The organism is Nitrosopumilus sp. S6 (assembly GCF_054515815.1).
Genome location: NZ_JBTNRI010000001.1, coordinates 169051 through 218148, shown reverse-complemented (window position 1 = coordinate 218148; position 49098 = coordinate 169051). Strand labels below are relative to the sequence as shown.

The window sequence follows — 49098 nt, the reverse complement described above, 5'->3', positions numbered from 1 at the left end:
AACAAACCACTAGGGATTAGAATTAGGAAGAATTTTTAATTAAATTAACGTAAATAAAATATGAAAACAAATAATGATTTTCCAATAGTTGTTTTTGATAATCAATGTTATTTGTGCGTAAAATTTGCAAAAGTTGTGAATTTTTTTGCCAGAGGAAAAATGAAGATGATAGGACACTATACAAAAGAAGGTGAAAATATTCGAGAGAAAATTCTGGATGAATCTGCATTAGATATGTTTTGGTTTATTGATGAAAAAAAAGCGTATGGAGGAAGATCTGCATTACTGCCAGTGATAAAAACAATTTTTTCAAACAAATTAAAAAAATTCCCAATAACGGGAATTAACGAACAATGTTCACAAGAGTGTAAATCAGTTAAAGCAGTTTTTATTAGATCAACTAGTTTGATTTCCAATAGTAAAATCATCAAAATTAATGATGAAGTTCATAATTGATTACCAAAAATAAATATAAATAATTAAAAAAAATCTTGCAAACAAATGGCAGAACGAAGAACAATCATGATTGATGAGGATGTTGCAAAAAAAGTTAGAAATCTTCAAGCAAAGAAAATTAAAGAAACTGCCGGAACTGTAAGTTTCTCTGCAGTAATTAATGAAATGCTTAGAGAGTGCAATAAATCATAAATCTAAATAAGACTATGAAAATCATACATACGTATGAAGATCAAAATACAAAATACACCAAAGAAAACACAGCTTCTTTGTGGATTTGTATTAGAGAAATCAGATAAAGTTTTAGGATTACCAAAACTAGATTCAAAAACATCCCTTGCAGTAAACCAATCACTCAAAGATATAGAAGGAAAGTTAGGTAAATTAGCAATTATTCCAACTATAGGTGAAAAACAATTTCAGAGAATCCTAATTGCAGGAATTGGAAAAAAAGAAGACATTACAAAAGACACTTTTAGACAGGTTTCAGGTAAAATTGCTCAAAAAGCACGTGAATTAAAATTAAAAGAATTTTCAATAATCACGCCTCCCACGTTTGTTATTGATCAGATTTCTTCAATATCACAAATTGTAGAGGGGGCAAAAATGGCATTATACAAATTTGAAAAATTCAAGGCTGAAAAAGAAGAGAATTCTCCAGATATGATAATAATTGTTCCAAAATCAAACAAGGTTTTACAAGCAATAAAGATAGCCGAAATTGTTGCAGATGGAGCAATATTTACAAAAAGTATTGCTAATTTACCTCCAAACGAATGCACACCATCTACATTAGCAAATTTTGCAAAAACCATTTCCAAAAATAAAATGAAATGTAAAATTATTTCAAAATCAGAACTAAAAAAGAAAGGTTTTGGAGGAATTTCGGCAGTAGGGCAAGGAAGTAAGAATGAACCAAAACTAATCATCATGGAACACACTCGGGGTTCAAGAAATGAAAAACCAATTGTACTTGTTGGAAAAGCTGTTACATTTGATACAGGAGGAATTTCATTAAAACCTGGAGCAAATATGGATGAAATGAAATTTGACAAATGTGGTGGTTGTACAGTATTAGGAATTATGAAAGCAGTTTCAGAATTAAAATTACCAATTAATGTAATTGGAATTGTTCCATCTGTGGAAAACATGCCAGATGGAGAATCATATAGACCAGGTGATATAATCAAGTTGTATAATGGAAAAACAGCAGAGATTCTCAATACAGATGCAGAAGGACGATTAATTTTAGCTGATGCATTAGCATATGGAGAAAAACATTACTCACCAAAAGCAATTATTGATTTTGCCACATTAACAGGAGCTTGTATCATAGCACTAGGTACCAACGTAGCAGGAATGGTTTCAAATAATGAAAAATTATCAAAAAAAATTTTTGAGTCATCAAAAAATACTACAGAACAAATTTGGGAGCTTCCATTAAATCAAGAATTTATGGATATGATAAAATCAGATGTAGCAGATATGAAAAACATGGGTATAGGAAGAGCAGCGGGAACAATAACTGCTGCTGCATTTTTGAGAAATGCAATAGAAGACACACCATGGATACATTTGGATATTGCAGGGGTAGCTTGGACACAAGTAGCTACAAAAGAAAAATCATACAATCCAAAAGGAGCAACAGGTTTTGGGGTTAGATTAATTTTAGATTATTTACAAAAGTTGTAAGTTAATAGCCTCTACTGTTTCTATCAGGTTTTCCAACATTTGGATTTCTCCAACCATGTTTTTCCATCATGTGATTCATCAGTCTAATGTCATTATCACATATTTCTCCACAAACAGAACAATTTGGCATGTAATGTTTTGATTAATTTCATTATTAATAGATTGTAAATTAGAAAATGCCAGCACTGTTGCTTCCCAAGGGCTCTCGCATCTTAGTAGCACAACAGCGACGTTAGGTTTGACTTCCAAGTTCGGAAAGGGATTGGGTCGCACCCTAACGCTATGGCCGGCTTGAAAATTTGTGTTAAAATCTCAATTATTAACGTAACGAAACCAGATAATTTACTCCAAAATAGGTATAAAACAAAGAGATTACCGATCTAGCACATGACGCATAGAGTTGGAGTTTTAGATCATGAGCTCTGTCAGCCTAAAAAATGCGGTTTAGAGTGCATAAAGTATTGCCCAGTTAACAAATCAGGTGCAGATTGTATTGTACTCAATGAGGAATCAAAAAAGGCCCAGATTGACGAGGATATTTGTAATGGATGTGGAATATGTGTCAAAGTATGTCCTTTTGATGCAATTACAATAGTAAATTTAGCAAGTGAATTAGCTACTGATAAAATTCATCAATATGGCCCAAATTCATTTCGATTATACAAATTGCCAACTCCAAAGAAAGGAGAGGTAGTGGGTTTACTTGGAAGAAACGGTATGGGGAAAAGTACTGTTGTGAACATTCTATCAGGTAATCTAAAACCAAATCTTGGAAGATACGAAGACCCTCCGGAATGGGATGAGATTTTAAAATATTATAGTGGAACGGAACTAAAACAACATTTTGATAAAATTAAACAAAATCAAATTCGTGCATCAATTAAACCACAACAAGTACACCATATTGCACAAGCATTTGATGGAACCGGGAAAGAACTTATTGAAAAATATGATGAGAGAGGAGTATCTAGAGAATTAATCAAAGAATTAGGATTGCAAAATTCTGTTGATCAAAGCTTAAAGGAACTAAGTGGTGGAGAATTACAAAGAATTGCAGTAGCTGCTGCAGCTTCTAAGGATACAGAATTTTACTTTTTTGATGAACCGTCATCTTACAATGATGTTTTTCAAAGAACAGGTGTTGCACGAGTAATTCAGAGTCTTGCAAAACTTGGAAAAAGTGTAATGGTCGTAGAGCATGACTTGACATTACTTGATTTTCTTAGTGATTATATTGAAGTGCTTTATGGGGAACCAGCAGCTTATGGTATTGTTTCAAATATTCTTTCAACCAAAGTTGGAATCAATGTTTTCCTTGATGGATACCTACCAAATGAAAACGTAAGATTTAGAGATAAAGCATTTTCCTTTGATGTCTCATCTACATCTACAGATGAATTTCAAGAAGGAAGTGAAATTGTAAACTATCCAAAATTAATAAGAAAATACCCTTCATTTTCAGTTGAAATCGAGCCTGGTAGAGTAAGAAAAGGAGAGGTTTTGGGAATCATGGGAGCAAATGCACTTGGAAAAACTACTATGATGAAGATGATTGCAGGTGTTGAAAAACCAGATTCTGGAGAAATTGATAAAAAAATAAAGATAGCATACAAGCCACAATATCTTCAAAATGATATTGATGTAGAAGTTGTAGCATTACTTGACAAAGCAAATGGAAATCCAGTTGAAGGAAGTCTTGAAGAAGAACAGATTCTTGATCCATTAAAAATTAAAAAACTCTACAATAAATCTGTGAAGAATCTTTCAGGAGGAGAACTACAAAAAGTAGCAGTAGCATCTTGTCTTTTGCAAAAAGTAGATTTGTATGCGCTTGATGAACCATCAGCATTTTTAGATGTTGAAGATAGAATTGCTATTGCAAAATTCTTACAGAAATTTGTTCGCTCTTTTGGAAAGTCAGCAATTGTAATTGATCACGATTTACAGTTAATGGATTTGATTTCAGATAGTGTGGTAATTTTTGAAGGAGAATCAGGGGCTGCAGGAAAAGCTACATCACCACTACCAAAAGCAGATGCAATGAACAAATTCCTAAGATCATTAGACATGTCATTTAGACGAGATGAAAAGAGTCTTAGACCAAGAGTAAACAAATTAGAAAGCAGATTAGATAAAGACCAGAAATCATCTGGAAATTTCTATTACAAGAATTGACTCGAATGTTAAAAAAATCACTTGAAAGCATACTTTCTCCAGAAGAAAGTGAAGAACTAATTTCTGCATTTGATCAAATTGGAGAAATTATCATTGTAAGAATCCCAGATTCGCTCCTACCTAAGAAAAAGATTATCGGAGAAGCTCTATTGAATGATGTAAAGATTGTAAGGAGTGTCTTTTATCAGGCATCAGCTGTAGAAGGGGATTTTCGTACACGGAATCTAGAGGTTATTGCAGGAGAGGACAATACAGAGACAGAATACAAGGAATTTGGATGTAAATTTACGGTAGATGTAGAAAATGCATTTTTTTCACCTAGATTATCTACTGAAAGGGATAGAATAGCAAACCTGATTCAAGAGGGGGAGGTCATGACCAATATGTTTGCAGGCGTAGGAATGTTTTCAATAATAGCTGCAAAAAAGAAAAGATGTACAGTTTACAGTCTCGACATCAATCCAATTGCATCAAAATTGTGCGAGAGAAATATCAAACTAAACAAACTTGCAGGAGAAGTTGTTTCAATTAATGGTGATGCAACCCAAATTATCAATGAACAATTGATAGATAAATCAGATAGAACATTGATGTTACTACCAGAAAGATCTGATGAGTTTTTAGAATCTGCAATTAAAACAACTAAAGATGGAGGAATAATTCATTACTATTCTCACATACATGCAGATAAAAAATCAGATGCAGGGAAACTTTCAGAAGAACATTATTTGCAAGTCTCTCCAATAAAATCAGAGATATTAGGATCAAAAATTGTTAGACCTGTTGGTCCAAGATATTATCAAACAGTTGTAGATGTTAAAATTTCCAAGTAGACTAATCATCTGAAGTAATTGATGCAGGTGAAGGTTTAGTTGTTGCCATGACATATCCTATCCATGCAACAACTCCAAGAATTCCTCCTGCAATCATCAATACAGATAATTGTAAAACAATAGGACTCCACTCAGAAAGCATGAGCAAATAAGCATAAAGAAAGAATCCTCCAATACAAAGAAGAAAAATTGTAATTCCCATTCCTTTACGTTTGTCCATGGCGGGAAATTTTTTGCGAGTTATTTATTGGTTTTATCTAAGTTAATTCAATGGCCATAAGATATGCATCTTCACCATCACGATAATAGGCGTTAAGTTGTTGTCTAATTACAAATCCAAGTTTTTCATACAATCGTACAGCCTCATTATTACTACATCTTACTTCCAAATAGAATTCATCACATTTTCTGGATTGTACACCTTTTACAGATTCTTCAACTAATGCGTTCCCAATTCCTCTCTTTCTATATTCATCAAGAACTGCAATTGATACAACATGACCCTTCTTGACAAAACCCAATTTCTTAAAATTTGAAAATCCGTATTCAGTTTTGCACATTATGTATCCAACATGTTTTCCACCTATCTCTGCTACAATGAATGCCTCCGGAAGTTCTGCAAGTAAACTTTCATAGAAATAATCAGAATAATGTTCAGGTAGTGTTTTTAGATTAATTTCCATTACAGGAATGAGATCGCTTGGTTCTGCACGTCTGATATTACAATCACCTAATTGTCTCAGAATAACTTGCATACTTAGAGATAACACTATCAATATTTAATTTTAAACCAAAAGACCATTTAATGGAAAGAATAAATCAGAAAGAATGGAAGAGCATTCTCAAGAAGACATAGTTTCTTTAGTAAATTCCATATTCGATGTAAGTGATTTTATAAAAACAGAATTTTCCATGGAGTTTAGAATTGAGGATTTCGAATTCAAATCAAAATTTGAACAATTAGCAAGAAAATTAGAAGGTATGAGTTTTGTATGTAAGTTAGAACAAAAAGAGGGTGAAAAATTTGTCATTATTCAAAAATTTGCAATAAAAAAACAAAGAAGGTGGATGAAAACTGCATGGACCCCTAGAGCTTTATTTGCAATTGTAATTGCATTTGTTATGATTGATGGATACTATAGAACATCTGGAACAAATTCAATTGTAGAGATTGGAGAGCCTCTCGAAATGGCTGCAGTCTATACATTATCACTGATAGGAATTTTAGGAATTCATGAATTAGGACACATTATTGCAGCAAAAGCTCATAGACTAAAAACAACTTGGCCATACTTTATTCCAGGTTTACCAGTCATAGGAATTCCAACGTTTGGAGCATTTATTCAATCAAGAGGATTAACCATCAATAGAGAAATTTTATTTGATGTTGCAATAGCAGGTCCAATTGCAGGATTAGTTATTACAATAATTGTCTCAATTTATGGTGCATATACTGCACCAATTTTAGAACCCGAAATTGCAGCAGGATTATTTGAAGAATCAAGATTAATGGAATGGGAACAGGGTGAACCATTGCTAATGACTGCAAGTCTTGCAATGTTTGGTAAAGGCGGTCCAGGACATGAAGTAATCATGACTCCCGTAATGTTTGCAGCGTGGATTGGATTTCTGATCACATTTTTGAATTTACTTCCCGCATGGCAATTAGATGGAGGTCACATGGCAAGAACATTACTTGGTCCAAAACTACACAGATATGCAACTTTTGGCAGTATGGCAATCCTAGTTTTGTTAAATTATTGGTTAATGGCAATTTTAATTCTGATAATGAGTTCAAGAAATCCTAGTGCAATGCCATTAGACGATATTTCACCACTTTCAAGAAAGAGAAAATTAGCATACATTGGAATTATCGGATTAGCAATATTATGTGCACCATTACCATCAGATTTTTTGCCTAATTTTCTACCGTAGTAATAGTCTAGCACCATCTGCAACTACAGCAACTTTTTGTCTTGCACCTTGGGTCTTTAAGATATAATCCATAGAATATTTTATTCCAGGTAATGAAATCATGTTTAATTTCTTTGCATAAAATTCAGGTAGAATGGAAACAAGTCCGATTTGAAAATTCTTTTGGATCTCTGAAAGGAATAAGAGATCTTCCATACCGCTAACGTATTTTGTAGGATTTCGTAATTGTTCCAAAGTCAATCGGTCTTCAATGTATTGTTGAATTGCATCAGAACCTAATCCTCCCTTACATTCAGCAACTAAAATTGCAAGACCATCTTTTTTGATTGCATTAGAACAATTCCATAAAGAAGAGAAAGAGTTTCCAAGATTATCATTACTTGCATCTTTACCAGTACTAATTATCATTGTTTTATGTTGACCAACATCTTTGATTGAGTTTGACTCTAGAATTTTTGTATTAGAAATAGTTTCTGATGGATGTCCTATTGAAAAATCAATTATACCCTGAGAATTTGCAACGATTTCAAGTCCTTGAATTTCAAAATTATCAGAAAATTGCTTTGCTTCTTGAAGACTTTCAGGGTATTGTCCTGGAACAGGGAGATTGCCTTGTCTTTTTGCATATGCTGCAAGCATAGATTCTAAACCAAATTTTTTGAGAAGTCGTGTAGAAATAGTTTCATAGCCAAAAAGGCCATCAAATTCCATTTCACCCATAAATACAAGATTTGAGTTTGGATTTTCCATATTATCAAACTCATTAATTGAGCTGCCTTCGGGCAGTCCCGCTTTGACTTGATTTAGGATTTTTTTATCAGTAAGAATTTTTGGAAATGGTTTTGATTTTTGTTCACATAATGTAAACAAGGATGATATTATTTTCTGAATGGATTTTGAGTTATGTAAAACCACAAGTTCCATAGGTTTTGACAAATCTAAGGTACTCAATTTTTCATTAATCGCCGAATCATCCAAAACTTTGCCATCAGAATCGATTTTTTGCTCTAAATTCTCGGCTCTTATGTCCAAAACAACGTCTGTAATACCATAATTTAACCAAATTTCAGGCATAATTCATTGATAATACAAACCAAAATAAATCCAGTGTAGTTAATTTTGGTATGGAATTTGTAAAAGAGTTTGCAACCTTTTTGTATCAAAAAGGCATCATAAAATTTGGAGATTTTACACTAGCCAGTGGAAAAAAGAGTTCATACTATGTAGATTTAAGATTAGTTCCAAGTTACCCCCATGAATTTAGAAAAATGGTCAAATATCTAGAAAATGAAATTGCTCAAGATATAGGATTAGACAAGTTTGATTCAATTGTTTCAGTACCTACAGGAGGTTTAGTCATTGCATCAGCATTAGCGATTGAAACTGTAAAACCATTAATCTATGTCAGAAGCAAGCCAAAAGATTATGGAACTTCAAAATCTGTTGAAGGTAAAATTCATGATGGAATGCAAGTAGTGATGATAGATGATGTTGCAACAACTGGAGGTTCGGTTGTAAATGCAATCAAGTCACTAAAAGAAGTCAACATATCAATAAAAGATGCGTATGTGATTGTTAATAGGATGGAAGGAGCTGAAGAAGCCTTAGAAAAACTAGGAGTTAAGATGCACTCAATTTTAAATATTTTAGAAATTACAGAAGCTTTGAACGAACAAAGTCTAGTGGGTGATGAGATTTTAGAAAAAGTGAAAAATCAAATTGGCAAATAAGTTTGGCAGCTCAGACAAATGCCTTCCAATCATCATTCAGATATAACTCTGATTCTTCATTGCAGCCAGTAAAATTTAATTTTGCTTATTTTAAAACTAACTGAAAATAATGGGCCCGAAGGGCTTCGATCCCTTGGCTCACCGGTTATGAGCCGGTTACTCTACCAAGCTGAGTTACGGGCCCTAAGCAGATGAACTTTTTCTCAGGTATAAAATGTTATGAGATTAACAGTATTCTTCAAAACAACTGTCCAATAACAAATTTTGTGCAGAAATGGATTTTTCAACAACTTGAATTAATTTGTCATAATCAGTTGAAGATTTTTCGAGAATATTTCTCCATGATGCTGTATGTCTAATGTCAGCTTCTGTATGTAGTTTGAAGTATTCAGTTGCTTCTTCACTGGTCATACCATAGAATTCTGCCAAACCGTCAAGTTTTGTTTGGCTAATTTTTGGAATTTCTTTTTCAAATGCATACATTGCACATGCACCACTTTCAAAAGTATCCATCAACTCATTCAATTCAGATACAGCTTTTCTTGTTTTTGGTAAACCTGAATAAGACAATAATTCTTCTTCAGAGATTCCAAGTTCACCTGCAAAAGCAATCCAGGGTTTAATATGATCAGACTCTTCTTGTTGATTTTCAACTAATTCTTTTACAACAGATTCTGGGGCTTTATCTATAATTGGAGCCATGAAAGATGGAACCTCTTTTACTAATTGGAAATATTCCTTTGAATATCCTGCTAGAGATTCTTTAGTTAATTTTCCATCAGACCATGCTTGGTAAAATGGATGTTTTAGTAAACTTCTTTCTTCAATCATTTCATCAATTTTTTGAATTATGTTCATGGTTTGACTCCAAATCTGCCAATAAAAAAATCTTTGCGGTTTACAAAAGATTTTATGGTCAAAATACAGAATTTTCTTGGGTTCCAGTGGTGTAGACCGGTCAAGCATACTGCCCTTTCAAGGCAGTGATCCCGGGTTCAAAATCAATCGATGAAAATCCCGGCTGGAGCACCAAGATTTAATTAACAATGGGAAAATTTTTTCAATAGAGGCACCATCTTGGACAGAAAAAATATCGAGATTAATCCTTTACTTGAAACATATGGAGAGTATATCAAAAAAATTGATCAGGCATTAGATAAAGAACTAGATCTTTATTCAGAATCAGAATTCATTGATCCTTTGAAGTATTCACTAGAAGGTGGAAAACGAATTAGACCAATTATTCTTACTTTATCAGCTGAAAGCATAGGTAAAATTGATGAAAATACATTTGCAGCATCTTGCGCAGTTGAATTTTTACACATGGAATCCATAATTCATGATGATATTATTGATAATGAAACCATGAGAAGACAAAAAGATCCATTCCACATCAAATATGGATACAATACAAGTGTACTTACAGGAGATTTTGTTTTAGGGTTAATTTTGGCAATATGTTCCAGATTAGATAATCCTAGAGTAACAAAAGACCTGGCAACTACTGCTATGTTAATGAGTGAAGGTGAAATGATTGAAAGTAGACTAGAGACAAGTGAAGATGTTACATTTGATGATTATCTCAAAGTAATTGAATACAAAACTGCAACTGCATTTGAAGTAGCAGCTAGAACAGGAGCAATTATTGCAAATGGAACAGAAGAACAAATTGAAGGGTTAACAGAATATGGGAAAAATATTGGAATTGCTTATCAAATTAGAGATGATCTTTTAGATTGGAAAAATGAAGACAAATTGTTTAATACATTGATTAAGAAAAGTTCAGATCCAAGAGATGTTTTTAATAAAATGGAAGAGTTGTTAAAAGAGTATTCTGAGAAAGCAAGAACTAGTTTAAGAAAAATTCCAGACAATGATGCAAAAGTAAATCTAGATAATTTGATAAAATTTACTTCGTTTAAGGCATAAGTCCTAAACTAACTATTGGTGTTGCAAATTCTACAAATTTAAGAAGTGGTTCTGGATATACACCAAATCCTACCAAGAAGATTATAGAGAATATCATTACTGCTACAATTGATTTTGGTTCTGAAACTCTCTTTTCGGTTTCACCTTCAAAGTACATCTTTCTAGTAATCCAACCATAGTAAGCAAGTGATAAGGCACTGTTAAGAACTCCTGCTATTGCAAGCCATGGAGCCCACCATAATGCAGAACTAGCATCTAATGCACTTCCAAATAACATCAATTTACTCCAAAATCCTGAAAGTGGAGGAACACCTGCAAGTGCAAATAAGGAAATTACCATACCTAAAGCAGTGATAGGCATTCTCCTTCCAAGTCCTTTTAATTTATCAATATGAGTTACAGCAAGAGTTGTTACAATTCCGGCAATCGCAATAAAGGCAGCACCTTTCATCACCGCATGATTGAATATTTGGTACAAAGAGCCTTGCAAACCAAGAGAGCTGTGTGGTGCAACTGCCAATCCAATCAAAATGTATCCTGCATGGGCAATACTAGAGTAAGCCAACATCCTTGAAAGATTTTTTTGCATGATTGCTGCAACGTTACCAATTGTCATTGTCATCACTGCAATAATTCCAAGAGCTAAAGTCCAATCAAGATTTAGAGCAACCATTCCAAGTACTATAACTCGGATAGCAGCAGCAAAACCTGCTTTTTTAGTTGCAGCAGCAAGTAATGCAGTAACTGGAGATGGCGCACCTTCATAAGTATCTGGAAGCCATTGATGGAAAGGAACAAGTCCCATCTTGAATCCAAATCCTGCAATAAACATTCCAACTGAAAGTAATGCTAATGGAAGTAGCGAAGGATCAAGTGTTGAATAGCCTTCAATAACTTCTCCAATGTTTGTAGAACCAGTTAATCCATAAGATATTGCAATTCCATAAACGATTATTGCAGAAGATAATGCACCAAATAGGAAGTACTTTAATGCAGCTTCATTTGAACTTGGATTCTTTTTCATAAATCCAACCAAGATGTAAGTTGGGATACTCATAAGTTCCCAAGCAACAAACAGCATTACCAAGTCAGTTGAGTATGCAACAAGAATCATACCAATTGTTGCAAGTAAGATTAGTGAATAGTAAACAGCAGGAGAGTTGTGTTTTCTCATATAATTAAATGAGCCAACTGTTGTGAACAAAGCAACAATAAGCATTGCAATTGCAAAGAATCCACCAAAAGCATCATCTACAAGTACATCATCAGAGAAAAGAGCAGATGCTGCTACATTTTCGTTAATGAACTCATATCCAACATATGCCATAGAAACAATCAGGGCAGTGAATGCAATTACAGCATAAAACGAGTTAGAGCCTTTTTCTTTTCTTGCAATACTGATTATTGGAAGAATAACTCCAACAGTTCCTAAAATTGCAATTAGTACTAATGGTGTGGAAGTAATGTCTAACATTTCATATCTCTCCTACATCAACAATATCAGAACTACGAATAGTAATCCTGCTCCAAATACGAATAGATATGATTGGGAAACACCAGTCTGAGTTCCTTGGACGACTTTTGCACCCCATCCAACTGCTTTCTGGAACCCATCGTTCATACCGTAATCGATAGCTGTCTTTTCAAAGTATCGGAATACACCTCTTGCTAACCATAATGGAGCCACTACAAAGCACCAATACACTATTGCGTTGAGATACCATCTGCTTAAGATGACTTTGTGAATTGCGTAAAAGAAAATGTTAGAATTTACAAATTTGACAGGATCAACCCATCTACCAATATAGAATATGTATCCTAATCCAATTCCTATTGCAAATGCAACAAGCGAAGCACCAAGTGCGACAGGGTTAATACCTTGTAAGAATTCGGGCAATATTGAGGATTCAGCTTTTACATGTTCGGTGTGGATTCCAAATGAATCTTCAAGATATACTTCAAACATATGATGTAATCCGTGTTCTGTGGATAATCCAATTAATCCAATTCCAATAGTTAGAACTGCAAGAATTCCATATGGAGCCCACATTGATAATGATGCTTCATGGATGTGATGTCCTTCTTCTTCCATCTTTTGGATGTGTTTACTCTTGTTACCAAAGAACACCATACCAATCATTCTTGTGGTATAGAATGCAGTAATTATTGCAGTCAACACTGCAATTGCAAATAGTGGCAATGCCCATTCGTTTCCTGATGTGTAAACTGCTGCAAAGATTGCATCTTTACTCCAGAAACCTGTTGTGATAAATGGCGCACCCATTAGGCCAAGACCTGCAGCCCACATGAAAGCATATGTCTTTTTCATTTGTTTTCGCAAACCACCCATATCGGTCATAAATCGAGAGCCAACAATATGTAACAAAGAACCTGCTGCCATGAATAATGATGCTTTGAACATTGCATGAGAAATCAAGTGGAAGAATCCAGCAGTGTAACCATCAACATATTGATGAGATAATCCAGCTACACCTAATGCCATCATCATGTAACCAATTTGTGAACCAGTTGAATATGCAAGAACTTTCTTAATTTCTGGATTAACCATACCTTGTGTTGCAAGTAATAATGCAGTTATTGCACCAACCCATGCAACAATCTCAAAGAATTGATCTGCCATAATTCCTGCAGCACCTAATGCAAAGACAATTGGTCCTATTCTTGCAACCAAGAATACACCAGCTTTAACCATTGTTGCTGCGTGAATTAATGCAGATACTGCAGTTGGACCAGTCATTGCTTCTAAGAGCCATTCGTTTAATGGGAATTGTGCAGATTTACCAACAGCGCCACCAAATAACAACACAAAGGCAGGAACTAAGAGACCTTGAGCATTCATAGCAATTGCCCACTCATGATCTCCCATGAGCTCTTTGAAGCCAAATGTTCCAGCAAACAAGAATATCAAAAGCATACCTGCAATCATCATTACATCTCCAACTTTGGTCATGATGAATGCCTTCATACCAGCATGTGTTGGAGCATAGTAATCTAAGAGACCAAGAACAGTACGTCCTTCTTGTCCAACATGATCTTTCTTTTTATCACGATACCAAAAGCTGATCAATGCATAAGATGCAAGACCCACACCTTCCCATCCAAAGAAGACTTGGAGTAAGTTATCAGATAATACAATTAATTGCATTGAACCAATAAAGAACATCATCCAGAACCAGAATCTTGTGATGTCTTTATCGCCTTTCATGTATCCTGTACTGTAGATCATAATCAAGAAAGAAATCCAAGCAACAACATTTGCCATAATTACTGAGAGCGGATCAGCTAATACACCACCTTTCAAACCAATTGCTTCAATCCACATAATCTGATGATGAATTTCTGATCCTTCAACTGCAAGAGGTAACAAAGATGCTGCAGATAATGCACTCATTAATGCAAATCCTACTGCAACATAACCGGTTGTTCTTTTTGAAAACTTTCCAATACCTGGCATAATAAGTGCGGCAGCAAATGGTAATATCCAAACAAGCCATGCTGCAGCAGATGTTGCTTCAAATGGTAAACCAATAGATTCAGTTGCCATTTAGACTCCCAACACTCCGTTCATGTAAGGTAAGATTGTCTTCAAGAAGATGTCCGGATAAATTCCAAGTACAACAGTAAATCCAGCTAATACCATCATTGGTGCTGTCATATACCAGCTTCCTTCTTTGACATTTTCTAGATGTTCAGGGGTCTTTCCAAAGAATACTCGTTTTAGCATCCATAACATGTAAGACATAGTAAGAGCAGTTGCAACAAGACCTAGACCAAATGTTACTGCTCTAATCGTAGAACCTTCTTCGATTGCAGTTTCTAATGCTCCGTAAAAGAGAATCCATTCTCCCATAAATCCACTAGTTGGGGGGACACCCATAATTGTAAGTGCACCAATAACAGCACATACTGCAGTAATTGGCATCTTTCCTGCTAATCCACCAAGTTTTGAGATACTGCGTGTACCTACTTTAACAATAATAATTCCAGCCATCATAAAGAGAATACCTTTTCCAAGTCCGTGAGTGACATACATCATCTCAGCGCCAGCAAGGCCCATTGCAGACATGGAGCCTATACCAAAGAGCAAGTATCCCATTTGACTGATACTAGAATAAGCAAGTAATCGTTTTAGATCATCTTGCATTAAGGCCATTGCACCACCATAGATCATTGTAACAAGACCCCAAATGTGGAACCAAATAGAGAGTTCTGCAAATGTAGAAGGTAAGAATTCAACAATTAATCTAAAGATACCATATGCACCAATTCCAATCATTGCAGGAGACAAAAGTGCACTGATTGGTGTAGGTGCTGAACCGTGAACATAAGGCAACCAAACATGGAACATAAAGACAGCTAATTTCACTCCAAGACCAATTGCAATCGCAATCGCTGAAATCATTACAATATCTTGAGGAATTTCAGACTCTTTGATATCAGCAAAGTCAAAGCTACCAATAGTTAGTCCAATCATTAAGAATCCTAATAGTAACACAACTGCGCCAGCATGAGTCCAAAAGAGGAACATTAAACCAATCTTTCTTCTTGGACCATCACCCCAAAGTGCAACTAAGAAGAAACCTGGGATCAACATAACTTCAAAGAATATGTAAAATTCTATGAGGTTTGTCGACATGACTGTTCCAAGCATGCCCATTGCAAATACAAGATAAAGTGCAAAGTAAAGACCAGATTTTGCATTTACATAATTAGAAAGAGAAGATGATTCAACAACAGAACTTTGTCCACTTGAAGAAGAGTTGATTTTTTGTTCTTCTTCAAATTGTTCATGGAATTTGTGAATCATGTATGGTTTTGAATAAAGTACCAAAATTGTGGATAATACATAGATGATTATTGCAAATGGAGATGCTAAACCATCAAGTAAGAAACCAAACTCACCAAATTGTTCTGTCCATGGATAGTGTTCTTCTACAGTTCCAGATAATGCTGCATTGATTACAAGGATTGTTGTATAAAGCAGGATTGCAAATGTAAACCACATAGCAGGAGTAGGTCCTACTTTTCTTCCTAAAATGTAGGCTATTGGAGATAAGAGTAGTGGCAAGAAAACTGCCTGTAATAATGCATATTCCATTATCCTTTCAAACTCCTAAAGTCTGCAATATCGACATTTTGATACATACGATATGCTACAATAATTAATGACAATCCAACTGCTACTTCGGCAGCTGCAATTGCTATAGAGAATAATGCCATTGTTTGACCACCACTATGTGGCAAGAATCTACCAAATGCAACTAAACTGAGATTAGCAGCATTGATGATAATTTCAACTGCAAACAACATTCTGATAAAATTACGTTTAACAGCAAGACCATAGATTCCTATTCCTAATAGGGCTACAGATACAAGTGTAAAATCAATTAGTTCGTTGGTCATTCTCCACATCCTCTCGTTTTGCCAATACAAGTGCGCCAGTAACAGAACCAGCTAAAATCAATCCCATCAAAATTAATGCAGGCCAATAATAGGTTACAAAGTCTGTACCAATATCTCTAAAGTCAACAGGTGGTTCATCAGTTGTAATTGTTTTAATTCCAGAATCTAAAAAGACTGCACCTAATCCAACCATCACAACCATCATCAAACCGATTCCGGCAAACTTTCTTCTTTTATCTTCAATTTTTTTGAAGATGAGTTCTCTTTTCACTAACATTACAGTAAATAAAATCAGAACTGCAATAGAACCAACATAAACTGCAAGTTGGAACAATGCAACAAATGGAGCATCTAGCAAAAAGAAAAATCCTGCAATACCACCAAGAGTTCCCATCAACGCAATGGAACCATAAATTAATGATCTTAATTCAAGTGCTGCAATTGCAGAACCAATTGTAATTACAGTAAGAGCTAAAAAGGCAGCATCAGCCATGGGTTGCACCTCTATCAGTAATTTGGATTTCACTATCTTGTGTAAGATATGGTTTTACTGCAAGTTGTGCAGGAGTGTAAATTAGGCCTTCTTTAGTAAATGAAGATAATTCATAATCGTTTGTCATGTAAAGTGCATAAAATGGACATGCATCAACACAAAGACCACAGAAAACACATTTTCCATAATCAATTTGAGGCATGATAGATTTTTTATTTTGTTTTTGTTCCTCAGGGACTTTCACCATTGCAATTGCTTCTGCAACACCTTCACAAGCAATTGAACACAACTGACATCCAGTACAGTGGTCATGGAACAACATGTGTCTTCCTTTTAGTCCAGCAATACCAACACCAGTTGAAGGATCAAATTGATAACCATCACCTACGAATTTTAGTTTCTCTTCAGGGTAACGAAGTGTAAATCGTTTAATTGCAAGGTGTTTAATTCCTGAATTTAATGCACGAATGATTCCAGTTGCAGTTCCCATTATTGTAATCCTCCCGGTCCCAAGACTCCAGCGTAAAGCAAGCCTAGTGCAATAAAGATGTTAACGAATGCCAATCCAATTAATTTAGTCCAACCAAGACTCAACAACATATCAATTCTGATTCTTGGGAACACACCTCTAGGTAGTAATATGAAGAAAATCACACCAACTGTTTTTAGAACAAACCAGAGAGTTCCATTTAGCATTTGTTGATCAAATAATGGTAATCCAGGGAACTTTGCAGTGATAGGACCCATTTCAATTCCATTAGTAAGAATTTCTTCTGGGAATGGAGGTACAACCATTGGACCATTCCAACCACCTAAGAATAAAACAACAAACAATCCCGCAAATGCATAGAGTTTCAGATAGGTTCCCAATTGAACTAAACCATACATCATTCCAGAAAATTCTGTTAACCAACCAGCGACAATTTCACTTTCTGCTTCTGGTAAGTCAAATGGAATTCTTTCTAATTCTGCCAACATTGTAATAAAGAACACAATTGCTCCAACTGGCAAAAAGATAATCCATGGGAAGTTAGATTGACTAGCTGCAATTTCAGACAAGTTAAGAGTGCCAGTAAGAATTACAACACCTAACAAAGACAAGATTAATGGAATTTCAAATGAAACCATCTGGAATAGAGCTCTAATTCCACCAATGAATGGGAATTTACTGTTAGCAGACCATGCTGAAAGAATTGTTATGATTGGGAAGAATCCAATTACTGCAAAAACACCAAGTAATCCCAAGTCTACGTCTGCAACTACCCAACCAGGAGCTACAGGAATTAATGCAACAAATGCAGCAGCTGTTGCAACAAATATCACAGGAGCTGCCCAAAATATTGGTTTGTCAGCTTTTGCAGGAATAATAATCTCTTTAGAAATTAGTTTTAGACCATCACCTGCTAATTGTAAAATACCCTCAATTTTTCCACAATAGAAAGGACCAACTCTTAATTGTAATTTAGCAAGCATCTTTCTTTCAACAAAAATTGTAGCAGCAGCTATTAGTGCAGCAAATCCAAATCCAGGAAATGCCATTACTCTAAACAGATCAGTTGACATGAATGCTTTTAGAATTGGTAAACTACGTGAAGGATCTGCCAACCAAGTCATTGCAAGAAATGGTGTAAGTAATTCACCATTAATTACAGGCATTTCAACATAGAACAAAAGTATCTGAATTGCAGGAAGACCAATCAATGATACAATCAGAACTATCCAAAATGCATTATCAAGAAGAGATTTGATAAACTCACTTAGTTTGAATTTTGGTGCTATAGCAGACATTTACCTATCTGCCTCCACTGGCCAATAATTAAGACTCCAATATACGGATGGCATGTTACCAAGTTTTTCACCAATCAAAAGATTAGGCAATGCTAGTAAGTTTCTAAATGAAGGAACACTCATCTTTACTCTATAAGGTTCTGGTTTACCATCAGATACAATATAACAACCAAGGGAGCCTCTTCCAGATTCAACGCGTTTGTACACAGTAGCAGGACCTTTTGTCTTAGGATTTGGCTTTAGTTTTGTTCTTACAGAACCAGACTTTGGCATTTTCTGTAGTGCTTGTCTAATAATATTACAACTCTCAATCATATCAAGCCATGGAACTCTAGAACGTGCATATGAATCACCTTCTTTCATTACATTGGTATGAACATCTAATTCATCATAGACATCATATGGTGCCTTAACTCTTAGATCATAATCTACGCCACTTGCTCTTAACACTGAACCAGTCACTCCGTATCTAATTGCATTTTCACGTGACAATACACCAGTATCTTGTGTTCTTGAAATCAAAATAGGATTATCATAAAAAACTGCAGCATATTCTTTGATACGTTTTTCAAAGTAATTTACTTGACGTAAACATACATCTTCAAAGTTTGCAGGTAAATCATTTCGTACACCACCTGGAATAAAGTGTGCATGTGTTACTCTAGCTCCAGATACTTTTTCCATAAGATCGATCAAGAGTTCTCTGTCACCTGCAGGCCACATGAACATTGTAGAGTGACCTAAGAAAATTCCATAAATGGCAAGCCAATACATTGTGTAAATACAACGATTTAATTCAGAACAAATTACTCTAACATATTTTGCACGTTCTGGTACTTCAATTCCAAGAATTTCTTCAGCACCTAAAACGTATGGATAAAGAACATTACAAGAATCATGAATTACTGGTCTTTCTAAGTGAGGAACATTAGTGATGTAGTTTCTATATTCTGCCATCTTTTCTTCTCCACGGTGAACATATCCTGGATCAGGATCACATGCGACAATATAATCACCATCAATTTGAACAACAATTCTCATGTGACCAGAACCTGGATGTTGCGGTCCTACATTGAGAGTCATAATTCTCTCATCTACTTTTTTGAGTGCTAATCCTGGCGGCATTATATCAGTCATATCATCTACCCTTTATTGCAAAGTCCTTTCGAAGTGGTGGTAAGTCTGCCCAATCTTCAGGCAAAAGTAATCTTCTATTATCTGGATGACCATCAAAATAAACACCTAACATTTCAAAAACTTCTCTTTCACCAAATTCTACACTGTAAAATACATCTCTAAGAGTAGGGAGTTTTGTGGAATCTTGTCCAGGAATTGGATGTGATTCTCTAGGAGCACGAGTGGTTAATGTCAGAACTTGTCTTGCAAGAGAGGATTCAGTATAAGATCCAAGATGATAAACCACTTCAATCTCATTATCTGCAGGATAATCTACGCCTGAGACAGATTCTGCATGATCATAATGCAAATCATCACGAATGAATTGAGCAACATCATGAACATTTTCTTTACTTGTTTTAATTCCAATTCTGTCTTCTTTTACAAAGTCTACTTCTACTTTATCTCCAAATTTTTCTACTAGTTTATCTGAAATACCTTTTTCAAATGCTGGAAGTTCTACGGGTTTTTCTTCAGCCTTTGCTGCGGGTTTTGGTGCAGGTTTAGGAGGAGTTGGTTTCTCTTCAGGTTTTGCTGCTGCAGGTTTTTCAGAATCACTACTCATTATACAAACTTCCTAGCCTTCATTCTCTTAATTTTCTCTTGTAACAAAATACATCCTTGTATGAGAGTTTCAGGTCTAGGTGGGCAACCTGGAACATAGACATCAACTGGAAGTATTCCGTCAATTCCTGGAAGTACATTGTATGAATCAAAATACAATCCTCCAGTAATTGCACAAGCTCCCATAGCAATTACATACTTTGGTTCTGGCATTTGATCATAAACTAATCTGAGACGTGGTGCCATCTTTCTTGTGATAGTTCCTTGAACAACAACTAGATCACATTGTCTAAGTGACCCAAATGCTTCGATGATACCAAATCTTTCAACATCATATCTTGGACTTGATGCTGCGCCAAATTCTACACTGCAACAAGCTGTTTCAATGTGGACAGGCCAGAGTGACCAAATCCTACCCCAATTGATGGCGTAGCCCAATGGTTTATCGATTGCTTTTTCTAAAATATCTCCTAGTTTTCCTACAAAGACATTTGCATTTTCTGGTGTGATTAAATCTTTAAGCAATCTTATCCCCTATCCCCGTTAATTTGATTTGTATAAAAAACTACCATATTCTTCTTCTCCCTGATTGATACAATGCAAATGCCATTGCGCCAAACATGATAGCTAAAAATCCCATCATTGGTAAAGTTGCACTCTTTGGAAGTTCTAAAAGAGCACTTCCCCATGCATACAAGAAAATTGCCATTACATCAAATACCACAAACATGAGAATGTAAGGATAATACTGCATCATAAAATGCGTTCGTCCTTCTCCAGATGGAACTTGACCACATTCCATCGGCAAAAATTTTACAGGATTACTACGTTTTCGTGGAGAAACCATTCGTGAAATGATCAATGCAGGTGCCATTGCTGCTATACCAAAGGCAAACATCAATACCACAGTACTGTAATTGCCCGCTAATTCCCCGACCAATTTAGCTTTTCACCCTGATTTTTGTATAAAAAGGTATGTTTCAGATTTTGGGGCTTGGATCGAAAAAAAATATTTTTTTCTAAACTACTTTATAGAACATTGATAAAATGCGATCATGTCATTGAATGTCGGAGATACCGCTCCAAATTTTGAGCTTCCAGATACAGAACTAAAATTGCGGACTTTGGATGAATTCAAAGAAAAAAAGATCGTTCTTACATTCATTGTGGCAGCAAGTTCTCCTGTCTGTGAGACAGAACTATGTACACTTAGAGATTCTTGGCAAGAAATTGCAGATACTGGTGCGCAAATAGTTGCAATTAGCAATGATGGTCCTTTTGCAAATAAAGCATTTGCAGAAAAACATAACTTCAATTTTCCATTATTGGGAGATTACAACAGTAAAACAATTAGCGACTATGGAATTTTGATGAAAGACTTGCTTCACATTAAAGACTACAACGCAGCAAAACGTTCTGTATTCATAATTACGGAAGACGGAAAAATTGGTTACAAATGGGTTTCAGAAGATCCATTAAAAGAACCAAACTATGAAGAGATTAAAAATTTCCTCAAGTAGGAAAAAATTTCTTTTTTATTCTAAATCGGTGATAACGTCGCCTTTTGCGACAGTTGCACCCTCTTTAATTTTGAGATTTTTAACAACACCATCTTTGTGAGCCTTCACTGCAACCTGCATCTTCATGGACTCTAGAGTACATACAACATCACCTTTCTTAACTGAATCACCTTCAGAAACTGCAATGGATACAACTTTTCCTGGAATTTGACTTTTGAGTGCTACTTGAGCGCCACCTGTACCACCACCACCAGAATTTTTGAAAACAATTTCATCAAAGTGAGTATTCATGTTTAGTGTTATGGGAACATTATCAATTACAAGATTCATTTCATTAGTTGCAGTCTCAAGATATTTTGCTTTATGATATTGTTGATCTAAAATGAATTCAATTCCTTTTGCATCCATGGAAAGAATTCTTAGTTGATGTTCTTTGTCATTTATCTTAATTACATAATCATTGTTGCCCAAGTTTTCAACAATTTTTCCTTCAAATAATTTTTCGATGTCAGGTATCTTATAGTCCATTAATCATCAATCCAATTTATTTTTCCAAGTTGCACTACTTGTGTTGTCATTTTGAACTCTGTTCTTAAAGTATTCAGAATGAATAATAGCAGCAGCTAGAGCTGCTTCGCTCTTGTCTTCCTTTTCTTTCTTAAGGTCTTCAGATAATCTATCAATCATACCATAACGTTTCAAAAAGTCAGTTGAAAGCTCTCCTTTTTTGTATTCTTCAGAGTTTAGAATGGTCTTGTAAAGGGGAATTGATGTTTCAACACCTTGAACATACATGTCATTTAATGCAGTAAGCATTCTTGTTCTTGACTCTTCAAATGTTGGTCCCCAAGTACAAAGTTTTGCCATTAATGAATCATAAAATGGGGATACTGTGCATCCAGGATAAAGATAAGTGTCACATCTAACATTTGGTCCTGCAGGAATTGTTACATCTGGAACAGGTCCAGTTGAAGGTGCAAAGTCCAAAAATGTGTCTTCAGCATTAATTCTACATTCAATAGCATAACCATTCATCTTTAGATCTTTTTGTTTGAATGGTAGTGGTTCTCCATTTGCAATATCAATTTGTAATTTAACAAAGTCTAATCCTGAAACCATTTCACTAATAGGATGTTCTACTTGTAGTCTTGCATTAATCTCAATAAAATAAAATTCGCCATTGTCTGCTCTAAGGAATTCTGCAGTACCAAGATTAGTATAATCAACAGCTTCTGCTGCTTTAACAACTAATTCACCAATTTCTTCTCTTTTTGCTGCATCTACAACAGGGGAAGGGGTTTGTTCAATTAGTTTTTGATTCCTTCTTTGAATAGAACATTCCCTCTCAAAGAGATGTACTGCATTACCATGTTGATCTCTACACATTTGATACTCAATATGTCTAGTTTTTTCTAGAAATTTTTCAACAATGATTGCAGATTTTCCAACTGCTGCAATAGATTCAGAAGTTACTGTTTCAAAACCTTCACGTAACTCTTTATCAGTAGTAACTAATCTAATTCCACGACCTCCACCACCATATACAGATTTCAAAAGTACAGGATACCCAATTTCATTTGCAATTTTTTCTGCTTCTTCTGCGTTAGCTACTAATCCTGGACTTCCAGGCACTGTTGGAACTTTGGCTTTTAGCATTGCAGCTTTACATTCCATCTTATCACCACATAGATTCATAGAATCAGCAGATGGGCCAATGAATGTAATTTTATTTTTTTCACAGAGTCTTGCAAAATCATCGTTTTCAGAAAGGAAACCATAACCTGGATGAACAGCATTTGCACCTGAAGACAACATCACTTCAAGAATTTTTTCCTGATTAAGATATGATTTTGCAGGAGCTGCTTCTCCAATATGATAAGACTCATCAGCTTTCTTCACATGTAAAGAATTGTAATCTTCATCAGAATATACTGCAACAGTCTTGATACCTAGTGCATTACATGTTCTAATTACCCTAAGAGCAATTTCTCCTCTATTTGCGATAAGTACTTTCTCAATCATTTTAATCACAAATTGATATTTCCATGTTTTCTTGGAAGTTGTTTTTCTCTTTTGTTTACAAGCATTTTAAGTGCTTTAATCAACATAGGTCTTGTTTCTGCAGGATCAATCACATTATCAACAGTTCCATGAGATGCAGCAACATAAGGATTTTCAAATTTTTCTGTAAACTCATCGATTAATTGTTTCTTTAGTGCTTCAGCATCTTTGGCTTCTGCCAATTCTTTTCTGTTCATAATTTTTACAGCAGCTTCACCACCCAATACAGCACAACGTGCAGTTGGCCATGCATAATTAATGTCAGTTCGAAGATTTTTGCTTCCCATTGCAATGTATGCACCACCATAGGCCTTTCCAATTACAAGTGTAATTCTTGGAACAGTTGCTTCACAATATGCATAAAGCAGTTTACTTCCATGTCTAATGATACCGTTATGTTCTTGGTTAGAACCTGGCATATAGCCTGGGGTATCAACTAAAGTGATAATGGAGATGTTAAATGCATCACAGAATCTAATGAAACGTGCTGCTTTATTTGATGAATCAATATCAAGTGCACCTGCAAGATGCATTGGATTATTTGCAATAATTCCAACTACTTGCCCATCCATTCTACCAAAACCTACAACAACATTTGGTGCAAATAATTCATGAACCTCAAAGAATTCATGGTCATCTACAATAGAATTGATAATATCTTTCATATCATATGGTTGTAATGGGTTTTCTGGAATAACGTTAATGAGATTATGATCTAACCTGTTTGGATCATCATCAGTTTTTATTTTTGGTGGTTCTTCTGAATTATTTTGTGGAAGAAATGAAATTAATTTTTTAATGTAATCCATGCATTCGTATTCATTTTGTGCAACAAAATGAGCGACTCCACTTTTTGAACCATGAGTCATTGCACCGCCAAGATCATCAAATGAAATTTCTTCACCTAATACAGTCTTGACAACATCAGGACCTGTTACAAACATGGTTCCAGCTTTTTCAACCATAATGACAAAGTCTGTCATTGCTGGAGAATATACTGAACCACCGGCAGATGGTCCAATGCTTGCAGTAATTTGTGGAATTACACCAGAAGCTAATTGATTGTGATAAAAGATATCTGCAAATCCATCAAGACTCATAATTCCTTCTTGAATTCTTGCACCACCTGAATCCATAATTCCAATAATTGGACATCCAGTTCTAACTGCATGATCCATTAATTTAGTAATTTTTTTAGCTCCCATTTGACTCAGAGTACCACCAAGTACAGTGAAATCATATGCAAAAACAAAGATTTGTCTGCCATTTACAGTTCCATAACCACCAACTACACCATCAGTAAAGAATTTCTTTTTCTGCATATCATATTCATGATAATGATGAGTTACCATTGGATCAATTTCGGTAAAACTGCCCTCATCTAACAAAAGATCGATTCTTTCTCGTGCAGTTAATTTACCCTTATCATGCTGTGCTTTGATTCGATCTTGACCCCCACCTTGTTGGGAAGTTTTACGTTTGGTACTAAAATCTTCGAGTTTTTCCGAATGCATGATAGTGATCTAGTCCAATACGGTTTCCTATATTAATTTAGTTTGTAGAAAGTTGTGTTGAATTTTTTTTAAAAATAACAAGTAGAACAGATAGAATTTTAGAGAATTATGAGTTAATAATTGGAAATTTTTTGTTAGTTGCTTTTTGATAGGAGTTAAAAGTATCATTTTGGTCACTGCATTTTTTGCAGATACATAATTGAGATACATTTGCAATGTCACATATATCCTGAAACTCACATTCTGAACACCCAGCAGGGCCACCACATACTATACATTGTAATTCATTAATTTCAGCACATTTTTCATGTTTAACTCCAAGGCCTTTTGCCCAAAGGCCAATTTCATTGATCTCGATTTTTTCATTACATATAATACAAGTTCCTGGAAACTTCATCGGGATTTTTCTCCAACTCATGGTATCAATTCAATCTCCTTATCAATAATATCACCAAACGTTTCTTCTAATTCTAATTCTAATGTTTTGTTTTTTATACAAAATAAAACAAAAGGTAAACCAAATGTAACAAAAGCACTAGAAGACAAATGTAATTTTTTCGCCATAACAGATGTAAGTGATTTTATTTTTGCTCCATCCCAACGAATTCTATTAAGTAAAGGCCATGAAAGATTGTATTGTGCATATCTAATTCGATCATCATTTTGATAGAGTTTAATCAAAACATCATTAAGATATCTCAATAATCGCCAATTTTGTGTTCTAACAATTTTTCCATAAAGCATGTCAGCCTCAGAAATTACTTCTAAATACTTTGCAAATGAATTAACATCTAAATTACTTGTGACAATACTTGAATAAAATGCATTAATTTTTTCTCTTGGATCAATTTGCATAGAATACAAAACACTTCTAGCTTCTTCAACAGATTTTGATTTAAAAAATGCATTAACTCCATCTTCAACATCAATATTTTCAAATGTAACTTCTGTTTGTGGGTTAAATCCAGTAACCAATGATTGTGTTAAATTAATCATTGAACGGATGTCACCTCTAGATTTGTCAATTACTTTGATTATTGAACCAGGACTAAGTTTTGCGCTTTGTTTTTTTAAAATATGTTCTAAATAAACTCGAAGAAGACGTGGAGGGATTTTTTTAAAAGATATGATTTTTACAACTTTTTTGATACTCTTCATTTTATCAGAGGAATCATCATTTGCAGCAAGTATAATCGGAACAGTTGGTTCTTTTAGAATATCAACAAGTGCTGCAACACCACCATAATCTCCACGACCATGAATTCCATCTACTTCGTCAACAAATATCATTGGAGTTCCAAGAACGCTTACGTTTCCTAATACAGGAGTAAGAATTTCATTAATTCTTGATTTACTTCTAACATCACTTGCATTAAGTCCAATCATATCATAACCAAATTTTTTGGCTACAAGAAACGCCATAGTAGTTTTTCCGATTCCAGGAGGGCCAACCAAAAGTAGAGGTTTTGTGCCTTTTTTCCATTTTGCAAACCATTCCATTATTGCAGCACGAGAATCTTCATTTCCAACCATATCAGAAATATTCTGAGGTCGATATTTTTCAGACCACATCAATTTTATCACTTTCTTGGAAGATTTTTGTTCAAATCTGACCAGATGTTTTCCTCTTGTAATTTCTTATACCAGAATTGATTATAATGTTCCACAGTAAGAAATAGAAATTCTAAAAATTTGGTATGTGAAAAATTATCAGGTAATTTTTCTAGAGCATCTCTTGCTTCTCTCAAATAAGATTCGCTATGATTCATTGTTTCTTCAAATCCACGTTTTGCATCATTCATTTTTAATGAATAAAATAATGGCCAAGAGGGAATTTTTGCAGCTCTATCCCTAATACTATCTTCAATTTCATTTCCACATCCTACAGATTCAGCAGCTTTTGCCATTCCAGTGTAAAAAATATCAGCTAAAGGTGCGCGATTTAGTGCCATGTTTCTACCAGCTGTTCCCATAACAGAACGATATTTTTTGTAACTTTCAATTAATTCTGCTTCAGTAATTTCAGTAGGTTTATCTTTTAATTTTGTATCAAGGTATTGTCCAATTCTTGCTTGTTTAAAACCCTCCTCAAATTCTTTGAGTACATCTTCACCGCCTTTTGAAATTTTTTCTCTTGCAAGTTTTAAAATATATGGATTCATCAATTTGTAATCGTCCAAGTATTCCAAATCTTCATCTTTATCTACAATTCTATCCATTGGTTCGCTAAGATCAATTGCAATAATGTGGCCATCAACAATATCTTCTCTCATTGTAGTATTTTTATCGTCTTTGAAATAATCTGTAGATGCATCAAAAAGACCATTAAAAACAGGAAATGTCATTTTGACAAAATTAGAATTTAAAATTCTGAGTACCCTATCATGTAAGGTGTCAAAATCTTGTAATTTAGATTTTATAGGCTCAATTTCAGATGCATTCAAAATAATTTCAGTAGAACCTACTTCTTCAGCAAATTGTTGTTGTGTGGTGTTTGGAGATTGATCAGCATTAATTTGCTCAAACAAATTTTTTGCAAATCTTTGAGCAAATGTAGGGAATGTATCCTCAGCCTCTTGCTTGTACTGATTAAATAATTTGAATCCTTTGGATTTGAATAAACCCTGTTTGATAATTTGCTTTCCAGGTTTTGTTCCCATTAAAGCACTTTTACTAAAAATTGATTCATCTTTTCCACTCACATTCAAAATTCAATGTGTTGTTATTTATGCTTTCAAAACAAAAATTTTCTTCACTTAAATTACGAAGCAGAAAAATATTGTTTGTGGAAGTTATCGAAATTCTTCGTGAAGTTTCAAACAAGATTTATGAAAATGTAAAAGATCTTGCAGGAACAGAACGTGCTGCAGGAGATTTTGGAAGAGGGGCAGGTGGAGATATTTCAAGAAACATTGACATTATTGCTGAAAAAACAGTTCTTGATTATTTAGAAGAAATTAATTTTCCATGTGTTGTTTTAGGTGAAGAATGTGGAAGAGTAGAATTATCAAAAGAACCAAAAGGTTTTGTAATTATGGACGCAATTGATGGTTCTGCAAATGCAGTAAGAGGAGTACCTTTCTTTTGTAGTTCATTAGCCTTTGCAACAGAAAACAAACTTAGTTCCATAACAGATGGAGTTATCACAAATCTTGACAATGGTGAAATGTATTGGGCATCAAAAGGCAAAGGTTCATTTTTCAATCAAGAGCAAATGAAAGTGCACAAGGAGGATCCAATTTACAAAATTGTGGGAATAAACACATCTGGAGCATCAACAGAATTAATGAAGAAGTTACATCCAATATTTGAAAACCACAATCACACAAGACATTTTGGTGCTAATGCTCTTGAAATGGCATTGTTTGCAAGAGGATTAATGGATATTTTTATTGATTTACGAGATAAAATTAGGATTCAAGATATTGCAGCAGGATATTTGATTGTCAAAGAAGCTGGAGGATTATTGTTAGATGCAAATTTGAATCCACTAGATGCAGATCTAAGCTATGACACAAGAGTTTCTTTTATTGCAGCTGCAAATCAGAAAATTCTTGATGAAATAATGTCACAGATCAATGAATAAAATTTCAAATTTTCATTAAGAAATTAATTTTTTCATCAGATATAACAGAAATATATTTATCCAAAGTCACGAAAAAACTTGTTGTATGGTTAGTGAGACAAAGGCAAAGGTTGTGTACAGAGAATTATTAAAAGAAGATCTTGTAATTATTAGATTACTTCCAGAAGGAGGAATGCCAGAATACAAAACAGGTCAATTTTTGACAATAGGCGTTCCAATACCATCAGAAAAAAAGATTGTAAGAAGAGCATATTCGATTGCATCACACCCAGAAAATAGAGAATATTTTGAATTTGTAATTAGATGGGTAAGAAAACCACTACCAGGTAGAGTGACTACAGAATTGTTCTATGCAAGTGTTGGTGATGAAGTTTGGTTAGGTGATCCTACTGGAACTGCGTTACAAATTAGTGACATACTTCCAAACGGACAAGAAGATAAAAGAAGAATAATTTGTGTGGGTGGTGGAACAGGTATTGCACCCTTTGTTGCATTTGCAAAACATTTTCACGATACTAATGATAAAAGAGAAGTTATTGTTTTGCATGGTGCCAGTTATGTAGATGAATTAAGTTACAAACGTCTCTTTACAGATTTAGAGTTGGAAAGTGAAAGAAGAGGAAGAGACCAATGGAATTTCAGATACAGAGCAGCAATCAGTAGACCGAAAGAATTCTTCAATAGATCTTGGAATGGACATACAGGCAGAGTTGAATCATTTTTTGCACCAGATAAAAAGACCGGATTATCACCTGTAGAAGAGATGGTGGGAGAAAAGATCACACCAGAAAATACAATTATCTACATTTGTGGTTATCAAGGAACAATTGATGGTGTAATTGATTCCTTAGGTCCACAAGGCTTTGTTACAGAACATGAAAAGAAACCTGATGGTAGTTTTGGAATAAAGTTTGAATCATATGGATAAATAAAAAGAAATTAATTTTTATTTTTAGGAACAACCATTTTTCTGTTATGACTACCTGTGGATTTTTATATCGATAGCATTGTCCAAAAGCATGGCAGAGTTAAAGTGTAGAGATTACGGTTTTGAATGTGATTTTGTAGCGAGTGGTGATATGGAAGAAGTTATTGAAAACTTTAGAAATCACACAGAAGAAGAACATGGAATTGACTACTCTAAAGAAGCCATAATGCAATTTCTATTAAGAAAACAAGGTCTTTAAGAAAATTAATTTTCTAATTTTTGCATTTTAATTGATAATACAGGTAATTCTTTTTCGATAATTTTTTCAACTGCAGGAACAATACCTTTTCTAGCTTTTACACTTTCGTCATAAATTTCTGCAATTTGATCTCTAAACAATAATTTGATTCCTGGAAGAGATGTGATATCTTCATTTACAGCTCTTGGTTCTGAAATATCCATGATAAGAGTACCTTTCTTCTTTTCTTCCATAACTAACCGAATTATTTCATGAGTGATAATGAAATAGTCTGCAGTAGTTGCAACAAATACAATATCATACTTGTCTAAACCCGCCAATGCATCTTCAAAGTTTACAGGAGTTCCACCCACTATTGTTGAAAAACCAGTAGCTCTTTCAAGAGTTCTACTTGCAACATCATAGGAAACTTTTTTCTTATTGAGAGTTTTTGCAATTTGTGCTGCCGATTCACCAGTTCCCAATAACAATACCTTCTTTTTAGCATCTAAACCAGCTTTTTCATCGACTAGTTTTACTGCAATATCACCAAGAGAAACAACATCCTTTTCAATTCCAGTAGCATCTCTCATTTTTGTGGCTAATCGAATGACACTATCAAATAATTTGTTTAAAATCTTGCCTGAAGTTCCTACTTGTTTTGCTTTTTCAAGAGATTGAACAATTTCATCATAGACTTCTCTCTTTCCAACAACAAAGGAGTCAACTCCTGCAGCTAAGCGCAATAAATTATGATAAACATCATTGCCTTTGTAAACCTCAATTGTTTGATCAAAATGATCAATATCGATTTGTTCTAATGAAGATAATGATACCCATGTATCTTTAACTTGGTTTAATACAAGACCTTTTCCTTCAACTCTTCTTGCATCAGGAGAATCTTCATCTTCAACATTACTTACAGTGAAAATTTCAACTCTACTTGCAGTTTGAATAATAATACATTCATCAACACCAGGAATTTTTTTAAATTCTTCACATGCAGCAGACACATCTTTGAATGCAAATTTTGACAAAGAATGAATAGGAACGTTTTTGAAAGTGACTCGTGTATTCATTACATCAAAATTTACGTTACCCATATCATCTCATCTCATTTAGCTGCTATTTTGTCTCTTCCACCATGAGCTGTTCTAAATACATTCATACCAATAAAGTAATTTTCATGCAATGATTCTAAATAAGTAATTTCATCTTCCAAATCTTTGATTTCTTTTTTAGTTGCATCAGGATCACTCTTTAACGTTTCAAGTTTTAATTTTGCAACTTCTAGAATTTCACCAACACCACGTTCATAGTTAGATTTTCCTTCAAATTCTGGACTAAGTACATGTTGAGGCACATAAGCAGGTGTTTGATCTTGCGGAGTTTCTGCTTTTAATGTAAGTGATTCTTGTTGTTCGGTAGTGAGAATTGGTCGTGAAAAACGATCCTCTTTGTTTAACCAAAATTCAGGTTCTCCCATTTCTCGTCTAAAAATTTCCTCTCCTTGTCGTTTGAAGGTATAATCGGGCGCTTTTGCCGCATCTGCTTTTACTTCAGCTGCAATTGCTTTGTATTCTTCTTCAGCTGCAGCTTCAGCTTCAGCTTTTGCAGCTGCTGCTTTTGCAATAGCTTCTTTTACAGCATTTTCAGCTTCTTCTGCGGCTTTTGCTGCAGCTTCAGCTTTTGCGATTGCATCAGATGCTTGTTTTGCCTCTTCAACTGCTTTTGCAGCTTCTGCTTTTGCAGTGTCTTCAGCAGATGGTTTCTCTGATGGAGTATCTTCAGTAGGTTTTGCTTCTACTTCAGATTCTTTTTTCTCTTCAGACAACAAAATTATCACAAATTTGCCTGAATTTTAATATTCTTGTGACAAAGACTGTAAATTATTAGTTTTAGAACGATAAATTACGAAAAAACAATTTTGATCGGTTTTAAAATGATATTCAAATGAATAAATGAAAATAATGGCGCCCTCGGCGGGATTTGAACACGCGTCTCAGCCGTGACAGGGCCGAATTCTAGACCGGGCTATACTACAAGGGCACAAGTTCAATGAATCAAATTGCCAGATTAAAAGTTTCTGTCACAACAATAAATTTTGTAAAAGACTAAATTATACACGTAAAGCATTTTTTGTGAGGGTCTATGGCGCAGCCAGGTAGCGCACCGGACTTTTAATCCGGTTGTCAAGGGTCCGAATCCCTTTAGACCCGCTACTTTTCTTTTTTCATTAAATTATTTCATCAATTTGTTTTTTGAAATCTTCAAGAGAAGAAGCTATTTTGTTTTCTCTAAAAGTAATATCAGTTCTGAAATCATTAATTTTCTTGAGTCTATCTGAAATCATTCGTTTTTGTTCGTCATATCCTGAAGAACCAAAAGATTTTCTCTCTTTCAAAGAGGACACAACAGTTGTGGAAGAAATGATTTTTGAGACTAATTTTGGATCAACTTTTGTATCAGCCACCGATTTTTTGATATCAGATGGAGTTAATTTTGAAATGGGTTTCTTTGAAAAATGTGCCAATTGAACTAAAGAACCAGCAATTTTATGAGTTACGCGAAATGGAATTCCTTCTTGAACTAATTTTTCTGCAATATCCAAAGCAATTAGATTACTAGATTCTGTTACTTTTTTCATTTGTTTTTCATTTACTTTCAAAGTAAGAAGCATTGATTTCATAATTATGAGAGCATTGATTGAAATTTTTGATGTTGACCAAATTGAAGATTTTATCTGTTGTAAATCACGTCCATAACCAGATGCCAGTCCTTTAATTGTAGATAAAATTGCAGTAAGATTTCCGATTACCTCAGCTGTTTTTCCACGAGTCAATTCTAAAATATCAGGATTTTTCTTTTGAGGCATTACGCTTGAAGGAGATGTGAATTCATCAGATAATTCAATGAAAGAAAATTCAGATGTAGACCAAATTACAAAGTCTTCAGCAATTTTACTTAGATTAGTCATTAAGATTGCAACCATCGACACATACTCTGCTACAAAATCACGTGTACTAGTCGCATCAATGGAATTTTCAACTACATCCTCAAATCCAAGCATTTTTGCAGTACTATGTCTATCAATTGGAATGCTTGTTCCACCAACAGGTCCTGCACCTAATGGACTTTGGTTTATTCTTTCAAAAGTTCCATAGAGTCTTTGGAAATCTCTTGCTAAAACATCTGCATGTGCAAGAAGATAGTGAGAGAATAAACCAGCTTGAGCTTGTTGGAGATGAGTATAAAGTGGCATAATCGTTTTTTGGTGATTTTTAGCCACAGAAACTAGCGCTTCAATAGTATCTAAGAGACAATTGCAGATAATGTTAATGTCATCTCTAATCTTCATTCGTATATCTAAAACAACTTGATCATTTCTTGAACGTGCAGTATGCATTTTACCTCCACTTGCCATTCCAGCTCTTTTGATCACTAGTCCCTCGATTAACTCATGAATATCTTCGGCGCCAGATGATGAATCAAATGTTTCGTCTTTCAAGCTCTCCAGAGATGAAAGAATTTTTTTTGCATCATTTTTTGTTATGATATTTTGTTGATATAACATCAAAACATGAGCTTGACTTCCAAGAATATCATAAAAAGCAATTGCAGAGTCATCATCAATTGATGATACATAATCTAAAGTAATATCACTCAAATCATTTCCAAGACGTGAACGATACATTACCTAAGGTTCTAGAATGGTTATATATAGCATCGACGCTTTTGCCCACATGAGTCAAGATATCAAACAACTTCGGGTAAAACTCTTCGATGAGCTATCAAAGATTGTAGATCCAGAAATCAACACATCAATTGTAGAATTAGAATTAATTGATGAAGTTGATATCAACGATAGTAATGTCAAAGTTGATTTGCATTTAACAAGTCCATTCTGTCCAGCAGTATTTGGTTTTAAAATTTGTCAAGACATACATGACAATCTTTTGAAAGTGGATGGAGTTGAAGACGTTAAAGTAAATGTCTCAAATCACTTTATGGCAGAACAGATTAACAATCAAGTTAACAATAGCCCAAATCCAAAAAAACTTGGTTAACTTTTAAAACCAAGCATATATCCTCGAAGAAGTTGGATTCCCATTGCAGGATCAACACCTTTTGGACATACTTGGCTACAAGAGCCAGCAAAATGACATCTCCAAATACCGTGAGAGTCATCAATAATTTTTAATCTAGAATCTTTTCCTTTATCTCTACTATCTGCAACATAACGATACGCTTGAGCAAGAGCTTGTGGTCCAACAAATGAAGAATCAGTAGCCATAGTAGGACATGCTGAATTACATAATCCACATTTGATACAATTTGCAAATTGTATGTATTGTTCTAATTCTTCTGGAGATTGCAAGAATTCTTTTGCATCAGATTCTAATTCAGTATCATCTCTATCTAGATAAGGTTTGATTTTATGATGAGTGTCAAACAATCTTTCAAACTTTACAGCCAAATCACGAATGATTGGGAAGTTGTTCATTGGTTCTACGGTTATAACATTAGAATCAAGTTCACTAATTTTTGTAAAACAGGCAAGTCTTGGTTTTCCATTAATTATCATTCCACATGAACCACATGTTGCTTGTCTGCAAGAATAACGTACAGCAACTGAATGATCAAAGTGTTTCTTTACATCAAGTATTGCTTCAAGTACAGTAGTCCATTTTTCATAAGGAACGGTAAATTCCATGAATTGTCTTTCATTATCTTTTTGTGGGTTATATCTTGCAATTCTAAGCGTGATTGATTTAGAAGATTGGTCATCTGCAATACTAGAAACTTGTGCCATCTCTATACCATCCCCATGTTAGTCATAATAATTGTTCGTGAACCATATGCAATTAGTGCAAACATTGCCGCAAGGCAACCATAAGAAACTGCTTTTTCATATGTACGTCCTTGTTTGAGTTCCAACAAGATTACACGTAATCCATTAAATCCATGAATTGAAAGCAATACCAAGATCAATTCTAACATTATTGCATAAGGAATGAACTTGTAATTTGCAAGAACAGTCTCATATTCTAAAGAGTCAGCAAAATTCATAGTCATACGCATCAATATGTGAACAGCAACCAAGGCAACTGCTGCCAAAGCAGTTCCATAGTGGATTTTCATAATTGTACTTTCTCTCATTTCACTCACCAAACATTACGGCTAATCCGTACATCATAGCAATTGCAGCAAGAATTATTGCAGAATAGATTCCTATCTTGTGTCTGTAATTTTGAGATGCTGGATCATATGGATAATCAGGTCTTGCAGGTTTTCCAACACCAATACCACCATGTCCCAACATTACTCTAATTCCATTAACAGTATGAAATACACACATTGCAATTACAATTGCTAAAACAATATGTCCTTCAGTAGTTTGAGTTAATTCTAAAAACTCATTCCATCCTACACGTCCTCGTAAAATATTACTAGTTTCATAAATGTGACCGATAAAATATGCTAATAATCCCAAACCACTTAATCTCATTAACCAATAAGCTACTCTTTCAATCCCATAACGACTAGGATTAGCCATTCCTTTGAAACCTTCTTTGTGTTCGTCTTGAGTCATCTAGTATTTTCTCTCCACAGGCTGATACTTAGTGATTGTTACTGGATGTGTCTTCATAATTGGTTCATTTGGATCATAGTATGCAAGTGTGTGATGCAAAAAGTTTGTATCATCTCTTTTAGTATAATCAGTTCTTGCATGAGCACCACGAGATTCTTTTCTATTAATTGCACCAATCAATACAATTTCAGCTACTCGGAACATAGAATCAAGTTCCATAACGTTTGAAAAGTTGGTATTGTACTCTTTTGCTTTATCATCAACATGTTTCCAAGTTTGTGCTTTTAGTTCCCGAATTCTCTTAAGACCTGCAACAAGATCAGTTTCGTTTCTGTAAACGTATGCTTTCTCATTCATAGTATCAGTTAATTCTTGTCTAATTTCATATGGATTGGCATCACCATTTCCTCTAAAGATTCCATCATAGATTCTCTTCTCTTCTGCTGCAACCAAATGATGTGGCCATTGATCTGCAGTAGTGTTATTCATTGCATATTCTGCTGCCAATTCACCTGTAATTTTTCCCCAAACAATACATTCAGAGGTAGAGTTTGCGCCCAATCGATTTGAGCCATGGACGCTGTTACATGCAGCCTCACCTGCAGCCCAAACACCTTGGATTTCTGTTGCTCCATCAATATCAGTATGAAGTCCACCCATCATGTAATGGCAAACAGGTCTAATGTCAAGTAATTCTTCAGCAGGATCAATTCCTGAAAATTTGATAGAAATTTCTCGAATTCCACCTAACTTTTCTTTAATCTTTTCATCACCAATATGTCTCAAATCAAGTTTCATACAATCAACTCCTGTTTCATGTTTGAAACCACGACCTTCTTGAATTTCTGTCATAATAGAACGAGAAACAATATCACGTGGTGCTAACTCCATTTTTCCAGATGCATAAGTTTTCATGAATCTTTCACCTTTGTTGTTTAGAAGATAACCGCCTTCTCCTCTTGCACCTTCAGTAATCAAAATACCAGATGGTAAAATACCAGTAGGATGGAATTGTACAAATTCCATATCTTTGAGTGCCATACCTGCACGCAATCCCATATCCAAACCATCAGGAGTTGAAGATAATGCATAAGTTGAAAAACTATACAGTCTTCCAGCACCACCAGTTGCAATGATGAGAGCTTTTCCTTTAATTGTGTAAAATGTTCCAGAACCTAATTCAATTGCAGTAAGACCCATGAATTTTTTTCCATCATGAACAATAGATGTTGCAAACCATTCGTTAAGATATTCAATATTTTCATGTTTTTGACATGTATCATACAATGTTTGCATTTCAAAGAAACCAACTTTATCAGATGCATAAGTTGCTCTAGGAAAACTATAACCACCAAAGTTTCTTTGATCAATTCTTCCATCTTCTTTTCTAGACCAGGGCATACCCCAATGGTCTAACTGATGAATCTCTTGTGGCATTTCAACACATAGTCTTTCTGCAACATCTTGATCTGCAAGAAAGTCACTACCTTTTACAGTGTCATAAACATGAGATTCAATTGTATCTCCTGCATCTTCTTGAATCACTGCAGCAGTTCCACCTTCTGCTGAAACAGAATGAGAACGCATTACCTGTAATTTTGAAACAATGCCGATTTTCAGATTAGGTCCTTTTTTTGCAGCTGCAATTGCGGCTCTAAGGCCAGCTAATCCAGAACCACAAATTATCAAATCAAATTCAATTGAATCGACCATTTTAAGACAAACTTGCTTAGGGCGGGATAAATATGTAGTAATTGTAGGCATGATCCAAAATATTCAAATATATCACTAGCGATATCACTAGTGATGATTTCTGAGTGGTTTCAGAGAGTAGGAAGCTCAGTTCCTAGAGGATTTTCAAGATATTTCATCTTAGAATTATTGAAGAAAAAAGAACGAACTGGAAAAGAGATTATCGATTATGCAGTTGAACAAAGTAATGGAATTTGGAAACCGTCACCAGGTCTGATCTATCCTTTGTTAGGAAGATTGTTGGATGAAGGGTTAATCCAAGAAACTAAAGATGGAAAATATCAATTAACAGAGAAAGGTGCAGAAACTGCACAAGATGTAGACAAGGTCAATGATATTGTAAAAAAGCAATTAGATGTTCTTTTTAGATTAGGTAATGTTGGAAGATTTGTAGCAATGGATTTGCTTGAAAAAATTTCTTTGATGGGATCAATTTTGAGTTCAAATGTTGCAAATATGACTAGTGAGGAAACTGAAAAGTATAGGAAATTTCTTCAAGAAGAACTAAAAAAGATAGATGCAAAAAATGTTGAAAGCAATGGTAAAGAAATCAAGATAGATTAATCAAAAAATACATGAATTTTAAATTTATAATATAGCGATTAGTTATTTCAAAAAAACTCATAGATTAGAAAAAATCGCTAAAATTAGAAAATATATCGAAAAGCATTATTCTAGAGCAGAATAAAGGAAATAAAGTAATTACTTAAAATCATAAATAATTCATAAAAAGAGTAATTTCATGAAAAATTTGCGTAGTATGTTAAAATCAAACAAGCCATTAGTTATTCCCGGAGTTTATGATGCAATTGGTGCAAAGATTGCAGAAAAAGTAGGATTTGACGCAATGTTTCAAACGGGATATGGTACATCAGCCACTCTTTTTGGAATGCCAGATTATGGATTCATAGGGGCAACTGAAACAGTTGATAATGCAAGAAGAATTTGTAGAGCAGTTAAAGTCCCAGTAATTGTTGATTCAGATACAGGTTATGGTAATGCACTAAGTGTTTGGAAGCTTGTAAAAGAATTAGAATCTGCAGGAGCATCAGGAATTTTTCTAGAAGATCAAAGATGGCCAAAGAGATGTGGACATATGCAAGGAAAAGAAGTTGTCACACAAGAAGAGTATACAGAAAAACTTGGTGCAGCAATTGATGCAAGAGAAAGTAAAGATTTCATAATTGTTGCAAGAACAGATGCAAGAGCAACAGAAGGATTAGATGTTGCAATAGAAAGGGGATTACAAAATAAAAAAACAGGAGCAGATGCAGTATTTGTAGAAGCACCAAGATCAATTGAAGAGATGAAAAAGATCGGAAAGTCAATAAAAGCACCACTTGTTGCAAACATGATTGAAGGAGGAGCAACTCCAATTAGCTCAGCTAAAGAATTACATAAGATGGGATTCAAAATAATTTTGTATCCATTATCAGTATTGTTTGCAAATACTTTTGCTACAATGAACATACTTCAAGAATTGAAAAAGACAGGAACAACTTCCAAATACAAAAACAAAGTAGTTAATTTTGATCAGTTCAATGATCTAGTAGAACTTTCAAAGTTTAGAAAGATGGAAAAGAAGTACGGTTTTTCAAAAAGAGAATAAAATAAAAAATTACAAGTAAAGTCAGTTATGCCTGATTTCTCTTTACTTCAATTTCTATTGTTGAAACGTTTCTTGTTCTACCGTCTTGTGACTCTAAAGATTCTGAGCCTATTTTGATTTCTCCGATAGAGTATCCTGCATTTTCTGTTTTTCGTGCAATGATTTGAGCTACATCTACAGCACGTCCAATGCTGAGTCCTCTAGCTTTGATGTTGACGGATGGTAAGTTTGCCAATTGAATTAGCGTTGATGTAACATATGCCATCAATGGTTTCTTACCAATGAATATGGTGTCTCTTGCTTCGGTCGACATGGAAAATTTGGTATTTAAGGATAATTTAAAGCTAAAAGTGTTTTTTCTAGTATGAGCAAATTTTTTTGAAAGATTTGAACTAATATTAACTAGAAATCAAGATTTTATTTAGAAATTGAAAAATATTGTAAAAGTTTTAGAGTCAGGAAGTAGTGAAGAGAAAATCAAAATTTTAGAAACTCTAGACAACACAGGCAGTCCCGAAATTTTAGAAAAAATTATTTCAAAATTAGATGATGATGATATCAAAGTAAGAGGAGAAGCATTTAGTTCACTTGTACTAAATAAAAATAAAATTTCAAATGTTTTAATTCAAAATTTGAATTCAACTAGCAAAAATGTAAGAGGTTTTGCAGCACTAGCATTAGCAAATAGAAATGAAACATCTGCAATTCCCAAAATAGCAAAACTTGCAAAAGATGAACGTTCCATGGTAAGATCATGTGCAATTGGTGCATTAAGTCATCTAAAAGCTAAAGAAGAAGAAAAAATTTTTCTAGATTCAGTTTTAGATACAAATGTAGAAGTAAGAAAAAGTGCATTACAGGCAATAATTAATCTAAAATTTCCAATTTCAGAAGAAAAAATTAAAGAAATTTCCAAAGATGCAGACTCTGAATTATTAAAAATGCTTTCTAAATTAAAAAAGAAATAGTGGACCGGAAGGGATTTGAACCCTTGATCCGATGCATGCCATGCACCTATCCTACCAGACTAGACGACCGGCCCATATTCAGAATTCTGAATCAATTACATTTTTCAAATTGGTTATTAACGTTTAGCGGTCAAACAGAAAATTGATGTATGAAATTAACACAATATATTTAACCGTCAATATTCTGATTGAATCGTTATGGTAGTAGATAATAAAGCAACTATCACATATGTTCAGTTATTAAAAGAAGATCTTGTAATTATTAGATTAGTTCCAAAAGAAGGTCCAGTTCCAGAATACAAAGCTGGTCAATTTATCACATTAGGATTACCAAATCCTGTTGAGGGAGGGAAAATTGTTAGAAGGGCATATTCAATTGCATCACATCCAGAAAATAGAGAGTACATTGAGCTTGTAATTAGATGGGTAAGAAAACCACTTCCAGGACGATTAACTACACAATTGTTTAACGCAAAAGAAGGAGATGAAATTCTCTGGCTCAAACCAACTGGAAGAGCATTGTTAATCAATGAGGAGCTTCCAAATGGAGAAAAAGATAACAGGAGAATCGTCTGTATTGGTGGAGGAACAGGTCTTGCACCTTTTGTTAGTTTTGCACAGCATCTACATGATTCAGGAGATAAACGAGAAATTGTTGTATTACATGGTGCTAGTTATGTAGATGAATTAAGTTACAAAGATCTGTTAACTGAATTAGAGAATGAGAGCATTAGAAGAGGAAAAGATGAATGGAATTTCAAATACAGAGCAGCAATCAGTAGGCCTCAGGAATGGTTTAACAGATCATGGGCAGGTCAAATTGGCAGAGTTGAAACATTTCTAAGACCAAGAGATAATGGAATGTCCCCATTAGAAGAACTAATCGGAGATAAAATTACTAAAGAAAATACAATATTCTATGTTTGTGGTTGGCAAGGTACAATTGATGGAGTAATGGACTTCTTGAATCCAAAAGGATTTGTTACTGAACACGATAAACGTGAAGATGGAAGTTTTGAAGTCAAATACGAATCATACGGATAGAATTTTTAAAAAAATCAATCATTGAAATATGAGATTTGGTTAGTGAATCTAATTGATTACTGCACTATATCTTGCACATCTAAATCCAGTGACAAAAGCTCATGTAGAAATCATTGAGGAATTAAAGAAAGATGCAGATGTTGTAAAAGTAATGCCTGTTGTTTTCAAATATGATGAAAGAGAGATCAACAGTAAGAGTTTTCCATTTAATTTTAAAACTAGAAAGAAAATGTTAGAATCAATATTTGGAGATTCTATTCAAATTACTGATGATTATGCATTTTTTGCACCATTTAAGAAATACATGCCACCATTACTCTCACCAAAATCATGGAAATTAAGAAAACAGATTTTACGTGGAGTTGAGGGGGATTTTTTCTCATACACAGGAGACAAAGCTGAAGGATACATGCTAAAGATTTACAGATTAAAACCAAAGATAGGTGAAAGAAAATCACTTTCTGCAGCATCAGTTAAAGAGAAATTGTATGATGCAGCACTTGGAAAAGAATCGTCATGGAAAGAAGATGTTCCTGAAAAGATAGCTAAGGTAATAGAAGAGGATTGGAAAACAGTTGAGAAATTTGCAGATTTGGAAGATATGACAACAAGAGTAGCTGGAATGAAATTTCCTAAAGAAGGCTGGTCAAAATAAATAGAGATTAATACACTACAGGTAAAAATTTTCTATGAAACTTCCACTTTCAAAATATGTTTGGTTTGATGGAAAATATGTTCTAACAGAAAAAGCACAAGTTCCAATTACAACACATGCAATACACTATGGAACATCAATCTTTGAAGGAATTAGAGCATATTGGAATGGAAAAAATCTACATGTGTTTAGACTAGATGAACATGTAAAACGATTTAGAAGATCAGGACAATTTTACAATATTTCATTAAATTTTTCAGATAAAGAAATTACAGATGCAATAACAGGAATATGCAAAAAAAATAAACTCAAAAAATCATGTTATATTAGACCATTTTATTTTGTTGGAGATTACGGAATAAATCTACATGTTACTGAAAAAGCTCCAACAAATGTTGCAATTTTCACATTTCCTTTTGGAGATTTGTTTAATAAAAATGGAATTTCAGCAGGAATTGTTTCTTGGAGGAAATTCTCAGATATGTCAACTCCACCTCAAGCAAAGATGGGTGGAAATTATCTAAATTCAATAATTGCAACACAAGAAGCAAAAAGAAATGGAGTTGATGAAGCAATTTTACTTGATCATAATGGAAATGTTAGTGAGGCACCTGGTGAGAATATTTTTATCGTTAGAGAGAGTCAAATTGCAACACCGTCTTTAGCATCAGCAGCACTAGAGGGAATTACTCGTGATGCAGTAATCAAAATTGCAAAAGATTTGGATATTGAAATAGTTGAAAGAGACATCACAAGAAGTGAACTTGCAATGTCTGATGAGATATTTTTAACTGGAACTGCAGCTGAAATTACACCAATAATTTCACTTGATGGAAAGAAAATGAGTAACGGTAAACCAGGAGACATTACAAAGAAGATGATGGAAGAGTATACAGACATAGTAATGAACAAAAATGATGACTATTCTCATTGGTTAACAGCGGTGTATTAGATGAAAATTGTGCAAATTGGTACAGGTGGATGGGGTAAGAATCATGCAAGAGTACTATCAGAATTAGGAGTACTTGGTGCAATTTGCGATACAGATACAAAACGTAGTAAAGAATTTGGAGAAAAATATTCTGTTAATCACTATGAATCACTTGATGATATGATTTCATCTGAAGAATTTGATGGAGCATTTGTTGTTACGCCAACATCTACACATACAGAAATAGCAAAAAAATTACTTGAAGTAAAAAAACATGTTTTTGTTGAAAAACCTCTTACATACAAGACAGAAGAAGGAGAAGAACTTGCAAAACTTGCAGAAAAAAATAAAGTAATTCTAACTTGTGGATACATAGAAAGATTCAATCCTGCAGTAGGAGTTGTAAAAAATCTTGTAAAAGAAAAAAAATACGGGGATTTAATTATGCTTGAATTTCATCGTGAAAATAGAATGCCACTTCACATTAAAGATGTAGGAATAATTTATGATACTTCAGTTCACGATATTGATACTGCAAATTGGTTATTTGATGAAATGCCTAATGTAGTATTTGCAAGATCAGGTCAGATAAAACATGAACATGAAGATTTTGCAACCATTATGTTAGGATATAAAGAAAATAAAGTTGCAATCATTACATCAAATTGGATCACACCAAAGAGAATTAGAAAGTTTCATGCAATTTGTAATGACGCAAGAATTTCATCAGATTTTATCACACAAGAAATCAAAGTTGAAAAACAAGAAGAAATAGAAAATATAGAAAATGAAAAACAAGAGCCTTTGCTAATAGAGATTCAAAGTTTTCTTAATGCAATTGAAGGTAAAAATGAACATATTGTTACAGCACAACAAGCAGTAAATGTTACAAAAATTGCTGAAGCTGCACTTTTATCTAGTCAGAAAGGAGTTCCAATATACTTAGATCTAAAATGAATAAAACTATGATGGACATATTGGCATGTCCAATTGATAAAAATCATCCTTTAGAATTATTTGAGATAAAAGAAAAAGATGGCATAGTTTCAGAAGGAGTTTTGTTTTGTACAAAATGTTCTAGATTTTTTCCCATAATTGAAGAAATTCCAATTATGCTTCCTGATGAGATACGTGATAAAAAGCAAGAAATAGAATTTTTAAAAAATTTCAAAGATGAATTGCCTGAAAAAATTATTACAAAGGCAAACCCATGGCATTTGTAGAAAATGATCACCAATTTTATCTCAGATAAAGCAAAAATTGGCCAAAATGTATCAATTTGGCATTTTACATATGTTGGAGATAATGTGGAAATAGGAGACAATGTTAAGATTGGTTCCCTTGTTCATATTGATTATGATGTAAAGATTGGAGAAAATACAAAGATTGAGGGCTCAGCTTACATCCCACCACTTTCAAGAATTGGAAAAAATGCTTTCATTGGACCAGCTGCAGTATTAACAAATGATCCATACCCAATGTGTGATAAAATGGTAGGAGTAACAATAGAAGATGGTGCAATAATTGGAGCACGAGCAGTAATAAAAGCCGGAGTTACTGTTGGAAAAAATAGTGTTGTTGCAATGGGAGCAGTTGTAACTAGAGATGTTCCTGAAAATGTTGTTGTTATGGGTTCACCAGCCACAATCAGAAAGACTAGAGAAGAGTATGATAAAAAACAAAAAGAATGGTTAGAGAGTTAAGATCTTAGTTCTTTTTTGAATATCCAATTCTTCATTTTTAACAAAACTAAAATCCAAATAACTACAAGAATAATGGCAATAATTGCTTTAATTACAGATGCAATAAACCAATTAGCATCACCATATCCTGTTACTTCTATAGGTCCAAGAACTGTAACAAGAATACCTCCACCAAGAAGCATTAAAATCCACATTCCAAACAAAAAGCCATAAAGCCCTTTTCTCATATCCTAACTCCCATTAGAAATGCGGTGATTATTGCCAATACACCAGAAAATAATCCAAACTTAAAGATTGCAATTCCAACTTGTTTTTCAGTAAGAGGTCCTGCTGCAAGAATTAATCTTACTAGAGTAACAGGAGCGGTTTTATCATCAGTTGCTTTTAACTTGAAATCTTTAGTGTGTTCTACAGGTTTTCCCTTGATTTGTCTATGTTCTACTATCTTTTTTACACTTGAAAGGAACAAAAATGAGTTTATTACCGCAGGTAATAGTGCTACGGCTGCAATAATTTCTACACCTCCAGCAATTGCAATAGAACCATACATGGCACCTAAAGTTAAAGCTCCAGAGTCACCTGGGAAAATTTTACTTGGAATTTTGTGATATTTGTAAAATGCTAAAGAAACAAATCCTAACGGTAAACTTACAATTGCAATTTCAAAATTTTCTACAATAAACAGACAAATAGATAATGAGAAACTTGCTATAACCATAAATCCACTTGCAACACCATTTAAAACATCAATAGAGTTTATTGTATTTCCAGTAATAGGGATCATCAATATGATTAATCCAAGATAAAGTACAGGTATCTGTACTTCACCAAATAAGGGAAATGCCAAATTAGAATCATATGTACCCAATGCAATTATTGGAATTGCAGCAATAGCAAGAGTTACTGGTTTAAACCATCCTCCCATTACTTTTCTATCATCAACATATCCAATTGCAAATGCAGCAGTAGTTGTAATAATTATTGCAATAATTTCATTTAGTTGTAAAAATGCATACAAAACAATTTCTGAAACAATTATTCCCAAAATTATTGAAGGTCCACCAGGTCTTACAACCATGACATCTTCTTTTTTGTTCATGTCTTTTACTGCCATGTTTCTTTTTTCTAGAAATTTGATCAATGGAGGAGTGGTTACAAAGACAACAAAAAACGCAATAATACATGAAACAAATGCTGGAATCAGTAAATCAATCAATATCTAACCTTTTGTAACTCTGCCTTGATGTTATCCGCAATGGTTGAACCAATTTTATCTATTTCTGCTAATTTATTTACAGGAATCTTTGCCAAATCATCAAGATTTTTGATTCCATGTTTGAATAGAATTCTTGCTCTGACTCTACCAATCCCTTTAACCTTAACTAGTTCAAGTAATTCTTCTCTAATTCCATAAGATATTCTTCTACGCAAATTACCCAACTCTTCAAGTAAATCTGCCCGTTCAACATGCTTTGAAATCTCTCTGAGACAATAACAAAGCCAATTTCCAGTCTCAGTCATTCTATGCATATCACCAGATTCAATCCCAAGACTATCTGAGAGGCTAAGTTCCGTAGATTCAGTAATCCAGGATTGAAGGGCCAGAAGGCTTCTTGAGCAATCATATTCTGAAATTGGCTCTAAGAGTTCTGAGGAATTATTTTCAATCATGAGACTTGCTGTTTCATAGTCTTTTTGTCTTAGCGAAAATTTTGGGAAAAATTCTTCACAATTTGAAATCAAATGTAGAAATCCAAATGTGTGTTTTCTTTCTCCAGATACATTTTCAAGTGCATCTCTAAAGTAAGTCGCTGTAAGTGGATCAATGTAAAGCATCGAAGTTTTTTTACCAAATTCAGTTGCGGCGTATCTTTCACCTTTTTTTACAATCAAATATTGGCTAGAAAGGAAACGTAAGGAAATATCAATTGCAAATTTGATAGTAGATTTACGTGATTGTATACCACCAAGTGTTTGTAAAAAGAATTCTAGAATTTCTTCTTTTTTGATTCCAGGATGAGTTACAATAACACTGAGTATATGAGTTCTCAAAGATTTATCATCAGTAATTTTTGATTCAATAGGTTCAGGTTCACCATTAATGTAATATTCAATTAGATCATCAGTATTGCCATTTCCAACAATAATTGATTCTCCATAATCATCATATTGAGGTCTTCCTGCTCGTCCACAAAGTTGTTTGTATTCAAGAATACTAATTGGTCTATTTGCACCAACTTTTGCATTGTATCTATTAACATTAGAAATTACAACTCTTCTTGCTGGCAAGTTAACACCTGCAGCTAAAGTAGGAGTTGAAGATAATAGTTTGATGGTACCATTTCTAAATTCAGCCTCTATTGTTTCTCTACAGTTTTGATTTAGTCCAGCATGATGAAATGCAACTCCTTTTTTTACCAAAAGAGCTAATGTTTTTACTAATTCAGTATGTTCGTTTTCAGAAAGAATTTTTTTTGATGTTTTCTCTAATTGAGACATCTCTTTTTTTTCTAAAATTTGAGATATTGCATCAGCTGCCTTTGTTGCAAGAGACTTTGAACGAGTTCTAGTTTCAGCAAAAATTAACGATTGACCACCATCTTTGACTGATTGCACGCCTAAATCAATAGGGGTTCCACGTATACTACGCTCAACTTCAAATGTTGTACCATCAGCCATAGTTATTTCTCCAGCATCACAAACACCTTCTGAAAGTGGAACCGGCCTCCAAGAATTTTCTACTAGTGTGCATTCAAGCCAATCTGCAATGTCATCAGAATTTGTTATAGTTGCACTAAGACCAACAATTTGTGGTTTTGTTTCTAAGAGTTTTAGTTGAGTTAAGATCATTTCCAATGTAGGACCTCTACTTTCATCACCAATTAGATGAACTTCATCAGCAATCACCAAACCAATTTCATCAATCCATTCAGCACCATGTCTAATTATAGAATCCATTTTTTCATTAGTTAATACCAAAATGTTATTTTTTTCTAGATTTTTTTCAATATTTTCAAAATCACCAGTAGAAATTCCAACTTTGGTTTTGTTTCCCAACCCAACTTTTTCTAATTTTTTAAATTCAGAAAATTTTTCAGCAGCTAATGCCCTCAAAGGACTAAGATAGATGATTTTACCTTTGTTTTTTGAAATGTAACTCATCATTGCAAGCATTGCAATTAGAGTTTTTCCACTTGCCGTCGGAGCAGAGACTAGAATACTTTTTCCATCGAGTAATCCCGATTTTACACTGTCAGTTTGGGGAGGATATAATTTTTCAAAACCTTGGGATTTTAAAAATTCTATTGCAGATTCTGGAAGTTTTAATTTTTCTACTTTCATACTCGGTTATAATGACCGGGTTTTGATTCATAAATAGATGCTTCTCTAAGCATTCTTCTAATGTAATTTCTTGCTTCTTCTTCTGTGAATTTTTCACTCTTTTCAAGTTCTCTAACAAATGCCCTTTCTTCAACAGGAATCTTGTTGTCACCTTCCATTCCTTTGAGAACATCCATAAATAATTGCATCTTTGAGACTTCACTTCGAGGTTTTCCTTGCAATACACCAAGGTCAACCTTTCCAGTATTAACATCAACACCAGCATCTTGCAACATGCTTTGGATTAGAAATATGGCACGTTCAGCATCTTCTTCTTCCACCTTATCTTTCATGAGTAATCTTGCTCTAGCAGTAGAGAGCCGGATAATACCTTCAAGTTGTCTAGGAGTAACTGTAATCATCTCCTCAGATTCAACATTTCTCATTTGAAGATAGTAATCAAGGATCTTTTGTTCTGCTTCTTTTGTTAGATCAGGGGTTCCACGTTTTGCATATGAAAGATATTTTGTAAGTAAATCAACATCAACCACGGATTTTTTGTCAGTTCCTTGAGGAGTATGTAATTCTATAATGTGTCTTGCAATCTTTTCATCTCTTTCTTTGGTTGGAATATCTCTAACTACAAAGATCAAGTCAAATCTTGTTAAAAGAGGAATTGGTAAATTGACATTTTCTGTAATATTTTTGAATGGATCATATTTTCCATACATAGGGTTTGCAGCAGCTAAAATTGATGTTCTTGCATTCAAAGTTGCAACAATACCACCTTTTGCAATACTTGCTGATTGTTGTTCCATAACTTCGTGTAATGCACTTCTATCTTCAGGTTTCATCTTATCAAATTCATCTATACTTACAAGACCTTGATCACCAAGTACAACTGCACCAGCTTCTAACATCATAATTCCTGTCTTATCTCTTACAACAGCAGCAGTAAGTCCTGCAGCAGTTGAACCTCTACCAGAAGTATACAAACCACGGGGAGCAATTCTAGAACAAAACTTTAGCATTTCACTTTTTGCAGTACCAGGATCACCAACAAGAAATACGTTAATGTCACCTCTAATTTTACTGCCGTCACCTAACGATCTTTGATTAGAACCAACAATTAGTAACAGAATTGCTTCTTTGATTAATGATTGTCCTTGAATATGAGGAGCAAATGAATCAATTAGTCTTTGATAAACATCAGGACTAGCAGCTAATGCTCTAATCATTTTTTCTTCTTCAGGAGAAATTTCTTCTCTTTCAATTTTTCTCGAAGTTTTAGAACCACGGCCACCCAAAAATTCAATATTATTTCCTTCAATTCGTAATCTATACAATCCGCTATGGCCACGGGTAACCCCAGTAACAGATTCCTGTTCCACACGAACTACTCCAGTAAGGACAATTCTATCTCCAGGCCTAGCATTATCTACCAGATCCTGTCTAATTGTGACATCAATATAGTGAGGAA

At 34.2% G+C, this 49098-nt stretch carries 56 protein-coding genes, 5 tRNA genes and 1 rRNA gene (1 of these 62 only partly in view); 24 read left to right on the top strand and 38 right to left on the bottom strand.

Translation table 11 applies throughout. From position 1 onward, the window contains the following. Window positions 1-60 precede the first annotated feature (60 nt). From ACX12B_RS01305 to ACX12B_RS01295, 3 genes are read left to right on the top strand one after another with little or no spacing between them, the layout of a single operon-like run. The gene (locus ACX12B_RS01305) at window positions 61-456 is read left to right on the top strand and encodes a hypothetical protein (protein WP_459352257.1); all 396 of its coding nucleotides are present in this window, start codon (window positions 61-63) and stop codon (window positions 454-456) included. A 45-nt stretch (window positions 457-501) separates the two neighbouring features. Further along, window positions 502-648, top strand: coding sequence for a hypothetical protein (locus tag ACX12B_RS01300; protein WP_459352256.1), 147 nt, complete (start codon window positions 502-504; stop codon window positions 646-648). A gap of 33 nt (window positions 649-681) precedes the next feature. Then, entirely contained in the window at window positions 682-2148 is a 1467-nt protein-coding gene (locus tag ACX12B_RS01295; RefSeq protein WP_459352255.1) for a leucyl aminopeptidase, read from the top strand. Between the two features lies 1 nt (window position 2149). Here ACX12B_RS01295 and ACX12B_RS01290 read toward each other — a convergent pair whose 3' ends face one another. Further along, window positions 2150-2278: a hypothetical protein gene (locus tag ACX12B_RS01290; RefSeq protein WP_255430846.1), complete on the bottom strand. Its 129-nt coding sequence runs from the start codon at window positions 2276-2278 to the stop codon at window positions 2150-2152. 44 nt (window positions 2279-2322) lie between these two features. Next, a 5S ribosomal RNA gene (gene rrf, locus ACX12B_RS01285) occupies window positions 2323-2442 on the bottom strand. 93 nt (window positions 2443-2535) lie between these two features. Between rrf and ACX12B_RS01280 the strand changes: the two genes are divergently transcribed. Then, window positions 2536-4323, top strand: coding sequence for a ribosome biogenesis/translation initiation ATPase RLI (locus ACX12B_RS01280; RefSeq protein WP_459352254.1), 1788 nt, complete (start codon window positions 2536-2538; stop codon window positions 4321-4323). Window positions 4324-4328: 5 nt separating this feature from the next. Then, on the top strand, window positions 4329-5156 hold the full coding sequence (locus ACX12B_RS01275) for a class I SAM-dependent methyltransferase (RefSeq protein ID WP_459352263.1): 828 nt from the start codon (window positions 4329-4331) through the stop codon (window positions 5154-5156). A 1-nt stretch (window position 5157) separates the two neighbouring features. Here ACX12B_RS01275 and ACX12B_RS01270 read toward each other — a convergent pair whose 3' ends face one another. Both ACX12B_RS01270 and rimI read right to left on the bottom strand, forming a co-directional pair. After that, window positions 5158-5376, bottom strand: coding sequence for a transcriptional regulator (locus ACX12B_RS01270; protein WP_428326354.1), 219 nt, complete (start codon window positions 5374-5376; stop codon window positions 5158-5160). A 37-nt stretch (window positions 5377-5413) separates the two neighbouring features. Next, window positions 5414-5911, bottom strand: coding sequence for a ribosomal protein S18-alanine N-acetyltransferase (gene rimI, locus ACX12B_RS01265; RefSeq protein ID WP_459352253.1), 498 nt, complete (start codon window positions 5909-5911; stop codon window positions 5414-5416). 73 nt (window positions 5912-5984) lie between these two features. Between rimI and ACX12B_RS01260 the strand changes: the two genes are divergently transcribed. Then, on the top strand, window positions 5985-7091 hold the full coding sequence (locus ACX12B_RS01260) for a site-2 protease family protein (protein WP_459352252.1): 1107 nt from the start codon (window positions 5985-5987) through the stop codon (window positions 7089-7091). Here the strand turns inward: ACX12B_RS01260 and ACX12B_RS01255 are convergent. Then, window positions 7083-8165 carry a transcriptional regulator gene (locus ACX12B_RS01255; protein WP_459352251.1) on the bottom strand — a complete coding sequence of 361 codons (1083 nt, stop codon included), beginning with the start codon at window positions 8163-8165 and terminating at the stop codon, window positions 7083-7085. The two genes, ACX12B_RS01260 and ACX12B_RS01255, sit on opposite strands and share 9 nt — an antisense overlap. Before the next feature lie 50 nt (window positions 8166-8215). Here ACX12B_RS01255 and pyrE point away from each other — a divergent pair, with 50 nt between their 5' ends. Beyond that, entirely contained in the window at window positions 8216-8821 is a 606-nt protein-coding gene (gene pyrE, locus ACX12B_RS01250) for an orotate phosphoribosyltransferase (protein ID WP_459352250.1), read from the top strand. A 110-nt stretch (window positions 8822-8931) separates the two neighbouring features. On the opposite strand, the gene ACX12B_RS01245 is transcribed toward pyrE, so the two are convergent. Beyond that, a tRNA-Ile gene (locus ACX12B_RS01245) sits at window positions 8932-9005 on the bottom strand. 41 nt (window positions 9006-9046) lie between these two features. Beyond that, window positions 9047-9679, bottom strand: coding sequence for a TenA family transcriptional regulator (locus tag ACX12B_RS01240; protein WP_459352249.1), 633 nt, complete (start codon window positions 9677-9679; stop codon window positions 9047-9049). Window positions 9680-9759: 80 nt separating this feature from the next. Between ACX12B_RS01240 and ACX12B_RS01235 the strand changes: the two genes are divergently transcribed. Both ACX12B_RS01235 and ACX12B_RS01230 read left to right on the top strand, forming a co-directional pair. Then, window positions 9760-9853, top strand: a tRNA-Glu gene (locus ACX12B_RS01235). A gap of 45 nt (window positions 9854-9898) precedes the next feature. Further along, complete coding sequence (locus ACX12B_RS01230; RefSeq protein WP_459352248.1) at window positions 9899-10750, top strand: polyprenyl synthetase family protein; 852 nt, start codon at window positions 9899-9901, stop codon at window positions 10748-10750. Here ACX12B_RS01230 and ACX12B_RS01225 read toward each other — a convergent pair. Genes ACX12B_RS01225 through ACX12B_RS01175 form a run of 11 tightly spaced genes read right to left on the bottom strand, consistent with a single transcriptional unit; the run spans window position 10740 to window position 21093 of the window. Then, a complete protein-coding gene (locus tag ACX12B_RS01225; protein ID WP_459352247.1) occupies window positions 10740-12224 on the bottom strand; it encodes an NADH-quinone oxidoreductase subunit N in 1485 nt (494 codons plus the stop codon). The genes ACX12B_RS01230 and ACX12B_RS01225 overlap by 11 nt on opposite strands. A gap of 12 nt (window positions 12225-12236) precedes the next feature. Further along, on the bottom strand, window positions 12237-14315 hold the full coding sequence (locus ACX12B_RS01220) for an NADH-quinone oxidoreductase subunit 5 family protein (RefSeq protein ID WP_459352246.1): 2079 nt from the start codon (window positions 14313-14315) through the stop codon (window positions 12237-12239). Next, window positions 14316-15869 carry a complex I subunit 4 family protein gene (locus ACX12B_RS01215; RefSeq protein WP_459352245.1) on the bottom strand — a complete coding sequence of 518 codons (1554 nt, stop codon included), beginning with the start codon at window positions 15867-15869 and terminating at the stop codon, window positions 14316-14318. Beyond that, window positions 15869-16174 carry an NADH-quinone oxidoreductase subunit NuoK gene (gene nuoK / locus ACX12B_RS01210; RefSeq protein WP_428326344.1) on the bottom strand — a complete coding sequence of 102 codons (306 nt, stop codon included), beginning with the start codon at window positions 16172-16174 and terminating at the stop codon, window positions 15869-15871. The genes ACX12B_RS01215 and nuoK overlap by 1 nt, the downstream gene beginning before the upstream one ends. Next, the gene (locus ACX12B_RS01205) at window positions 16155-16667 is read right to left on the bottom strand and encodes an NADH-quinone oxidoreductase subunit J family protein (protein ID WP_141976565.1); all 513 of its coding nucleotides are present in this window, start codon (window positions 16665-16667) and stop codon (window positions 16155-16157) included. The genes nuoK and ACX12B_RS01205 overlap by 20 nt, the downstream gene beginning before the upstream one ends. Further along, the gene (locus ACX12B_RS01200; protein WP_048069014.1) at window positions 16660-17157 is read right to left on the bottom strand and encodes an NADH-quinone oxidoreductase subunit I; all 498 of its coding nucleotides are present in this window, start codon (window positions 17155-17157) and stop codon (window positions 16660-16662) included. Before ACX12B_RS01200 ends, ACX12B_RS01205 begins: the two co-directional genes overlap by 8 nt. After that, window positions 17157-18455: an NADH-quinone oxidoreductase subunit NuoH gene (nuoH, locus tag ACX12B_RS01195; protein WP_459352244.1), complete on the bottom strand. Its 1299-nt coding sequence runs from the start codon at window positions 18453-18455 to the stop codon at window positions 17157-17159. Before nuoH ends, ACX12B_RS01200 begins: the two co-directional genes overlap by 1 nt. Next, window positions 18456-19592: an NADH-quinone oxidoreductase subunit D gene (locus ACX12B_RS01190; RefSeq protein ID WP_459352243.1), complete on the bottom strand. Its 1137-nt coding sequence runs from the start codon at window positions 19590-19592 to the stop codon at window positions 18456-18458. A gap of 1 nt (window position 19593) precedes the next feature. Beyond that, window positions 19594-20196 (bottom strand): NADH-quinone oxidoreductase subunit C, encoded by a 603-nt coding sequence (locus tag ACX12B_RS01185; protein ID WP_459352242.1) that lies wholly within the window; start codon window positions 20194-20196, stop codon window positions 19594-19596. Then, window positions 20196-20720, bottom strand: a complete 525-nt coding sequence (locus ACX12B_RS01180; RefSeq protein ID WP_459352241.1) for an NADH-quinone oxidoreductase subunit B — start codon at window positions 20718-20720, stop codon at window positions 20196-20198. Before ACX12B_RS01180 ends, ACX12B_RS01185 begins: the two co-directional genes overlap by 1 nt. Before the next feature lie 40 nt (window positions 20721-20760). Further along, window positions 20761-21093 carry an NADH-quinone oxidoreductase subunit A gene (locus tag ACX12B_RS01175; protein ID WP_048069033.1) on the bottom strand — a complete coding sequence of 111 codons (333 nt, stop codon included), beginning with the start codon at window positions 21091-21093 and terminating at the stop codon, window positions 20761-20763. A gap of 157 nt (window positions 21094-21250) precedes the next feature. Here ACX12B_RS01175 and ACX12B_RS01170 point away from each other — a divergent pair, with 157 nt between their 5' ends. Further along, a complete protein-coding gene (locus ACX12B_RS01170; RefSeq protein ID WP_459352240.1) occupies window positions 21251-21715 on the top strand; it encodes a redoxin domain-containing protein in 465 nt (154 codons plus the stop codon). Between the two features lie 15 nt (window positions 21716-21730). Here ACX12B_RS01170 and ACX12B_RS01165 read toward each other — a convergent pair whose 3' ends face one another. The 6 genes from ACX12B_RS01165 to ACX12B_RS01140 all read right to left on the bottom strand — a co-directional run bounded on the left by ACX12B_RS01165 (window position 21731) and on the right by ACX12B_RS01140 (window position 27992). Next, window positions 21731-22243, bottom strand: coding sequence for an acyl-CoA carboxylase biotin carboxyl carrier protein subunit (locus tag ACX12B_RS01165; protein WP_459352239.1), 513 nt, complete (start codon window positions 22241-22243; stop codon window positions 21731-21733). Window positions 22244-22249: 6 nt separating this feature from the next. Next, window positions 22250-23737: an acetyl-CoA carboxylase biotin carboxylase subunit gene (locus tag ACX12B_RS01160; RefSeq protein ID WP_459352238.1), complete on the bottom strand. Its 1488-nt coding sequence runs from the start codon at window positions 23735-23737 to the stop codon at window positions 22250-22252. Between the two features lie 5 nt (window positions 23738-23742). Continuing rightward, window positions 23743-25290: an acyl-CoA carboxylase subunit beta gene (locus tag ACX12B_RS01155; RefSeq protein WP_459352237.1), complete on the bottom strand. Its 1548-nt coding sequence runs from the start codon at window positions 25288-25290 to the stop codon at window positions 23743-23745. Window positions 25291-25396: 106 nt separating this feature from the next. Next, on the bottom strand, window positions 25397-25687 hold the full coding sequence (locus ACX12B_RS01150; protein ID WP_459352236.1) for a hypothetical protein: 291 nt from the start codon (window positions 25685-25687) through the stop codon (window positions 25397-25399). 17 nt (window positions 25688-25704) lie between these two features. Continuing rightward, a complete protein-coding gene (locus ACX12B_RS01145) occupies window positions 25705-26862 on the bottom strand; it encodes an AAA family ATPase (protein WP_459352235.1) in 1158 nt (385 codons plus the stop codon). Window positions 26863-26870: 8 nt separating this feature from the next. Beyond that, window positions 26871-27992, bottom strand: coding sequence for a hypothetical protein (locus ACX12B_RS01140; protein WP_459352234.1), 1122 nt, complete (start codon window positions 27990-27992; stop codon window positions 26871-26873). Window positions 27993-28075: 83 nt separating this feature from the next. Between ACX12B_RS01140 and ACX12B_RS01135 the strand changes: the two genes are divergently transcribed. From ACX12B_RS01135 to ACX12B_RS01125, 3 genes are all read left to right on the top strand, one after another. After that, the gene (locus tag ACX12B_RS01135; RefSeq protein ID WP_459352233.1) at window positions 28076-28876 is read left to right on the top strand and encodes an inositol monophosphatase family protein; all 801 of its coding nucleotides are present in this window, start codon (window positions 28076-28078) and stop codon (window positions 28874-28876) included. Window positions 28877-28961: 85 nt separating this feature from the next. Beyond that, the gene (locus ACX12B_RS01130) at window positions 28962-29804 is read left to right on the top strand and encodes an FAD-binding oxidoreductase (RefSeq protein ID WP_459352232.1); all 843 of its coding nucleotides are present in this window, start codon (window positions 28962-28964) and stop codon (window positions 29802-29804) included. A gap of 91 nt (window positions 29805-29895) precedes the next feature. Continuing rightward, the gene (locus tag ACX12B_RS01125) at window positions 29896-30063 is read left to right on the top strand and encodes a DUF1059 domain-containing protein (protein ID WP_141976587.1); all 168 of its coding nucleotides are present in this window, start codon (window positions 29896-29898) and stop codon (window positions 30061-30063) included. Between the two features lie 5 nt (window positions 30064-30068). Here ACX12B_RS01125 and ACX12B_RS01120 read toward each other — a convergent pair whose 3' ends face one another. The 3 genes from ACX12B_RS01120 to ACX12B_RS01110 form a co-directional block, all read right to left on the bottom strand. Further along, window positions 30069-31145 (bottom strand): glutamyl-tRNA reductase, encoded by a 1077-nt coding sequence (locus tag ACX12B_RS01120; protein WP_459352231.1) that lies wholly within the window; start codon window positions 31143-31145, stop codon window positions 30069-30071. 11 nt (window positions 31146-31156) lie between these two features. Next, window positions 31157-31876, bottom strand: coding sequence for a hypothetical protein (locus ACX12B_RS01115; RefSeq protein WP_459352230.1), 720 nt, complete (start codon window positions 31874-31876; stop codon window positions 31157-31159). Window positions 31877-32013: 137 nt separating this feature from the next. Next, a tRNA-Asp gene (locus ACX12B_RS01110) sits at window positions 32014-32091 on the bottom strand. 96 nt (window positions 32092-32187) lie between these two features. Here ACX12B_RS01110 and ACX12B_RS01105 point away from each other — a divergent pair. Beyond that, window positions 32188-32261: transfer RNA gene (locus ACX12B_RS01105), tRNA-Lys, on the top strand. Window positions 32262-32278: 17 nt separating this feature from the next. On the opposite strand, the gene argH is transcribed toward ACX12B_RS01105, so the two are convergent. Continuing rightward, window positions 32279-33736: an argininosuccinate lyase gene (argH, locus tag ACX12B_RS01100; protein WP_459352229.1), complete on the bottom strand. Its 1458-nt coding sequence runs from the start codon at window positions 33734-33736 to the stop codon at window positions 32279-32281. Window positions 33737-33785: 49 nt separating this feature from the next. Here argH and ACX12B_RS01095 point away from each other — a divergent pair, with 49 nt between their 5' ends. Next, window positions 33786-34109, top strand: coding sequence for a metal-sulfur cluster assembly factor (locus ACX12B_RS01095; protein ID WP_048069465.1), 324 nt, complete (start codon window positions 33786-33788; stop codon window positions 34107-34109). On the opposite strand, the gene ACX12B_RS01090 is transcribed toward ACX12B_RS01095, so the two are convergent. The 4 genes from ACX12B_RS01090 to ACX12B_RS01075 are packed head-to-tail and all read right to left on the bottom strand — an operon-like array spanning window position 34106 to window position 37348. Beyond that, a complete protein-coding gene (locus tag ACX12B_RS01090; RefSeq protein WP_459352228.1) occupies window positions 34106-34855 on the bottom strand; it encodes a succinate dehydrogenase/fumarate reductase iron-sulfur subunit in 750 nt (249 codons plus the stop codon). The genes ACX12B_RS01095 and ACX12B_RS01090 overlap by 4 nt on opposite strands. 2 nt (window positions 34856-34857) lie before the next feature. Next, window positions 34858-35202 (bottom strand): succinate dehydrogenase/fumarate reductase transmembrane subunit, encoded by a 345-nt coding sequence (locus ACX12B_RS01085; RefSeq protein ID WP_459352227.1) that lies wholly within the window; start codon window positions 35200-35202, stop codon window positions 34858-34860. A gap of 1 nt (window position 35203) precedes the next feature. Continuing rightward, complete coding sequence (locus tag ACX12B_RS01080) at window positions 35204-35635, bottom strand: succinate dehydrogenase/fumarate reductase transmembrane subunit (RefSeq protein ID WP_459352226.1); 432 nt, start codon at window positions 35633-35635, stop codon at window positions 35204-35206. Continuing rightward, window positions 35636-37348, bottom strand: coding sequence for a succinate dehydrogenase/fumarate reductase flavoprotein subunit (locus tag ACX12B_RS01075; protein ID WP_459352225.1), 1713 nt, complete (start codon window positions 37346-37348; stop codon window positions 35636-35638). 93 nt (window positions 37349-37441) lie between these two features. Here ACX12B_RS01075 and ACX12B_RS01070 point away from each other — a divergent pair, with 93 nt between their 5' ends. Both ACX12B_RS01070 and ACX12B_RS01065 read left to right on the top strand, forming a co-directional pair. Beyond that, window positions 37442-37951 carry a PadR family transcriptional regulator gene (locus tag ACX12B_RS01070; RefSeq protein ID WP_459352224.1) on the top strand — a complete coding sequence of 170 codons (510 nt, stop codon included), beginning with the start codon at window positions 37442-37444 and terminating at the stop codon, window positions 37949-37951. A 196-nt stretch (window positions 37952-38147) separates the two neighbouring features. Beyond that, window positions 38148-38996: an isocitrate lyase/PEP mutase family protein gene (locus ACX12B_RS01065; protein WP_459352262.1), complete on the top strand. Its 849-nt coding sequence runs from the start codon at window positions 38148-38150 to the stop codon at window positions 38994-38996. 25 nt (window positions 38997-39021) lie between these two features. Here the strand turns inward: ACX12B_RS01065 and ACX12B_RS01060 are convergent, their stop codons facing one another. Further along, a complete protein-coding gene (locus ACX12B_RS01060; protein ID WP_016939700.1) occupies window positions 39022-39309 on the bottom strand; it encodes an AlbA family DNA/RNA-binding protein in 288 nt (95 codons plus the stop codon). Between the two features lie 115 nt (window positions 39310-39424). Here ACX12B_RS01060 and ACX12B_RS01055 point away from each other — a divergent pair, with 115 nt between their 5' ends. Beyond that, window positions 39425-39964 (top strand): HEAT repeat domain-containing protein, encoded by a 540-nt coding sequence (locus ACX12B_RS01055; protein ID WP_459352223.1) that lies wholly within the window; start codon window positions 39425-39427, stop codon window positions 39962-39964. On the opposite strand, the gene ACX12B_RS01050 is transcribed toward ACX12B_RS01055, so the two are convergent. After that, window positions 39965-40038, bottom strand: a tRNA-Ala gene (locus ACX12B_RS01050). Between the two features lie 124 nt (window positions 40039-40162). Here ACX12B_RS01050 and ACX12B_RS01045 point away from each other — a divergent pair. From ACX12B_RS01045 to ACX12B_RS01020, 6 genes are read left to right on the top strand one after another with little or no spacing between them, the layout of a single operon-like run. Then, complete coding sequence (locus ACX12B_RS01045; protein ID WP_459352222.1) at window positions 40163-41008, top strand: ferredoxin--NADP reductase; 846 nt, start codon at window positions 40163-40165, stop codon at window positions 41006-41008. A gap of 52 nt (window positions 41009-41060) precedes the next feature. After that, complete coding sequence (locus ACX12B_RS01040) at window positions 41061-41663, top strand: hypothetical protein (RefSeq protein WP_459352221.1); 603 nt, start codon at window positions 41061-41063, stop codon at window positions 41661-41663. Between the two features lie 34 nt (window positions 41664-41697). Then, the gene (locus ACX12B_RS01035) at window positions 41698-42615 is read left to right on the top strand and encodes a branched-chain amino acid transaminase (protein ID WP_459352220.1); all 918 of its coding nucleotides are present in this window, start codon (window positions 41698-41700) and stop codon (window positions 42613-42615) included. Continuing rightward, window positions 42616-43551 (top strand): Gfo/Idh/MocA family protein, encoded by a 936-nt coding sequence (locus tag ACX12B_RS01030; RefSeq protein WP_459352219.1) that lies wholly within the window; start codon window positions 42616-42618, stop codon window positions 43549-43551. Beyond that, a complete protein-coding gene (locus ACX12B_RS01025) occupies window positions 43548-43817 on the top strand; it encodes a Trm112 family protein (protein ID WP_459352218.1) in 270 nt (89 codons plus the stop codon). Before ACX12B_RS01030 ends, ACX12B_RS01025 begins: the two co-directional genes overlap by 4 nt. A gap of 3 nt (window positions 43818-43820) precedes the next feature. Then, on the top strand, window positions 43821-44297 hold the full coding sequence (locus tag ACX12B_RS01020) for an acyltransferase (RefSeq protein WP_459352217.1): 477 nt from the start codon (window positions 43821-43823) through the stop codon (window positions 44295-44297). On the opposite strand, the gene ACX12B_RS01015 is transcribed toward ACX12B_RS01020, so the two are convergent. The 4 genes in view from ACX12B_RS01015 to ACX12B_RS01000 are tightly spaced (each overlapping or abutting the next) and all read right to left on the bottom strand, a layout consistent with a single transcriptional unit that may run on beyond the window. After that, on the bottom strand, window positions 44294-44524 hold the full coding sequence (locus ACX12B_RS01015; protein ID WP_459352216.1) for a hypothetical protein: 231 nt from the start codon (window positions 44522-44524) through the stop codon (window positions 44294-44296). The genes ACX12B_RS01020 and ACX12B_RS01015 overlap by 4 nt on opposite strands. Then, a complete protein-coding gene (locus ACX12B_RS01010) occupies window positions 44521-45513 on the bottom strand; it encodes an MraY family glycosyltransferase (protein ID WP_459352215.1) in 993 nt (330 codons plus the stop codon). Before ACX12B_RS01010 ends, ACX12B_RS01015 begins: the two co-directional genes overlap by 4 nt. Beyond that, the gene (locus ACX12B_RS01005) at window positions 45510-47639 is read right to left on the bottom strand and encodes a DEAD/DEAH box helicase (protein ID WP_459352214.1); all 2130 of its coding nucleotides are present in this window, start codon (window positions 47637-47639) and stop codon (window positions 45510-45512) included. The genes ACX12B_RS01010 and ACX12B_RS01005 overlap by 4 nt, the downstream gene beginning before the upstream one ends. Then, on the bottom strand, window positions 47636-49098 hold the 3' portion of the coding sequence (locus ACX12B_RS01000; protein WP_459352213.1) for a minichromosome maintenance protein MCM. The gene runs 625 nt beyond the window's last position; 1463 of the gene's 2088 nt are visible here — the last part of the coding sequence; the start codon falls outside the window, past its right edge; it ends in the stop codon at window positions 47636-47638. Before ACX12B_RS01000 ends, ACX12B_RS01005 begins: the two co-directional genes overlap by 4 nt.

What these genes read in the sequence shown, in the direction of transcription:
- ACX12B_RS01305 (WP_459352257.1), top strand. Translation starts at nt 61, where the DNA reads ATGAAAACAAATAATGATTTTCCAATAGTTGTTTTTGATAATCAATGT.
- ACX12B_RS01300 (WP_459352256.1), top strand. Translation starts at nt 502, where the DNA reads ATGGCAGAACGAAGAACAATCATGATTGATGAGGATGTTGCAAAAAAA.
- ACX12B_RS01295 (WP_459352255.1), top strand. Translation starts at nt 682, where the DNA reads ATGAAGATCAAAATACAAAATACACCAAAGAAAACACAGCTTCTTTGT.
- ACX12B_RS01290 (WP_255430846.1), bottom strand. Translation starts at nt 2,278, where the DNA reads ATGCCAAATTGTTCTGTTTGTGGAGAAATATGTGATAATGACATTAGA.
- ACX12B_RS01280 (WP_459352254.1), top strand. Translation starts at nt 2,536, where the DNA reads ATGACGCATAGAGTTGGAGTTTTAGATCATGAGCTCTGTCAGCCTAAA.
- ACX12B_RS01275 (WP_459352263.1), top strand. Translation starts at nt 4,329, where the DNA reads ATGTTAAAAAAATCACTTGAAAGCATACTTTCTCCAGAAGAAAGTGAA.
- ACX12B_RS01270 (WP_428326354.1), bottom strand. Translation starts at nt 5,376, where the DNA reads ATGGACAAACGTAAAGGAATGGGAATTACAATTTTTCTTCTTTGTATT.
- rimI (WP_459352253.1), bottom strand. Translation starts at nt 5,911, where the DNA reads ATGCAAGTTATTCTGAGACAATTAGGTGATTGTAATATCAGACGTGCA.
- ACX12B_RS01260 (WP_459352252.1), top strand. Translation starts at nt 5,985, where the DNA reads ATGGAAGAGCATTCTCAAGAAGACATAGTTTCTTTAGTAAATTCCATA.
- ACX12B_RS01255 (WP_459352251.1), bottom strand. Translation starts at nt 8,165, where the DNA reads ATGCCTGAAATTTGGTTAAATTATGGTATTACAGACGTTGTTTTGGAC.
- pyrE (WP_459352250.1), top strand. Translation starts at nt 8,216, where the DNA reads ATGGAATTTGTAAAAGAGTTTGCAACCTTTTTGTATCAAAAAGGCATC.
- ACX12B_RS01240 (WP_459352249.1), bottom strand. Translation starts at nt 9,679, where the DNA reads ATGAACATAATTCAAAAAATTGATGAAATGATTGAAGAAAGAAGTTTA.
- ACX12B_RS01225 (WP_459352247.1), bottom strand. Translation starts at nt 12,224, where the DNA reads ATGTTAGACATTACTTCCACACCATTAGTACTAATTGCAATTTTAGGA.
- ACX12B_RS01220 (WP_459352246.1), bottom strand. Translation starts at nt 14,315, where the DNA reads ATGGCAACTGAATCTATTGGTTTACCATTTGAAGCAACATCTGCTGCA.
- ACX12B_RS01215 (WP_459352245.1), bottom strand. Translation starts at nt 15,869, where the DNA reads ATGGAATATGCATTATTACAGGCAGTTTTCTTGCCACTACTCTTATCT.
- nuoK (WP_428326344.1), bottom strand. Translation starts at nt 16,174, where the DNA reads ATGACCAACGAACTAATTGATTTTACACTTGTATCTGTAGCCCTATTA.
- ACX12B_RS01205 (WP_141976565.1), bottom strand. Translation starts at nt 16,667, where the DNA reads ATGGCTGATGCTGCCTTTTTAGCTCTTACTGTAATTACAATTGGTTCT.
- ACX12B_RS01200 (WP_048069014.1), bottom strand. Translation starts at nt 17,157, where the DNA reads ATGGGAACTGCAACTGGAATCATTCGTGCATTAAATTCAGGAATTAAA.
- nuoH (WP_459352244.1), bottom strand. Translation starts at nt 18,455, where the DNA reads ATGTCTGCTATAGCACCAAAATTCAAACTAAGTGAGTTTATCAAATCT.
- ACX12B_RS01190 (WP_459352243.1), bottom strand. Translation starts at nt 19,592, where the DNA reads ATGACTGATATAATGCCGCCAGGATTAGCACTCAAAAAAGTAGATGAG.
- ACX12B_RS01185 (WP_459352242.1), bottom strand. Translation starts at nt 20,196, where the DNA reads ATGAGTAGTGATTCTGAAAAACCTGCAGCAGCAAAACCTGAAGAGAAA.
- ACX12B_RS01175 (WP_048069033.1), bottom strand. Translation starts at nt 21,093, where the DNA reads ATGTTTGCCTTTGGTATAGCAGCAATGGCACCTGCATTGATCATTTCA.
- ACX12B_RS01170 (WP_459352240.1), top strand. Translation starts at nt 21,251, where the DNA reads ATGTCATTGAATGTCGGAGATACCGCTCCAAATTTTGAGCTTCCAGAT.
- ACX12B_RS01165 (WP_459352239.1), bottom strand. Translation starts at nt 22,243, where the DNA reads ATGGACTATAAGATACCTGACATCGAAAAATTATTTGAAGGAAAAATT.
- ACX12B_RS01160 (WP_459352238.1), bottom strand. Translation starts at nt 23,737, where the DNA reads ATGATTGAGAAAGTACTTATCGCAAATAGAGGAGAAATTGCTCTTAGG.
- ACX12B_RS01155 (WP_459352237.1), bottom strand. Translation starts at nt 25,290, where the DNA reads ATGCATTCGGAAAAACTCGAAGATTTTAGTACCAAACGTAAAACTTCC.
- ACX12B_RS01150 (WP_459352236.1), bottom strand. Translation starts at nt 25,687, where the DNA reads ATGAAGTTTCCAGGAACTTGTATTATATGTAATGAAAAAATCGAGATC.
- ACX12B_RS01145 (WP_459352235.1), bottom strand. Translation starts at nt 26,862, where the DNA reads ATGTGGTCTGAAAAATATCGACCTCAGAATATTTCTGATATGGTTGGA.
- ACX12B_RS01130 (WP_459352232.1), top strand. Translation starts at nt 28,962, where the DNA reads ATGGTTAGTGAGACAAAGGCAAAGGTTGTGTACAGAGAATTATTAAAA.
- ACX12B_RS01125 (WP_141976587.1), top strand. Translation starts at nt 29,896, where the DNA reads ATGGCAGAGTTAAAGTGTAGAGATTACGGTTTTGAATGTGATTTTGTA.
- ACX12B_RS01120 (WP_459352231.1), bottom strand. Translation starts at nt 31,145, where the DNA reads ATGGGTAACGTAAATTTTGATGTAATGAATACACGAGTCACTTTCAAA.
- argH (WP_459352229.1), bottom strand. Translation starts at nt 33,736, where the DNA reads ATGTATCGTTCACGTCTTGGAAATGATTTGAGTGATATTACTTTAGAT.
- ACX12B_RS01095 (WP_048069465.1), top strand. Translation starts at nt 33,786, where the DNA reads ATGAGTCAAGATATCAAACAACTTCGGGTAAAACTCTTCGATGAGCTA.
- ACX12B_RS01090 (WP_459352228.1), bottom strand. Translation starts at nt 34,855, where the DNA reads ATGGCACAAGTTTCTAGTATTGCAGATGACCAATCTTCTAAATCAATC.
- ACX12B_RS01085 (WP_459352227.1), bottom strand. Translation starts at nt 35,202, where the DNA reads ATGAGAGAAAGTACAATTATGAAAATCCACTATGGAACTGCTTTGGCA.
- ACX12B_RS01080 (WP_459352226.1), bottom strand. Translation starts at nt 35,635, where the DNA reads ATGACTCAAGACGAACACAAAGAAGGTTTCAAAGGAATGGCTAATCCT.
- ACX12B_RS01075 (WP_459352225.1), bottom strand. Translation starts at nt 37,348, where the DNA reads ATGGTCGATTCAATTGAATTTGATTTGATAATTTGTGGTTCTGGATTA.
- ACX12B_RS01070 (WP_459352224.1), top strand. Translation starts at nt 37,442, where the DNA reads ATGATTTCTGAGTGGTTTCAGAGAGTAGGAAGCTCAGTTCCTAGAGGA.
- ACX12B_RS01065 (WP_459352262.1), top strand. Translation starts at nt 38,148, where the DNA reads ATGTTAAAATCAAACAAGCCATTAGTTATTCCCGGAGTTTATGATGCA.
- ACX12B_RS01060 (WP_016939700.1), bottom strand. Translation starts at nt 39,309, where the DNA reads ATGTCGACCGAAGCAAGAGACACCATATTCATTGGTAAGAAACCATTG.
- ACX12B_RS01045 (WP_459352222.1), top strand. Translation starts at nt 40,163, where the DNA reads ATGGTAGTAGATAATAAAGCAACTATCACATATGTTCAGTTATTAAAA.
- ACX12B_RS01035 (WP_459352220.1), top strand. Translation starts at nt 41,698, where the DNA reads ATGAAACTTCCACTTTCAAAATATGTTTGGTTTGATGGAAAATATGTT.
- ACX12B_RS01030 (WP_459352219.1), top strand. Translation starts at nt 42,616, where the DNA reads ATGAAAATTGTGCAAATTGGTACAGGTGGATGGGGTAAGAATCATGCA.
- ACX12B_RS01025 (WP_459352218.1), top strand. Translation starts at nt 43,548, where the DNA reads ATGAATAAAACTATGATGGACATATTGGCATGTCCAATTGATAAAAAT.
- ACX12B_RS01020 (WP_459352217.1), top strand. Translation starts at nt 43,821, where the DNA reads ATGATCACCAATTTTATCTCAGATAAAGCAAAAATTGGCCAAAATGTA.
- ACX12B_RS01015 (WP_459352216.1), bottom strand. Translation starts at nt 44,524, where the DNA reads ATGAGAAAAGGGCTTTATGGCTTTTTGTTTGGAATGTGGATTTTAATG.
- ACX12B_RS01005 (WP_459352214.1), bottom strand. Translation starts at nt 47,639, where the DNA reads ATGAAAGTAGAAAAATTAAAACTTCCAGAATCTGCAATAGAATTTTTA.